Origin of the sequence: Comamonas sp. A23, from assembly GCF_004522605.1 — a bacterium.
Taxonomy (GTDB): Bacteria; Pseudomonadota; Gammaproteobacteria; order Burkholderiales; family Burkholderiaceae_C; genus Comamonas; species Comamonas thiooxydans.
The window spans coordinates 169,987-224,955 of the sequence record NZ_RSDT01000006.1 but is presented as its reverse complement, the minus strand read 5'-3'; the positions used below and the strand labels follow the sequence as shown (position 1 = coordinate 224,955).

The window sequence follows — 54,969 nt, the reverse complement described above, 5'->3', positions numbered from 1 at the left end:
AGGCCGAAGATGCCGAAGGGGGCCAGGCGAATCACGCCTTGAATCACGCGGGTGATGGCATGGCCAAAGTCCTCCACCATGGTGCGGGTGGTGGGCGTGGCGTGGCGTAGTGCCAAGCCCAGCGCGATAGCCCAGGCCAGAATGCCGATGTAGTTGGCGTTCAGCAATGCATTGACGGGGTTGTCGAACAGGCTTTGGACGACGGTGCTCAGCACCTGGCTGATCTCGCCGGGCACGCTCTGGACTTTGGGCGCTTCACGAAAGTGAATCACCGAGGGAAAGAGCGCGCTGGCTGCAACGGCCACGCAGGCCGCCGCCAACGTGCCGATGACGTACAGCCAGAGCACAGGCTTGATTTGCGTTTCCTGGCCGGGGCGGTGGCTGCTGACGGCAGCCATGACCAGCAGCAGCACCAGAACCGGAGCGACAGCCTTGAGCGCGGCAATGAACAAGCTGCCCAACAGGGAAACCGACTGGGCGGCGGCCGGCCATAGCCAGGCCACCAGGCCGCCCAGAATCAGGGCAATCAGAATCTGCAGCACCAGGCTGCTGCGGTTGAACCAATCGAGCAAGGCGTTGAGCATGCTGGGTATTCGTTATGGGATGGGAGGGAGATACAAACACGTAAGCCTCCTCATGCCGGACATGAAGAGGCTATATGCGTGAATGCCGGGGCAGCAGGCTCAAGCCTGTTGCCAGTCGTTCTGGGCGGCAGTGGAGCTTCATGTGAAGACTCGCACTCGGAAAAAACCATGCTGGTACTGCTTGATGAACCGGTGCCTTGCCCGTTGGGGGCGCAGTGTAGCGGCAATGGAAAACCTCAGCTGTCAGCCCAGACATGGCCCTGCGAGTCTCAGGTCTGCCGTAAACGCCGGGATAATGTGGCCCCATGTCGTCCCCCAAAGTTCTTTTCGGCTTTCACGCCGTAGGCGTGCGTCTGAAGACCGCCCCCCAATCCATCATCGAAGTCTATTTCGAGGCTTCGCGCCGCGATGCGCGCATGCGCCAGTTTCTGGAGCGTGCCAAGGAAGCCGGGGTGCGTCTGATCGAGGCCGATGCCCTGCGCCTTGCCAAGCTCGCCGGCTCTCACGGCCATCAGGGCGTGGCTGCACGCGTGGAAGAAGTCAAGGACACGCGCACGCTCGACGAGCTGCTCGACGATCTGGAGGAGGAGGGGGTGAAGGCCCCGCTGCTGCTGGTGCTCGATGGTGTGACCGATCCGCACAACCTGGGGGCCTGCCTGCGTGTAGCCGACGGCGCCGGTGTGCATGCCGTGATCGCTCCCAAGGACCACGCGGCCGGCATCAACGCTACCGTGGCCAAGGTGGCCAGCGGCGCGGCCGAGACCGTGCCTTACTTCATGGTCACCAATCTGGCGCGCACGCTCAAGGAACTCAAGGAGCGCGGCATCTGGATCATCGGCACCAGCGGCGATGCCGACAAACATCTCTACCAGATGGATCTGACCGGACCGACGGCACTGGTGCTGGGGGCCGAGGGCGATGGCATGCGCCAGCTGACCCGCAAGACCTGCGATGCGCTGGTCAGTATTCCCATGCAGGGCGCGGTGGAGAGTCTGAATGTGTCCGTGGCCAGCGGTGTGTGTCTTTATGAGGCTTTGCGCCAGCGCCTGGCCGCAGCCGTTGCGATCAAGGCCTGAGCCGGCTTTCCCTGTATCTGAAGCAAGGCGTGGCTGCGAGAGCAGCCACGCCTTTTTTGCGGGCGGCCGAATCGTTCTCAGACGGCCGGCAGATCGGCTGGCGTCGTGAAGTCCGGATGCAGCATGCGCTGCACGGTGCGTGCCAGCTCGCCAATCTCCATGGGCTTGCTCAGCACCACGTAGCGGCATTCCTGGGCATGCGGCACTTCGGCCTCTTCGCTGCTGGTCATGAGGATGAGCGGAATGAGAACATGCTCCCGGGCCAGCTTTTCCTGCATTTTTGCGATGCTCAAGGCACCGGAAAACTCATCGGCGGCAATGATGAGATCCACCTTCATGCCGCTGTTGATATAGCGCAGCGCGACTTCGGGTAAATATGCGGTCACGACCTGATAACTAAGTCCGTAGAGTACCTGGGCCATGGCATTGCGCGTGGCCAGATCGGGCTCGATGAGCAAAATCGTTTCCTGCCGGCCCACTGGGGCCGATGCTTGCGGGCTCTGCGGCACGACCGGTTGTGCGCGCGGAAAGTACAGGCTCACGATGGTTCCCAGGCCTGGAGTGCTTTCCACTTCGATCAGGCCCTGGACATGGTCCATGAAGTTCTTGACCATGGGCAGGCCCAGGCCCGCGCCCTTGCCTTCGGGCTTGGTGGTGAAGAACATGTCGAAGATGCGGGCCTTGATCTCCTCACTCATGCCCATGCCGTTGTCGGCTACGCTGATCATTACGTAGTCACCCGCATGGCTGGTGCGCTTGAGCAGCACGTTCTCCGCTGTCAGCGTGATCTGACCGTGTTCTTCGGTGGCATCACGCGCATTGATGCAGAGATTGATCAGCGAGTTTTCGAAATACAGCTTGTCCACGCTGATGGGCCAGATGCTGGACGCCATATGCAGCTGCAGTTCAGCGTTCTGGCCTACGGCCTTGCTCAGCAGAGGCTCCAGATCCTGCACCAGTGCACGGGGGTCGGCGGCAGCCAGCTGCATGGATTTGCGACTGCTGAATCCCGTCAGATGCGATGCCAGGCTGCCTGCTTTCTGAATGGTGTTGAGTATCACATCCACATGTTCGAGCTGCTCGGGCTCGCCCAGCTGCTTCTCCAGCATGCCGGCATGCAGGCCGGTGATGAAAAGCAGGTTCTTCATGTCATGCGCGACACCGGCAGACAACTGGTTCACCATGCCCATTTTCTGGGCTTGGGCGAGGTAGGTTTCGGCCTGATCCAGCGCCTGCTGCTTGAGTCTCAGCTGGTGGCTCAGCGTGGTGATCTGGTCGCGCAGCTGATTCTCGGATTGCCGGACGCTGTCTATGCCCAGGTTGGCGCCGACCCAGTAGAGAATTCTGCCCTGCGCATTCTTGACGGGAGACAGCGACGAGAAAAACCAGTGGAACTGTCCGTCATGGCGCTTGATGCGCAGCCGGTATCCCGTCGGCTTTTCGGTGATCAGGGCGCGCGACAGCCCGGTGTTGACGGTCGCCAGATCGTCGGGATGCACGATATCAATCCATATGCCTTCGCGCAGGCTCAGGGGGCGTACTTCCCGGTAGGCGTATTCATGCAGGGCCCGGTTGAGCCAGGTCACCTCTCCATGGGGTGTTGCAATCCAGACCTGGTAGGGCAGGTGGTCCAGAAAGTCCTCAAAGCGGTTGACATGCCCCAGCCCGAGCTCGTCATCGGGCTCACGAAACGAGGTTTCGGTCGGCAATACATAGCATTGCACCGCTTCTGCCGCGCCATTGCCCTGAATCGGCGAAAAATGCCAGAGTCCGGGGTGATCGGGCAAGTTTGCAGTCGCTTCTAGGCCTGTCTCCACGCACTGCCTGATAGCCAGCCTGGCTGTTTCCAGAATCTCGCGCGCGGGAATGCCGGGTGCCTGGTGACTGGGCTGCAGAAGGCGCTGCAATGCAGGATTGGCAAAGCGCAGTTCCAATGTCGGGACATCAACAAGACCCCATGCCAATGCTGCAGGCGTCATGGCTTGCTGAAGTGCGAACAATTGGCCCGATTCGTTCATATGCTGGTGTGGTGCAATATCAGGCAAAGAAGAAGCTCCGCAGAGAAATTCAAGTATTCCACGTTGCAACTCGATTTTTGAGGTTATAGCCTTGGTTCAAGCACTTATTGACAATTCTTCGACGTCCTTGGGTGCGATTGCCTGCGTACGTCGCTGGCTGGGCGAGGCGCAGCGACTGGCCGTGCTGACCGGGGCAGGTGTCAGCGCCGAGTCGGGAGTGCCCACTTTCAGAGAGGATGCAAACGGGTATTGGTCCCAGTTCAAGCCCGAGGAAATGGCCAGCGAGTTGGGGTATCGCCGCGATCCGGCTCATGTCTGGCGCTGGTACGAGCACCGACGTGCGCTGGTTGCCAAGGTGACTCCCAATGAGGGGCACTTGGCGCTGGCGCGTTGGGCAAGGCAGCATCCGGGTCGAATGACACTCATCACGCAGAATGTGGATGGTCTGCACCAGCAGGCGGGCAGTGAAGGTGTGCTGAGCCTGCATGGGGAGCTGAGCAGGAATCGCTGGCTGAATCGCCGTTGTGCGTCCTGCGACATGGAGCAGGCTGTCCCGGGCGAGCCGCCTCATTGCGCCGCCTGCGGCAATTTGCTGCGGCCTGCCGTCGTGTGGTTTGGCGAGTCTCTGCCGAGCCAGACCTGGGCCAGGGCAGAGCAGGCGGCAGAGCAATGTCAGCTGATGCTGGTGATCGGCACGTCGGGCGCAGTCTACCCGGCAGCAGGTCTGGCCAAGATCGCACGGCGCAACCGGGCGCGCGTGGTCATCATCAACCCCCATGCCAGCGAGCTGGACTCGGTGGCCGACCAGATGATCGCCATGCCATCGGCACAGGTGCTGCCCTTGCTGCTGGCAAGTCCCGAGTAGGCCAGGATGGGATTGCTAGCGGCTGTCTCGGTGAGGAGACTGCTTTGGCAGTTGACGCTGATCTTCCGACCCCGGGGGCGGTACTGCGTTTACACCCAGCCCAGCGCACCCAGCGCCGCGCCGGCAGCCAGCAGCCACAGCAGATGAATGCGTGTGCGCCATACCAGCAATGTGCATGCAAGGCTCAGCAGCCATAGCTTCCAGTCCCTGCCAGGGTTGCCGCTGGCGCTGCCCAGCAGCCAGCCTGTCGCCAGCAGCAGACCAATCACGAGCGGAGCCATGCCTTGCTTGAAGGCGCGCACGCCGCGTTTGTCCCGGTTGCGCTGACCCCAGCGCGAGGCCTGCCAGGTCAGCAGCGAGCTGGGCAGCAAAATGCCCACCATGCATACGGCAACTCCGAGTGTTCCCAGTCCCCAGGCCGCCGGGCCGGTGCCGCCTCCTGCATTCAGACCCACGTTCCAGCCCAGCAGGGCGATGAACAACACATTGGGGCCGGGGGCGGCCTGGGCAATGGCGATGGAACTGGTGAACTGGGTTTCCGACAGCCAGCGATTGCCGTCGACCAGATAGCGGTGCATATCGGGCGCAGCGGTGATGGCTCCACCCACGGCCATCAGCGACAGCGTCAGGAAATAGGCAAACAGATGCAGCCAGTCCACGGTCTGCAGCTCGATCGTCAGCGTGCTCATGCCAGCCTCCGGTAGGTCAGCACGCAGCCTGTTGCGCCCACCAGCAGCAAGGCCCAGAACAGCGGCAGGCGCAGCACGGCCACCAGCACAAAGGCGGCGATGGCCAGCCCTGCGCAATACCACTTGCCCAGCGGGTGCTTGCGCAGCGTGCCAGCCAGCTTCAGGCCCATGCCCGCCACCAGCCCTGCCGCCACGGCGCCCATGCCGCGCAGGGCTCCGGCCACGGCCGGGTTGGCCGCAAACTGGGTATAGATCAGGGTGAGGCTGATGACCACCAGCATGGGAAACGTCAGCATTCCGCACAACCCCACGATGGCGCCGCGCCAGCCGAAGTAGCGTTCGCCCAGCATGATGGAAAGATTCACCACATTGGGGCCGGGCATGATCTGTGCCACGGCCCAATCCTCCATGAACTCCTCATTGCTCAGCCATTGGCGTTTTTCGACCAGTTCGCGCTGCACCACGGCCAGCACACCGCCAAAGCCCTGCAAGGCCAGAAAGGTCAGCGACCAGAACAGTTCGCTCAGATGGCGCGGGCGTGGCCGCTCGGCTTGCGGCAGTGAGGAAGGGGCGGGTGAGCTCATTGAAAGGGCCTCTGGGCCTCTGGAGAAAGTGATGGCGATCAGCCGTGGATGCTAATGCGGACGCCCCTGCCCGGATAGCTGCCAGCCATCTTCAGTAGAGAAGGGCGTATCGATCACTTTGATGGCTCCCGTTGCCGGATCGCGACGCCTGGCGCAGGTCAGAGGTCGCCCAGTATCTGTTCCAGATCTGCGTCGTCGGCATCGGCCTCCAGGCGCAGGCTGCCCTGTATGTGATCCAGATGGCTGAGCATCAGCTGTTCTGCCAGCTCGCCATTGCCCGCGACAATGGCATCGACCACGGCTTCGTGCTCGTCCACCAGACAGCAGGTGTTGACCGCCGATTCATACAGCGAGATCGTCAGGCAGGTCAGCGTGGACAGTTCACGCATGCTGCGCAGCAGCGCGGAGTTGCCGGCCAGTTCGGCAAGCAGTACATGAAATTCGCCGGACAGGCGAACCGTGGCTCGCTTGTCGGAATTGGCGCGAGCATCGCGCTCCTGCTTCAGATGAGCCTGCAGGCGACGGATCTTGCTGTTGTCCATGTTCAGAACGAGGCGACGCACAATGCCTGGCTCTATCAGCCGGCGCGCTTCGAAGACGTCCAGCGCCTGCTCGATGCTGGGCTTGGCAACAAAGGCTCCGCGCTGCGGGAACAGCTCCACCATCTGGTCGCGGGCCATGCGGGCAAGGACCTCGCGCACGCGAGCCCGGCTGGTGTTGAAGATATTGGCCAGCCTGTCTTCGCCGAGCTTGGTTCCCGGCAGCAGGCGGTGCTCATGGATGGCTGTGGCAATGCGGGCTGCCATTTCATCCACGGTAATTTCAGATCGAGATGTGTTGCTTCGATTGTTCACTTTTGTAGTGTGTTTTGTCGACATGCCGGTGAATTCTAGTGTCACGCGGCATGTCGGATTCGAACATCCCGATTGAGGTTATCCCGCAGAGTGTTCAGGGCAGCTGGCTCAATAGCTGGGTGAGCCCCGGGGGGAGGTTCTTGAAGTCCTTGCGCGGTGGTTTGGCAAAACTGCCTGCGCGTGCCGCAGCGGGAGCCAGCGAGACCAGGCTCTGCGCATGGTTGACGGCGCTGGAGACGCCATCGACGGCTGGCACCGGCAAACTCTGCTTGATGGAGCGTGCCAGGCCCGCCAGCGGGGCGCCGGCAATGATCAGTACATCGGCGCCATCTTCGCTGACCGCTGCTTCGCACAAGGCCTGCAGGCGTGCTGCATGGTCATCCTGCACACTTCCGATATCTCGCAGAGGCTCGTCCAGGCAGCGAATGCTGGCCAGCCGGTCTATGAGTCCGTTGCGCTCGACTATATCTCGGTACCAGGCGGTAATGCGCCTGGAGATGGCAATGATCGAGAAGCGTTTGCCCAGCATGCAGGCGCTCATGAGTGCGGACTCGGTCATGCCCAGCACGGGAATGTCCAGAGCCTCGCGCAGGCCTTCGAGGCCCGGATCGCCAAAGGCCGCCAGGATGACGGCGTCATGCTGGTGCGCATGTTCGGCGGCCAGCTCGGCCACGGCGTAGGCGGCAATCATGGCCTCGAAGCGCGTCTCGATATAGGCCACCCCCATGGGAGCGGTCAGCATGGTGATTTCCGTGTCTGGCGCGGCGGCCAGCCTGGCCTCTTTCTCGATGAGCGCGGTGACGCTCTCGGAGATATTGGGGTTGATGATGAGCAGTTTCATGGTGTGTTCGTGCTGAAGTTTCAGAAGCGGGCCTGGTGGCGCTTGGGCAGCAGTGTGGGCGCGCCGCGCTGCAGGAAGCGGCCGCTGCCGGCGCGGGCGTGGAATTGCTCGCCGTCCCAGACTACCTGTCCCGCAGACAGGGTGAGGCAGGGCCAGGCCTTGAGCTGCTGGCCTTCATAGGGCGTGTAGTCCACGTTGTGGTGCAGATCGCGGTTGCTGATGGCGCGTTCGCCTTCCTGCCAGACCACGAGGTCGGCATCGGCGCCGATGGCAATGCTGCCCTTGCGCGGATGCAGGCCGTAGACCTTGGCCGGGTTGGTGGAGGTCAGCTCCACGAAGCGGTTGAGTGTCATGCGGCCCGTCAGCACACCATGCGTGTAGAGCAGCGACAGGCGGGTCTCGATGCCAGGAATACCGTTGGGAATGTGACCAAAGGACACCTCCTCGCCATTGGGCTTCTTGCCTTCGGGTGAATCGTAGTTGAATGGCGCATGGTCCGAGGAGAACACGGTGAACAGGCCGTCGTTCAGCCCGTTCCAGATCACTTCCTGGTTGGCCTGATCGCGCGGCGGTGGGCTGCACACGCACTTGGCGCCCTGATAACTGTCATCTATGCCCAGATCCTCGGCGCTGAGGAACAGGTATTGCGGGCAGGTCTCGGCCATGATGTTCATGCCGTGGGAGCGGGCCCAGCGGATCTGCTCGACGGCCTCGCGGCCCGAGACATGGACGATGAGAATTGGCACATCGGCAAGCTCCGAGAGCGCGATGGCGCGGTGGGTGGCTTCGCGCTCCACCAGCATGGGACGAGAGACCGCGTGGTAGCGCGGAGCGGAGCGGCCGCTGGCTTCCAGGCGCTTGGTCAGCCACTGGATGCAGTCGGCGTTCTCGGCATGGATCATGGCGGTGGCGTCGTACTTGCGCGCCACGTCCAGCACGTCGAGGATCTGGCCGTCGTTGAGCTTCAGATCGTCATAGGTCATGTAGATCTTGAAGGAGGTATAGCCTTCGCGGATCAACTGGGGCAGTTCCTTCTCCAGAACTTCGGGGGTGGGGTCGCTGACGATCATGTGGAAACCGTAGTCCACGTGGGCTTTGCCGTCGGCGCGGCGGTGGTAGTCCTCCACGGCCGCGCGCAGCGACTGGCCCTTGGCCTGGGCCGCGAACGGAATCACGGTGGTGGTGCCGCCGCAGGCTGCGGCGCGCGTGCCGCTGTCGAAGTTGTCGGCCATGCGCACCGGCGGTTCCATGGGTTGGTCCAGGTGGCAGTGGGCGTCGATGCCACCGGGCGTGACCACGCGGCCGGCAGCGTCATATTCGCGGGCGCCGGCGGGCAGGTTGGCGCCCAGCTGGACTATCTTGCCGTCGCGAATGGCTATATCGGATTCAAAGATGTCGCTGGCGGTGGCAACGCGCGCATTGCGCACTACGAGATCAAATTCGCTGGATTTCATGCTGAATATCAGAGTTTCGGGGTGTCGGTAGGGTCTGCCGGTGCTCCGGACTTGCCCTGGTGTTGTGATGCGAGTTCGAGTTCGCGCGCCAACGCCTTGTGGCGGGCGGGCGTGGGTTTGGCATGGGCCTGGTTGCTCAGCGCGGGCAGCACGTAGTCATTGACCATGCGGCGGATGGCCAGCACGTTCCGGGATTCGCGCAGGCCGCCTTCGATGGGCAGCATGCTGGTCATGACCAGCACGGCATTGCGCTCGGGCAATACCACAATGAACTGGCCCTTGAAGCCCATGGCGTGGGTTTCGGGCTCGGTGGCGACGATGTCGTTGATCCACCAGTAATAGCCATACCATGGCGCCGAGGCGGGCGCGGTCATGGTCCGGACCCAGGCCTGGGAGACGATCTGCTTGCCGTCCCAGCGGCCGCCGGTCAGCACCAACTGGCCTAGCTTGGCCATGTCCACGGCGCGCAGGCGCAGTCCCCAGCCGGAGGAGAGCAGGCCTTTGTCGTCAGCCCGCTCCCAGGTGTAATGGCTCATGCCCATGGGCTTGAAGAGTCTCTCCTTCGCAAAGTCCTGCAGTGGCATACCGGCGTCGGCCCCCAGCGTGGCGCTGGCCAGGATGGGGTTGACGTCGGTGTAGTCGAAGGTCGTGCCGGGCGCTACCTTGGGCGTAGTTTCGGCCGCCAGCTTGAGACGGTCGGGGGCGCCGTAGTAGATGGGGTCGTCGGTGGGCTTGAAGTTATAGACCAGGCCCGTGGACATGGACAGCACATGCCGCAGTTCGATGGATTGCTTGTCGGAGAAGGCATCCTGGAGGTCGGGGCGGGCCTTGGTCAGGATGGGCGCCACTTTCTCGTCGAGCTTGCTGCGGCCCTCGTCCACCAGAACGCCGGCGGCCAGGGCCGTCACGTTCTTGGTGATGGAGTACAGCTCGTAGTTGTGGTTGCGCGTCAGGCCCTGGCTGTAGCGCTCATAGATCAGCTTGCCGTCCTTGACGACGAGAAAGCTGCGCACGTCGAGGTTTTCCTTGCGGATCATCTCGGACAACTGCACCAGAGGGCGCGAATCCACGCCTACGGACTCGGGGGCGGCAGCAGGGAAATCGGGACTCGCCTGGACGGCGACGGAGTTGCGGCTGGCTGGCGTGGCGGCATATGCGCTCAGGGTAGAGGCGATGGCCGTGGCGCAGGTCAGGGCCACGGCTCGGCGTGTGGGCAAGGGCATGGGGTTCTCCATCAAAGTGTCCAGGCGAGGCGGGGCGGTACTTAGACCGGGATCTTCTTGCTGTAGTCGATCATGATCGACGAGCAGACGAAGAGGCCTGCGCCCGCAGCAGCGAAGAGCATCATGGCCATGTCGTAGGAGCCGGTGGCCTGCACGATCAAGCCCACCAGAATAGGTACGCCGATGCCGGCGAAGTTGCCGCCCAGGTTCATGACGCCACCCAGGAAGCCGACGCGCTTGCGGGTGCCCAGAATGGAAGGAACGCACCAGAACAGACCGCACCAGCGCAGGAAGAACAGCGTTACCGACAGCAGGATCACGATGGTCACGGGGTCCTTGAAGCGGGCCACGTTGTAGATGGCGATGGTGGCGATGATCGAGGCGATACCGAACAGCGTGCGCAGCACCTTGGCTTGCGAAGCGCCCGCAGCCTTCCATTTGTCGGCAATCCAGCCGCCGACCATCTCACCGACGAAGCCGGAGAAGAACATGATGAACACGGCGCCACCCATCTGCTTGATGTCCATGCCATGCACCTTGGACAGGTAGGTGGGCATCCAGGTCAGCAGGCCGTAGAACAGCGCGTTGAAGCACATCCAGCCGAAGAACATGCCCCATACCGAGCGGTACTTGAAGAAGTCCATCACCTTGCCGCTGGCATGGGCGGGCTCGGCGGCGAGGTCGGCGGCATGTGCTTCCTCGATGAAGGCAGCTTCGGCTTCATTGACGCCGGCGTGCTCACGGGGATGGTTGCGGATATACCACCAGGCAAAGACACCCGCGATCATGGTGCCAACGCCCGCGACGACGAAGGACACGCGCCAGGAGTCGAAATGGGTCAGCAGGCCGGCGATGATCAGCGCACCCAGGGCGGCACCCAGAGGTGCGCCACCGTCCAGCAGTGTGGCGCCGCGGCCGCGTTCGTTCTGGGTCATCCAGATGCCGTTGAGCTTGCCGCCTGCAGGGTAGATGGGGGCCTCGGAAGCGCCCAGACCCAGACGGGTGATCAGCAGCGACACCCAGCCGGTGCAAGCTGCGGCGATGGCCTGGAAGAAGCCCCAACCCAGGGTGGAGCAGACGATGACCACGCGTGGGCCGAAACGGTCGGCCAGCATGCCGCCGGGAATCTGCATGAAGGCATAGGTCCAGAAGAAGGAACTCATCAGCAGGCCCTGAACGGCAGGGCTGAGATCGAACTCCTTGGCGATCATGGGCATGGCCACGGACAGCGATGCGCGGTCAATGTAATTGACCGCGATCAGGAAAAGCATCATCAGGAAGATCTTCCAGCGCACCTTGGTCGGCGCTGCCGCCGCCTGTGGCGCGGCAAGTGTGGTTGGGTTTTGCATCTCGGGTCTCGCTCCATCGGTTGGTTGATTGTTCGATGTGAGGTCGAAATCTAAATGTCGACAATGTTGTCAACAATATCGTAAACACCTATTTGGGAATTTTTCTCTGAAATATGCTGTGAGGCGAAAGGTGGTGACGAAGTGAAGATTTTCTTGTCGGATAACTTTGAATGATTGGATTTTGATTTATTGTCAACAATATTGTTGACGTTTGTTTGGGTGAGGTGAACAATGCCGGCCAACCGGTTTGCCGGTTGGCCATACAACGGAGACAAGCAAGATGACTGCAACTACGACATGCCTGGGCGTGCTCACGCCTTCTTCCAACACCGCGCTGGAGCCTCTGACCAGCGCGCTGGCTGCCAGTGCCGGCAACTGCTCGGCCCATTTTTCGCGCTTCACGGTGACTGAGATTTCGCTGGCCGAGGGGGCACTGAACCAGTTTGACGACAGCAAGATCCTGGCCGCAGCCGAGCTGCTGGCCGATGCCAAGGTGGACGTGATCGGCTGGAGCGGCACGGCCGCAGGATGGCGCGGCTTTGAGACCGATATGCGGCTGTGCGAGCGTATTACCGAGCGCACCGGCATCAAGGCCACGACGGCCATCCTGGCACTCAATGAGCTGATGGGAAAGCTCTCCGTGAAGAAGCTGGCCATCGTCAGCCCGTACACGGCGGACGTGCAGCAATGCATCGTCAACAACTACCGCGCCGCAGGCGTCGAGACCACGGCAGAGCGCCATCTGGACATCTCGGTCAACCACAGCTTTGCGCTGGTGGAGCCCGAGCAACTGCTGCAACTCATCGGCAACGTGATCGAAGAAGGCAAACCTGACGCCGTCGTGACTTACTGCACCAATTTGCGCGCTGCGCACCTGGCCGAAGAGGTGGAGCGCCGTTGGGGCGTGCCGCTGCTCGATACCGTGAGTACCACGGTCTGGGGCATGCTGCGCGCGGCCGGGCGTGATCCTTCCGCCGTCAAAGGCTGGGGCCGCCTGTTCGATATTGCATGATGAAGGCCTTAGAGGGCGACACTGACCGATTCATAAGGAGACAACCATCGTGAAACTGCTTCGCTATGGCAGCGCGGGTGCGGAGCGCCCGGGCGTGCTGGACGCCGACGGCGTGCTGCGTGATGCATCGGCCCTGGTGCCCGATTGGGGCCCGGGCCAGCTAGGTCCCGATGCGCTGGAGCGCATACGGCATACGGACTGGAGCCGTTTGCCCAGGGTTGACGGAACGCCACGCCTGGGTTGCCCCGTGGCACAGGTGGGCAAGCTGGTCTGTGCGGGTCTCAACTATGCTGACCACGCGGCCGAGGCCGGACTGCCAGCGCCGGCCGAACCCGTGCTGTTCATGAAGGCCGTGACGGCGATCTGCGGTCCGGGCGATGCGGTGCAGATTCCGCAGGGCGCGGACAAGGTCGACTGGGAGGTGGAGCTGGGCGTTGTCATCGGCAGCCGCGCGCGGCGCGTGACCGAGGCGCAGGCTCTGTCCCATGTGGCCGGTTATCTGTTGGCCAACGATGTGTCCGAGCGCGGCTGGCAATTGGAGCGTGGCGGCACCTGGACCAAGGGCAAGAGCCATGACACCTTTGCGCCGCTGGGCCCCTGGCTGGTGACGGCCGACGAAATTACCGATCCGCATCGCGTGGGCCTGTGGCTGGAAGTCAACGGCAAGCGCATGCAGAACGGCAGTACGGCCAACTTCATTTTCAGCCTGCCCACGCTCATTTCGTATATCAGCCAGTTCATGACGCTGGAGGCCGGCGATGTGATTCTCACCGGAACGCCTGCGGGCGTGGGTCTGGGGCAAAAGCCGCAGCCCGTCTTTCTCAAGCCCGGCGATGTGGTGCGGCTGGGTGCCGATGGGCTGGGCGAGCAGCGCCAGGTCTGCGTGGCAGTGAACTGACGCTGCTTTTTCCCGGAGAGCTGGTTTTTAGAGCTTTCCGGGAGAAGCCGGGCCGGAAGGCGTGCGCTTTTCTTCGGCTGGCTGGAGCTGCTGGGCCTGCTTGATATCGATTCGCCTGGCCGTGATCCTGGCCACGCATTCGAGTTTTTGCAGGTCCTTGGCCGTCAGGCTTTCATCGGCCGCCTGGCTGAAGCAGCACAGCGTGCCGTAGACCTTGCCGCTGGCCAGCACGATGGGCGTGCTCAGATGGGCGCCCACGCGAAAAGGAGTTGCAGGCAGCTTGGCAAAGGCAGGGTGGCTGGTCGCATCCTGGACCAGACCGGGCAGAATGCCGTCGAGCACGCACTGGCAAAACGACTCCTCCAGGGGACCGCCGCCGCCAGTGGCAATCAATTCCTTGCCGGGGGCGGTATCGACATGCTGGAACATGCGCTGGCCGTTGCGGATCTCGGAGACAAAAATCACCTCCATATTGAGGTGCTGGCGCAGCTCCTGCAGGACCAGGCGCACGTTTTCATCGACCAGTTCGTCACTTCGATCTGCCGTGGCCAGCAACAATTCGCTGACCTGTACCTCCAGTGCCTCCGGTGCGTAATCCCAGTTGTGAATCGCCATCTCTCAAACCTCTGAATGTCGCGCAAACAAACCTCGGGCCATTGTGGCCGAGCAAACAGGGTTCTCAAGTTAACAATACGTAAGACCTCATAGCGAATCCTGGTCGGTCACAGGACTGGCGATGTGGTCGGCTGCAGCCGTCTGGCCGGTCTGGGGCTGAATCAGTGCCAGCACCTGGGCGTGCAGCTCGGCCGGCACGGCGATCAGCTCCATATTCAGCACACGGGCCATTTCCTGCAGAGTGGAAAAGCGCGGGTCCACATCGCCGGTTTCAGTGCGTTGTACGGCCATGCGTGACAGGCCGGCACGTTCGGCCAGATCGGCCTGGGTGATGCGGGCGGCCTTGCGGGCCTGGGCCAGAGTCGTGATGAGTTCGGAAATCATGCGTATCAATATACTCTTTGTAGCGCGGTACAAAAGCATGGCGCCTGCTGGAGGGTGTTTCCCCCCGGGCAGGCGGGTCGCCGCAGTCTGCCATGCCGCTGCCATACTGCGAGGGCATGGTGGTGATGGTTCATCGAACAACAGGAGTGTGCAATTGGACTGGATAGCAATGCAGCTGAGCCACGAGAGCGTCAAGCTCTGGCTGTCCGTGGGCTGGTCGCTGTATGTCGTCGTGGTAGGCATCTGGATTCTGCTGCAGCGCAGCCAGCCGATTGCCACACTGAGCTGGCTGTTGTCCATGGCTGCGTTACCTGTGGTGGGTCTGCTGGTCTATTACTACTTCGGTCCGCAACGCATGAAGCGCCAGCGTATCAAGCGGCTGCGCTCGCGCAAGCGTTCGCGTGTGCGCAACAGCATGCAAAAACTCAGGGAACGCATTCCGGCCCAGCAGGAGCGCTTGCGTCAGGTGGCACGGCTGGTTGGCATGACCAGCGATTTCCCGGTCAGCACGGCCACTTCCATGCAGTTGCTGGTGGGGGGCGCGGCGACCTTTGATGCGATTGCCGAGGCCGTGAGCGCAGCACGCCACCACGTGCATCTGGAGTACTACATCTACGAGCCCGATCAGACCGGCACGGCCTTGCGTGATCTGCTGATCGAGAAAGCACGTGCAGGCGTGCAGGTGCGTTTGCTGGTGGATGCTCTGGGCTCCAAGAAGCTGGGGCGAAAGTTTCTGGAGCCGCTGCAGCAGGCCGGGGCCGAGGTGCTGCGCTTTCACGATGCCAAGATAGGGCGGCGGCTGCGACCCGTGGTCAATTTCCGTACCCACCGCAAGATTCTGGTCTGCGATGGAAAAGTGGGCTTTACGGGTGGTGTGAATGTCACCGATGAAGAGAACGAGCGCATTTGTGACGATGCTTATCATGACGTGCATATCCGGGTCGAAGGCTCCGTCGTCAACTGGCTGCAGACAGTTTTCCTCGAGGACTGGGCCTACACCCGCAGCGACGATCCGCACCGGCTGCCCAACGATCTTGACGATCTGCTGCCAGATTGCGAAGACGGCCCCATCCCCATGCAGGTCGTGACCTCGGGGCCTGACGACCAGCTGGACGCCATCTACCGCTCCTATCTGGCGGCCATCAACGCGGCACAGCAACGCATCTTGCTGACCACGCCTTACTTTGTGCCGACCGAAGGCGCGCTGACGGCTCTCACCAATGCTGCACTGCGCGGTGTGGAGGTCCGCATTCTGGTGCCGAAGAAGTCTGATTCGCTGTTGGTGACGGCCGCTGCGCGCTCCTATTTTGACGAGCTGATTCGCTGTGGAGTGCATATCTATGAATATGCGGCCAGCATGCTGCACTCCAAGACCTTGGTGGTCGATGACAATATGGCGATGATCGGCACGGCCAATTTTGACTATCGCAGCTTTTTCCTCAACTACGAGGTCTGTGTGATCGGCTACGGGCCAGAGCTGAATCAGGCCATCGCTGCGCAGTTCGAGGCTGACCTGGGCCAGGCTCGAATGGTGCAATATCGCAGCGAAAAAGGTCTGCGGCGACGGCTGGTCGGTTCCGTGGCCCGATTGACATCGCCGCTGCTGTAGTGAGTGAAACCTTGAACCATTGTGTGGATGCTCTGGCGCTGTGGCGCCTGCAAGACTGGCTGCATGCGCACCCGCGTGTGGTAGTCATTGGTGGCGCCGGCTGCAGCACCGAAGTCGGCATCCCTGACTATCGGGACCGCAACGGACAGTGGAAGCGCCCCCAGCCCGTGACCTATCAGGCCTTCATGGGCGATGTGCTGGTGCGTCAGCGCTACTGGGCGCGTTCCATGCTGGGCTGGCGCGTGATGGGTCAGGCGCGGCCCGGTTCCGCCCATCAGGCACTGGCGCGACTGGAGCAGCAAGGCCGGCTGGAGTTGCTGATCACCCAGAATGTCGATGGCCTGCATGATGCGGCCGGCAGCCTGAACATCGTGGACCTGCACGGGCGCATCGACACCGTGCGCTGCATGGACTGCGACAAGCGCTCTGCTCGTGCCGATCTGCAGCAGTGGCTGCTGGCGCTGAACCCGGCCTGGGTTGAACTGTATGCAGCACCGGCGCCCGATGGCGACGCCGATCTGGAAGACCAGGACTTCAGCCGCTTTGTCGTGCCGGCCTGCCCACATTGCGGAACAGGCCTGATCAAGCCCGATGTGGTGTTCTTTGGCGAGACCGTGCCGCGTGAACGCGTGCAGACCTGCATGGCGGCAGTGGCCAGGGCCGACGCCGTGCTGATCGCCGGCTCTTCATTGATGGTCTATTCGGGTTACCGTTTTGCGCTGGCAGCGCATGAGCAGGGCAAGTCCATCGTGGCCATCAATCAAGGCGTGACAAGGGCCGATGCATTGCTGGCTTTCAAGGTGGAGGCCGATGTGGGTCAGGTCCTGATGGGCCTGATCGAGGCAAGCTAGCTCATTCCCTCCGCGCAACGGATGAGGGCAGGGGGGAACAGTCTGCATGCTCCTCGGGTTCGTCGCCATCGGTCGGGTGGAAATCGCGGCGCAGCAGCGGTGCATGGTTGCGCTCCATAAAGTGGCGGGGAGTGCCAAGGGATTTGTGTGCCGCCCTTGAGCGGCTCGTGTTCTGCATAGGTGCGGGCCATGCAGCCAAAGCTCCAACCTGAAACTCCTGGTGGAGCTCAGGCCGTCGGAATGTACGGCGCAGGTATTCCGGTTCCTGCAAACTCGGGGAAGTGTCTTGGCCGTCGACTCGGCTCACCTGCGCACAGAGGTTGGCAGTTCGTGCGGATCGCAGGTCACCGCAAAAGCCTGACCTACGTGCTGCGCTCCGTCTTCACCCTGGGGACCATCGATTTCTGTCGGATGTTTTTAGGCTGCCGACTCAAGCGCGACAACGAGCCAGTCACCAGAGCACGATCTGCGAACAGCGGAATAGCGATAGCCTACGCCCCTTGTCATCGAACAAGGTGGCCGACCACACCTGCGTTGTCCTCCCCAGATGTTCGGCCACGGCCTCCACGTGCAGGATTCCTTGCTTCGCAGTACCAAGGAAGTTGGATTTCAGCTCCAGTGTCGTGAATCCTTTCGCGCCCTCCGGTAGATGCGCCAGGGTCGCATAGCCGGCGCAGGTGTCGGCCAGCATCACCTGCGTGGCGGCATGTAGAAAGCCATTGGGAGCCATCATCCACGGCGCAATAGTCAGCTCCATGGTCATGCGGCCTTCTGCAAGTGCCAGCGGTCGCGCGCCAAAGGTATCGGGCAGTGTGCCGCGCTGGCGTTCAAACAGACTGTCCAGGGTTTCGGTGCTACGGAGCATCATGGTTTCCTTGAGTGGAGTTGAAGTCTTGGTCTCTGTCGATACGAGCTCACAGTCTCTCCAGCACCGTAGCAATACCTTGCCCACCGCCGATGCATTGGGTGGCCAGGGCATATCGTCCCTGCCGTCGTGAAAGCAAGGCAGCTGCCTTGCCCGTGATGCGCGCACCAGTGGCGCCAAGTGGATGACCGATGGCCAGCCCGCCGCCGTCAATATTCACGGTCGCCATGTCCAGGCCGAGGTCTCGGATGCAGGCCAGCGCCTGTGACGAAAAAGCTTCGTTGATCTCAACCACGTCCAGATCGGCCACAGTGAGACCTGCGCGGGCCAGCGCCTTGCGTGCGGCAGGTATCGGGCCTATGCCCATGATCGCGGGGTCCACTCCCACGGTCGCGAAGCTGCGGATGCGCGCCAGTGCCTGCAGACCATGGCGTTCGGCAAAATCGTCGCGGGTGACCAGCACGGCCGCCGCGCCATCGGTCAACGGCGACGATGTGCCCGCCGTGACCAAGCCATCTGGCCTGAAGGCGGGCTTGAGTCTGGCCAGGGCCTCCAGTGTGGTGGCTGGGCGTATGCAGCCGTCGGCATCCAGCAGCTCCCCGTCCGGTAAAAGAATAGGCACGATTTCATCGACCAGTAGACCCTGGTCGCGAGCAGCGGCGGCTTTCAGATGGGATTGCAGTGCCAGCAACTCCTGGTCGGCGCGGGTCACCTCCCATCTCTGCGCCACGTTTTCCGCCGTTTCGCCCATTGAAATATAGGCGTCGGTATTTGCCTGTAACTGGGGGTTCGGCGAGAAGTTGAAACCGCCCTGCGGAACCATCGTCATGGACTCCACGCCCACACAGAGGAAGGCGTCGCCCATGCCGGCCTCGATCTGCGCTGCGGCAATATGCACGGCCTGCATCGACGAGCCGCAAAAGCGGTTCACGGTCATGCCGCCCACGGTTTCGGGCAGGCCGGCCAGCAGACCGACGATGCGCGCCAGATTGTTGCCTTGTGCGGCCTCGGGGTAGGCACAGCCGAGGATCACATCCTCCAATAGTGCAGGATCCAGGTCGGAGCGCTTCAGCAAAGCCTGCACAACCTGGGCGGCCAGCGTGTCCGGCCGGACCTCGGCGAGGCGGCCTTTGCGGGCGAATTGGAATGGCGAGCGTGCATAAGCTGCAATAACGGCTTTCATGACTTGGGCTCCTTGCGATGGTCAGTGCGCGGCGGCGTAGCGCTGGGCGACGATGTTGCTGGACAGCTGGCCTGCCATAGCTCGGCGTGCGGCCTCATAGGCATCCCACTTCTCGCCAGCATGCAGCGAGGGGATGGAGACCTTTTCTCCTCGCTCAAACCCCAGCAGTGCTGCATCGACGAGGTCTTCGGCGCTCATCACGATGCTTGCATCCAGGTTCTCTACCGGCAATCCACCGATGGCCCAGAAGTCCGTGGCCGTAGCACCAGGCAACACTGCCTGCACCCGAACACCTTTGTCGGTCAACTCATGCTGAAGCGACTGACTGAAGGCCAGCACAAAAGCCTTGCTGGCACCGTAGACGCCATTCAGGGTCTCAGGGGAGATGGCGACGATGGACGCAATGTTGATGATCGCTCCGCGTCCACGAGCCACGAAGCCAGGAGCCGCCGCATAGGCCAGCCGCATGGGCACCGTGGCATTCAGATCGACCATGCGGGTCATCTTTTCAACGTCGCTGTGCAGCAAGGGGGTATGTGTGCCCATGCCCGCGTTGTTGACCAGCAAGGTGATGCTGGCGTCCGTGCGCAATTGCTCTTCCACGCGTGCCAGTTCATTGCGGTCGTTCAGGTCGGTCGGCAGGACTTCTACCGCACGGCCGGTGCGAGTGGTGATGCTGCTCGCCAGCGCGTTCAGCTGTTCGCGGTTGCGGGCGACCAGGATCAGGTCATAGCCACGCTGAGCGAGCTTTTCTGCATATAGCGCACCGATGCCGCTGGATGCCCCGGTAATGAGGGCGGTACCGAGATGGGTTTGTGCCATGGTGAAACTCCTTGAGGTTGATGGATGTTGTCCATGGCCTGAATGGTGCGATGTGCGTGGTTTGTCGTAAATGACGTATATAGTCATGAAAAAGGACATTGGAAAGGGCGTTTCTTATGCACCGCATCGGTTACATGCTGCCGGAAGGCTTCCAAGTCATGGCGCTGGCCACCCAGGCTGTGTTCGAACTCGCCAACCTGATGGTGGAGAAGCCCTTTTATGAGGTGGAGACCTATGCGATGAGTGGTACGGCCCGAGCTTCGGCAGGACTTGCATTGCAGGCAAAGCCCCTCACCGCACACAGCAGGGCAGACACCTGGCTGGTTGCGGGCAACCTCACTCCAAGGGACGTCGCTACGGCACCGGAACTGATCCGGCTGCTGAGCAAGGTGGCGGTATCCGCGCGGCGCGTGGCCGGTCTGTGCACGGGCGCTTTCCTGCTGGGCGACGCGGGCCTGCTTGACGGGCGCCGCGCCACCACGCACTGGTATTGGGCCGAGGCCTTGCAGCAGCGCCACCCACAGGCGCAGATTGAGGCCGACCGCATATACATCGCGGACGGACCGATCTGGACCTCTGCCGGTATGACAGCGGAGATCGACCTGGCGTTAGCGCTGGTGGAAAAAGATCTGGGCGCGAAGGTTGCACGGTCGGTTGCACATCGCCTGGTCATGCACCAGCGCCGCTCGGGAGGACAGTCACAGCATTCGGAGATGCTCAAGCTGGCACCCAAGTCAGACCGTATCCAGCAGGCGTTGGAGCATGCACGGCGCAATCTTTCTCAAGCACTGAGTGTGGAAGAGCTGGCCGAGGCTGCCAGCTTGAGTCCGCGCCAGTTCAGCCGGGTGTTCACGGCCGAGACGGGCCAGTCCCCCGCCAAAGCCGTGGAGGGCCTTCGGCTAGAAGCCGCGCGGCTGATGATTGAGGGCAGTCGGCATCCGCTGGAGGTGATTGCTCGGGAGACAGGTTTTCGTGACCGGCGCCATATGCGCGAAGCCTTCCTACGTGGCTTCGGCATGCCGCCACAGGCCGTACGGCGCGAAGCTCGGGTGGAACTGTAAAACGTCTGTGCACGCTCCGTGAAACGCGTAACTTGCACCTTGCGTGGAGCGGCCAGCCGGACCCCGAGCCAACTGGCCATGATGGCAATTTGTGAACTGCGAAGTACCGCCGCAGCCGGTGGGATATGCGAGTACTTGGATGTCTGCTCTAGTGCGGGGAGGCGGTTCCCCCAGAATCCCGATCTATCATCGTCTCGAATAAAAACAGAGTTGCTGTCAGAGGTGATGGCTGGCGGGCATCACGCAGGGCTGGCCGTTGTAATGTTCCCAAGGAGCCACTGGCAGCAGGTCCTGGTGTGTGGAGTTGCTCATCGTCTACGCTATCTGTTGCCAAGCACTGAGTTATGCAACGACACCGATAGGTTCAAAAAGCGGCAGGCTTGACGCCTCACCGCCTTTGCTCACGGATCCGCTCGGAAGCTCCTTCAAAAAGTTTCCCAGTCATCGCCATTCTTATTCGTGGCCTGCTGTGTTCCAGCGATAGCAACCGGGCGACGCAGCACAGGGGATTTGGTGGCCATGAGGGGCTTTGGAGGCGACTCCGATACCTTAGCCACTGTCACCGGTTTTGTCGGGTTGACCGACGCTGCCTGCATTGCGGCAGAGGCATGTTGCTCGTGCTCTGACAACTTGAAGACTGCCACCGCTTCGACCAGCGACTGTGCTTGGTTGTGCAAGCTGCTGGCTGCAGCGGCCATTTCCTCGACCAAGGCTGCGTTCTGCTGCGTGGTTTGATCCATTTGGGTGACGGCTTCCCCAATCTGGGCCATGCCCGAGCTTTGCTCATGGCTGGCAGCGCTGATTTCACCCATGATATCGGTGACGCGCCGAATGGCCGTGACCACACCGGTCATGGTCTCGCCAGCTTTGTCCACGAGCAAGGAACCCTGTTCCACGCGCTGGACACTGGTGGTAATGAGCTGCTTGATCTCCTTGGCGGCCTCAGCCGAGCGTCCAGCCAGAGCCCGTACTTCGCTTGCCACCACTGCAAAGCCTCGTCCTTGCTCGCCGGCGCGGGCAGCTTCGACGGCGGCATTCAAAGCCAGAATATTGGTCTGGAAAGCGATGCCATCAATGACAGCGATGATGTCGGAAATCTTGTGGCTGCTTTCATTGATGCTTTTCATGGTCTCCACTACCTCTGCGACCACTTCACCGCCCTGTGTAGCCACAGAGGATGCATTCACGGCCATCTGATTGGCCTGGCGTGCGTTGTCGGCATTCTGTTTGACCGTCGCACTCAACTGCTCCATGGACGCAGCAGTTTGTTCAAGGGCACTTGCTTGCTCTTCCGTGCGGCTGGATAGGTCGTTATTGCCCATGGCGATCTGAGCACTGCCCGACGCAACTCCCTGAGCATTGCCACGCACCGCCGACACCGTGCTCACGAGGCTGTGTTGCATGCGTTGCAGCGCGCTCAGCAGTTGACCGGTTTCATCCTGAGATTTCACCGTGATCTGGCCGCTGAGATCGCCTCTGGCCACACGGTCGGCTGCTGCCATGGCCAGGGACAGGGGGCGGGTGATGGAGCGAGTGATCGTGATGGCAAGAGTCACCGCTAGAAGAATGGCGATTGCACCTGTCGCCAACACTTCCCGGAACAGATTGTCGGCAGCAGCTTCTGCCTTCTGGCTGGCCACGTCGGAGCTTTGGGTCTGGTGATCCAGCATGCTGCGGATGACCCGCTGATATTCGAGCTGGTTGGGGCGCAGCTGGGTTTCCAGCAATCTCAGCGCTTCATCTCTTTGGCCCTGATCGATCAGTCCAAGAAATTCATCACCGGATTTGAGGAAGGCAACGCGCCGCTGCTTCAGATCCTCCAGCAGCGATTGCCCCAGGCCGGAGTGAGTGTGCTTGCCCAGCGAATCCATTTCTGCAGCCAGCTCGGTGCGGGTCTTCTGAATCATGGCACGTGCCGAGGCCTGGAGCGTCTCCGTGGAAAAGATCGCGAGGTTGCGGAACTGAATTGCCTGTTCATTGGCGCCATCCGTGATGGTGTTCAGCGTGCGAATGATCGGGATTTGCTTCTGGGTGATGTCGGTGAGGGCTGAGCGCTGAGTCGACGACCCCCAAAGTGCCACCCCTCCCAGCACTAGTATCAGCACCATCAATGTCATGAACGAGAAAGTCAGCCGAGTGGAAATTTTCAAACGATCCATTTCGCGCGCCTCCTTTAGCAGCCAATGTTTTCGGTTTGAGAGCTCGTGTCAATTTGTGTCCATGCATTTAAAGTGTAACTTTTTGCAAGTTCCAGGGGCACCTTTTTATGGGTAATTGCAGCTTCTAAGCGACAGAGCCCGAGTCCTCGCCTTCTTCCACTTTGCCGAACTGGATGAGCGCTGTTCCCTGTCTACTGATCTGCGTCATCCCGTCCTGCACTTGGAGCAGCTGCCTGGACGCCAAAGCCCAGCTTTTCTTCAGGACAGGTCGAGATCTGCTCCAACTTTCGCTGGCCGGCTCCTGACCGGTTCACTGCAATGTTTCAGCCGATGCCGGAGTGCCATGCGTCGGCAGGGCAAGACCGAACTCCGATTGAATCAGGGTGGATATACGCGAAGGACTACCTTGATGACTATGTCCCATGCAGGACGTGCAGCAGCATCAGCAGCAGCGGCATGGTCACCAGGGCCAGCAGTGTGGAGAGGGCAATGCTGGCCACCACCTCATCCTCGGCAACCCGGTAGCGCTGGGTGAAGAGCAGTGCGTTGGCACCCACAGGCAAGGCCGAGCAGATCAGCATCACGCCCATGGCCGGGCCGCGCAGCTGAAGTGTCCAGGCGCAGACGAGAAACACAAGTGGGTGCACCAGCGATTTGACCAGCGTGATGCGCATCGCGGGTCGCCAGTAAGCTCCGATCCTGGTGTAGGCCAGCGTGATGCCGACGAGCAGCAACGCCATGGGGCCCATGGCCGAGCCCAGCATCTTGAGTGAGGTATCAAGCACGTCAGGCAGAGGCCAGCCGGTCAATGACCAGAGCAGGCCGGCCAGAATCGGCAAAGGCACAGGGTGGATGATGCTATTGCTCACTGCCTGCCAGACAGTGCGCCCCATGGACCGTTTGTTGTGGGTGTCGTCCGCATGTTGTTCACGGGAGGATGCCAGCTCGAACACCATGGTCGCGGCCGTCAGCAATACCAGGGCATGCACCGAGATCAGGGTGAACAGTGTCACCAGTCCCTGCTCGCCAAAGGCCAGGCCCACGAGCGGTACGCCGATCATGGCTGCATTGCTGAACATGCTGGCCAATCCGCGCGCCGCAGCCAGCGTGTTGAAGCCGTAGACCAGCATCGTTGTCACGAACACGACGATGGCCGATAGGAAATACACGCCAATCGGACGGTAATCCAATTCGCCGACATGGACCTGAGCCATGGTGCGAAACAGCAGTGCAGGCAGAAGCAATAGGAACACAAGGTTGGACATGTCCTTGACTGCTGCCTGCCGCACCAGCCCGACACGCGCCAAGCCAAACCCCGTACCGATCAACGCAATCACCGGTAGTAGTGCCGCTATTGCGGAACCATTCATTCAACTCTCCAACAAAACCGAATCGCTGCTTGCACCTTGCTCCAAGCTTGAGCATATGCACTTCTCGAGCGATGAGCTTAACGCCTCCGCACACCCGTTTTCGGAACCTGCTTCACCTGTGCGCTATCGCACAACCTGCTAAATGAGCAAGTCTTGGTTGCTATCGGGCGAGGTGAAGCCTCTGCCATGCTTGCCCGATTCACGGGGAAGCAGCACCGTCATATCGTGCTTCTGTTTGCGGTGTGGTGGCGCGCCTGACATTCAGTCGCAGGTATGCACCCGGAATGGCTTTCTGCTCAATGGTTTGCACGATGGATCTCCTTTCTGGCAATGAGGTGTGAGTCCATGTTCCCGCCTCATTCAACCCTTGACGCAGATCACCTGCTTGAGGGGATGGAGCACTTCCACCAGGTCCGTCTGGGCGGCCATGATGGCATCCATGTCCTTGACCAGTCGCGCCAGCAAAAGGCCGTGGTCAACGCTGCAGACCGGCTGCACAAATTTGGTTTGAATTGGGAATAGCTCAAACAATCATATTGATAGCTGCTTTCGCTTTATCCAAAGGCGCTGAAGGCCAGAAAGGCTTTAAGTTGATGGGACTGAGCCGCAAGCCGTGCCGGTTCGCAGGCATACTTCGGGCCCATGGCTCATACCTTCTTCTGGCACGACTACGAAACCTTTGGCGCCCAGCCGCGCTACGACCGTCCCGCGCAGTTTGCGGGCATACGCACGGATGACCAGCTCAACGAAATCGGCGAGCCCGTGATGTGGTACTGCCAGCCGGCCAATGACTATCTGCCAGACCCGCAATCCTGTCTGATCACGGGGATCACGCCCCAGCGGGCGCTGGAGGAAGGGGTTGCCGAGCATGAGTTTGCAGCGCTGATCGAGGCCGAGCTGGCGCAGGCCGGCACGGTGGGCGTGGGCTACAACACCATTCGTTTCGACGACGAGATCACGCGCTTCATGTTCTGGCGCAATCTCATCGACCCTTATGCGCGCGAATGGCAGAACGGCTGCGGCCGCTGGGATTTGCTCGACGTGGTGCGCATGGTCTATGCGCTGCGTCCCGAAGGCATTCAGTGGCCGACCAAGGAAGACGGTACGCCCAGCTTCAGGTTGGAAGACCTGGCCCGCGCCAATGGACTGCTGCACGAGCAGGCCCACGATGCGCTGAGTGATGTGCGCGCCACGATTGCTCTGGCCCGACTGATTCGCGAAAAGCAGCCGCGCCTGTTTGACTTTGCCTTTGGACTGCATAAAAAGGACGGCGCTCTGCGCGAGATGGGCCTGCCCGCCACACAGGAGCACGCGCGCCCCTTCTTGCATGTGACCGGCATGATCAGTCCTGCGCGCGGCTGTCTGGGCGTGATGTGGCCGCTGGCCACCCACCCGACCAACAAGAATGAAGTCATCTGCTGGGATCTGGCGGCCGACCCGGCCGAGCTTTCGGGCATCAGCATCGAAGAGCTGCGCCTGCGTTTGTTCACGCGCCAGGCCGAGCTGCCCGAGGGCGTGAGCCGTCTGCCCATCAAGAGCATCCACGTCAACAAGTCGCCCATGGTGGTGGGAAGCCTCAAGACGCTGAGCCCCGCGATGGCTGAAAAATGGGGTGTGGACATGGAGCTGGCGATGCAGCATGCGGCGATTGCCCGCGACCTGCCCGACATGAGCGCGCAATGGAAGTCCGTCTTCACGCGCGAGGCAGGTGAGCCGTTGGATGCCGACCAGGATCTGTATGGCGGCTTTGTGGGCAATGAAGACCGCCGCCGTCTGGAGCGCATCAAGCGCCTCTCGCCCCAGGAGCTGGCGCTGGACAAGACCGGTTTTGATGACGCACGCCTGACTGAGCTGGTCTGGCGCTATCGTGCGCGCAATTTCCCGCAGACGCTGGATGCCGACGAGCAGCAGCGCTGGGAGCAACACCGCGCTGCCTGCCTGATCGAAGGCCAGGGCGGGGCGCGCACGGCGGAGCAGATGTTCTCCATGATCGATGCGCTGTCGGAATCCGTGGACGAGCGCGGCGAGGAGATTCTGGGCGACCTCTACGACTACGGCAGCAATCTGGTTCCCGAAGGCTGAGCACCGCCGGTCAACTGAGCCGCATTAGTGCTCCTGCGGCAGGGCGCACCGGGCAAGCTTGGTGAGCAGGGTGATAAGCACCCGCGCCGGCTCGCTCAGGTGCCGCTCGGCGCGATGTACCAGGCCCACGTCGCGGTGGAAGGTGTGCGCCCCCAGGTCGATGGCACGCACGGCCGCGGGCCAGCGGCGCTGCGCCGTGGTCTGGGGCGCCAGGGCCACGCCCACGCCGTTGGCCACCAGCTTGACGATGGCTTCCAGCTCGTCGGCTTCGCACACTTCCTTCAGCGTGAAGTGCATGCCGCGCAGGAAACGGTCCACCTGCCGGCCGCCGAACGAGGTCCGGTCATAGCGTATGAAGGGCTGACTGGCCAGCAGCTCGGCCCAGTCGTCGCCCCGGGTGGCGCGCGGCACCAGCAGCCGGAAGGGCTCGTGCGCCAGCGCCGTCCAGCGCAGATCGCTTTGCAGCGCAAAGGGCGGGCGTATCAGCGCGGCCATGTCCAGCTCGCCCGCATCCACCAGATTCATCAGCTGCAGCGATACGCCGGGAATGATGCGTGTGCGGCATTGGGGGAACTGCTGGTGGAGTCTGGCCAGCGCATCGGGCAGCAGGGAGCGCTGCAGAGATGCGATGGAGCCCAGTTGCACTGAAATGCTGGCGGGCTGCCCTTGTGCCGAAGAGCCCAGGTTGGCGTACAGACGCAGCAGTTCCTGCGCCTGCAGCAGCACCTGCTGCCCCATCTTGTTCAGACGGGCCGTGCGGCCTATGCGGTCGAACAAGGCGAACCCCAATTCACTTTCCAGGCGCTGCATCTGTGCGCTGACGGCAGCCTGGGTCAAGCCTATCCGGTCGCCCGCCGCGGCGAAGGTGCCTTCGCGGGCCACGGCGATGAAGGTGTTCAGCTCTTTCAACATTAATAAATTTTATTTGTGTATTTGGAAAAAATATATTGATTTTGTTTTTTATCAAGGTTTTTTACGATGGCTGCAGTCTCAGGCATGCGCCGGGGCCCGCAGCGACGCCGGACATCGAGGTCCGACGCAGCCAGGCCTTGCCCGCAGGCTTTTCCCCCGACCCCATAACGATTTCCGGAGTTTCCCCATGAGCCTGTCTCCCTTTCACTTGGCCATTCCCGTGTATGACCTGCCCGCGGCGCGCCGTTTCTATGGCGAAGTGTTCGGCCTGCCCGAGGGGCGTTCCAGCACGCAGTGGGTGGACTTCGACTTCTACGGCCACCAGTTGGTGATCCACGAGCATCCCAAGACCACAGCCCAGGACAGCGCCCACACCAATCCAGTCGACGGCCACGACGTTCCGGTGCCGCACTTCGGCATCGTGCTCGCATGGCCGCAATGGGAAGCCTTGGCCGAGCGCCTCAAGTCCTTTGGCACCGAATTCGTCATTGAGCCCTACATCCGATTCAAGGGCCAGGTGGGCGAGCAGGCCACCATGTTCCTGCTCGACCCCTGCGGCAATGCGCTGGAGTTCAAGGCTTTCAAGGACATGAGTCAGCTGTTCGCCAAGTAGGCGGTGAATTGCGTCCGGGCCTGTTCCCGCAGCGCCCGCAAAGCGGTGTTTTTCTCCAGGCAAGAACAAAAAGGATTGAGCGATGAAAGTCACATTGAGCCATATCGTCATGGGTGCGGCAGCCTGTCTGGCCGTCGCAGCGCAGGCCGAGACGCTGGACAGGATCAGGGATACGGGCGTGGTGACCATGGGCGTGCGCGAGGCCTCGGGCACCATGTCCTACACCTTGGGCAACGGCAAGTACGCGGGCTTCCATGTGGAGCTGTGCGAGAAGGCGCTGGCACGCATGCAGCAGCAGTTGAAGCTGCCGCGGCTGGACATTCGCTACCAGATGGTGACGGCGCAAAACCGCGTGCCCCTGGTCGCCAACGGCACGGTGGATGTGGAATGCGGCACCACCACCAACAATGCGGCGCGCCAGAAGGAGGTTGCGTTCGCACCCACGGTCTACATGGAGGAGGTGCGCACGGCAGTGCGCAAGAACTCGGGCATCACCGAGGTGGCACAGCTCAAGGGGCGCAACGTGGCCGCGACCACGGGCGCCACGGCCGTGACCCTGCTCAGGCGCTTCAGCAAGGAAAAGGGCGTGGACTTCAATGTGCTGATGGCCAAGGACAATGCCGAATGCTTCATCCTGCTGGAGACGGGCCGCGCGGATGCCTGTGTGGCGGACGGCCAGATCCTGGCGTCGGGACTGTCGCGGCTGCGTGATCCGGGGCAGTACGCCATCGTGGGCGAGCCCTTCAGCGTGGAGCCCATTGCCATCATGCTGGACAGGAAGTCGCCGGAATTCAAGAAGCTGTTCGACGCCCAGATCCGCGGGATGGCATCCAGCGGCGAAGTGGCCGCGCTCTACGACAAGTGGTTCATGAAGCCCGTGCCGCCGACGGGAGTGGCCATCAATCTGCCCGCATCGGAGGCGACGCGCGCTGCCTGGGCCGCTCCCAGCGACAAGCCGCTGGAGGACTATGCGGCGGTGCGCCTCGTGGTGGGCCGCACGCAATAGCGTCAGGCCATGGCGCGAATGACGACGCCCGCCCGTCCTAGGCCACGGCCCGCTGCAGATTGCTGCGGGCCTGTTGCTCCAGCAGGGCGTGGAAGTGCGAGGTGGCGTAGATGGTCTTGCGCTGAAGAAAGCCTTTGAGCACCTGCCTGCGCTTGAGCGCATAGATGGGGCGCGGCACCCAGGCGTATTCGGCACGCACCTGGGAGTCGTACTCGGCAAACCGGTCGGGGGCGGCACCGAGGATGGCCAGGTCGATGTCCACGAGCAACCGGGCTTCATCGTCTTCGGGCGTGGATTCATGACAGGTGGCCATGATCAGGGCCTGCACGCGCCTGCAAGCGGCCTCGTCCACGCCGCTGTTGCCCAGGACTTGGGCCGCCCAGCGTGCGCTGCGAAGCTCATTATCCTTGCCCTTGACGTCGTAGACGGCGTCATGGAACCAAAGCGCGATCTCTACTTCGCCAGGGTGCCGGGCCTGGTACGCCACGGTTTCGAAATGCGCCAGGCATTCGCTCAGATGCTGCAGCGTGTGATAGTGGCGCTGCGGCTCGGCATAGGCGGCCAGCAGGGCCTGCTTCAGGCCTTGGGGCGGTGTGGCGTGAAGCGTCTGCCAGGCACGCAGCCAGGAGCGCTCGAAGAGATGATCTGAAGCGGTCATGCTGCTTCCAGGATATCAACCAAAAAAGTGGTAGCAAACCACGATGGCGGCGACCACGCCGGCCAGCTCGGCCACCAGTGCGCAGGGTACGGCATGGCGCGCGCGCTGAATGCCCACGGCACCAAAGTACACGGCCAGCACATAGAAGGTGGTTTCGGTGCTGCCCTGAATCGTGGCTGCAGCCAGAGCCGCAAAACTGTCCACGCCCTGGCTTTGCATGGTCTCGATCAGCATGGCGCGCGCCGCGCTACCGGAAAAGGGCTTGACCAGCGCCGTGGGCAGGGCATCGACAAAGCGGGCATCCATGCCCAAAACGTCCACCGTCCAGCGGATAGCCGACAGCGCATATTCCAGTGCCCCCGAGGCGCGAAACACGCCCACGGCGCAGAGCATGGCGACCAGATAGGGCAGAAGGTTCCTGGCCACATCGAAGCCCTCCTTGGCCCCCTCGATAAAGCTGTCGTACACGGCCACCTTGCGCAGCGCGCCCAGGCCCACAAACAGCACGATCAGCGCAAATAGCGTGAGGTTACCCATGAGCGAGGAAAGCTGGGCCAGCGCCGCCGCGCTGAGCGTGGCCAGAAAGGCCATGAAGGCTGCCAGCGCCAACCCCACGGGCACCAGATAGGCCAGCACCACGGGACTGAACAGGGGCAGCCGCTGCACGAGTGCGACGCTGAACAGGCCCACCAGCGTAGAGGCGGAAGTGGCCAGCAGAATCGGCAGAAAGACCAGCGTCGGATCGGCCGCACCCTGCTGCATGCGGTACATGAAGATGGTGACCGGCAGCAGCGTCAGTGACGAGGCATTGAGCACGAGAAACAGGATCTGCGCATTGGTTGCGGTGTCGGGCTTCGGGTTCAGCTCCTGCAGAGCGCGCATGGCCTTGAGGCCCATGGGCGTGGCCGCGTTGTCCAGCCCCAACCCGTTGGCGGCAAAGTTCAGCGTGATCAGGCCCAGTGCGGGGTGACCGCGCGGCACCTCGGGCATGAGCTTGGCAAACAGCGGACCCAGCATTTTTGCCAGCCATTCGACCACGCCCGCTTTTTCTGCAATGCGCAGAAAGCCCAGCCACAACGTGAGCGTGCCAAACAGCAGCACCATCACTTCGACGGACAGCCTGGCCATGGCAAATAGAGCCTGCACCATGGATGAGAACACATCTGCCTGACCGCCCAGCAGCCACTGCGCGAGCGCAGCTGCCGCTGCCACGAGAAAAAAACCGAGCCACAAGGCATTGAGCATATAAGCGCCTGTTCTGTACTGCAGCCGATTGTGGCGCGAAACCGGGGCAGCAATGGCACACTGTGGCTCCTTGGTTGCCCGGGAGAGCATGGCGGGCCCTCAGATGTTTTGAATCAGACAGGGACAGTGGACGGATGACAGCAAAGCAAGTTCTCTGGGAGCAGCCCTATGGCAAGGGGCTGGCCCTGTTGATGTGTCTGTTCGGTTTTCTTGGCCTGATGAGCGGCTGGATGTTGCTGGAGGCCGATTTTTCGGACGGCTGGCGTACTGGTGCCAGGATCCAGTGGGCTCTGGTGCTGCAGGCCATGCTGGCGCTGAATTCGGCCATGTGCTTCACGCTGGTGTGGCTGCTGTGGACGCGCAATCGTGCGGCTCTGCTGCTGGGCGTTCTTTACGTGGTGCTCGGCGTGGTCAGTCAGGCTGGCATGTTCTGGTATGTCAGCAGGCTCGGCAGCCAGGTCGATATGCTGTCGCTGGGCTTGTGGTTGGGAGAGGCCATCTTCTGGTTCTGCATTTTGGGCTATTTCTACTGGCTCAAAAGCCGCGGCGTGCTGCGCTGATCCGAACTCAAGGCTTTGCCAGCACACGCAGCAATTGTCCATTGGATGAATCGGTGAGCAGGTACAGCAGACCGTCCGGTCCCTGGCGCACATCACGTACGCGCTGGCTCAGGCGCGGCAGCAGCACTTCGGTGGCGGTGACCTTGCCATCGGCAATCTGCAGGCGCTGCAGCTGCATGGCCTTGAGTGCACCCGTGATGAAGGAGCCTTTCCAGGCCATGCCATAGCGCTCGCTGCTCAGATAGGCGAGCCCCGAGGTGGCAATCGACGGTACCCAGTAATGCCGGGGTTGCTCCATGCCCGTCTTTTCGGTGATGCCGGCACCGATCTTGCCGCCTCCATAGTTTTCGCCATAGGTGATGACGGGCCAGCCGTAATTCTTGCCCGGCTCGATGCGGTTGAGTTCATCGCCGCCCTGCGGGCCATGCTCTGTCATCCAGAGTTCGTCATCCGGCCCCAGTGCGGCGCCCTGGCTGTTGCGGTGGCCATAGCTCCAGATCTCGGCCAGTGCATCGGGCCTGCCCGCAAAGGGGTTGTCGCGAGGCACGCTGCCATCCTTGTTGACGCGCACGATCTTGCCCAGATGGGTCTGCAGATTCTGTGCCTCCTGCATGGCCTTGTAGCGCTCTCCGAGCGTCAGAAACAGCGAGCCGTCGGGTTTGCCGTTGACTTTGCGTTCCACGATGCGGCAGCCGAAGTGCAGGGCCGAATCGATCTTGGGACGCTGACTGAACAGAATCTGCACGTTTTCCAGGGCGCTGGCGTCGGCCGAGAGCCGGGCTTTGGCCAGGGCCGTGCTGTTCTTGCCTCTGTCCGCACCTTGCCCCGGCTCCGAGAAGCAGAAATAGAGCTGGCGGTTGCTGGCGAAGTCGCTGTCCAGCACCAAGTCCAGCATGCCGCCTTGCCCGGCGGCGGCGATGGCGGGAAGGCCTTTGAGAGGTGCGTTGAGCCTGCCCCCGGCCTCGACAGTGCGCATGCGGCCAGGGCGCTCTGTCACCAGATAGCGTCCGTCCGGCAAAAAGGCCAGTGCCCAGGGGTGCTCCAGTCCTGTTGCCATCGTTTGCGTGCTCAGCTCGGCGGCAGCCAGGGCCTGCGAGCCGAGCAGGGCCAGCACACTGCAAGCGAGGGCGTGAATGGTGATGCGGTGCATTTTTTCCTCCTGGGTGGACGGTCAATCGCTTGCTGTTTGCCTGTATTTATGACCCGGGCTTGATGCAGTTTGCCGACAAAAGATTGCGCACAGGTGTATAAATCCGGCTTTTGCTCGCCACAGTTCTGGCGAGCGGCTTGTGTGTGCACAACGCAGGCTTGGACCATATTCAACAAGGAACGCAGCCATGGGCGCGCAATGGAAAGCAAAGGGCAAGGCGCTGGTCGCCGATGCCAAGGGTAAGCTGTTTGGCAAGCTGGTCAAGGAAATCATGGTTGCTGCGCGCCTGGGCGGTGGTGATCCCGCAGCCAATTCGCGTCTGCGCATGGCGGTGGAAGCGGCCCGCAAGGCTTCCATGCCCAAGGACACGCTGGATCGTGCCATCAAGAAGGGGGCCGGCGTTGGCGCCGACGCCGTGAACTACTCCAGCGTGCTGTTTGAAGGCTATGCCCCCCATCGCGTGCCCGTGATGGTGGAGTGCCTGACCGACAATCCCAATCGCACGGCTCCCAATATGCGTGTCTGCTTCCGCAAGGGCCAGATGAGCGCTGTGGCCTGGGATTTTGACCATGTGGGCATGATCGAAGGCGAGCCTGAAAACGGCGCCGACGTCGAAATGGCCGCCATCGAAGCTGGCGCCCAGGACTTCGAGCCCGGTGAAGAAGAAGGCACGACGCTGTTCATTACCGATATTGCCGATCTGGACGCCGTGAGCAAGGCTCTGCCCGCGCAAGGCATCAAGGTGCTGTCGGTCAAGCTGGGCTACAAGGCCAAGAACCCCATCAGCATGAGCAGCCTGTCTGCCGAGCAGCAGGAAGAAGTGCAGGAATTCCTGGCCGGTCTGGAAAACGACGACGACGTGCAGCATGTCTACGCCGGTCTGGTGGACTGAAGTCATTGCCGTCTGGCAAAGAGAGCGGCCCTGGGCCGCTCTCTTTTTTGACTTTCCCCTGGCCTGCGGGCAGGCAGCGGTTTTCTATACTGCAAGGCTGCTGAACTGCCTTGTGGATTGCCTTCATGTATTTTTTGCCTCGCATCCCCGCGCCTGTTTCTCTGACTGCCATGGCGGTGGTCTTGCTGCTGTCGGGCCCCGCGCCGCAGGCGGCCGAGCCTGAAAGGCAGACGGGGGTTGCGCGACAGGCGGATTCGCCTGCCGAACAGGATTCGCCTTTTTTCAAGCAGCGCCGTGCCGTGGTCGAGGCCGCACAGGGCAAGCGTTGGGACGATGCCGTTGCCCAGGCGCACAAGCTGCTGGACATGACGCTGCCGCGCGGCAATCCTTACGAGCAGCTCGATGCCTCCGGTTTGCTCTACGCCTTGCTTTATCAGCAGGGACAGTATGCGCAGGCCGTGTTGCAGACCGACCGGATGATGGCTCTGGCCGCGGCCGAGGGCTACGACCCGGTCAGCGGTCAGATGCAGGCGCTGATACAGCGCGGTCTGACGGCCGCCATGATGGCCGGCGATCAAGGCGCACTGACTCGCTATCTGCAGGCGCTCAAGCAGGAGTCCAAGGCTTTTGGGCCGCTGTGGCAGTGGAATACGGCAGACCAGCAGCTGCACTACCAGGCCGCACAGCTCAGCGTGCCGCTGGTGCAGGGGCGCTGGGTGCTGGTCCAGCTGGAGCCGACCAAGGATCGCAAGGATGTCGCGAGCCTGGAGTACGTCTATCTGAAACCCGATGGCAGGCGCCTGCGGGTCCGCATGCGGCTCGGTTATGACGATGGTCTGAAAGACATGGACGCTGCAGCCAAGCAGAAGTCGTTGCAGCAGGAGCGTGGCATTTTTGCCAGCGAGCAGACGCCAGAGCCTGGGCTGAGGCTACCGGCCCTGCCGTTCGGCGACGCTGTGCAAAGCCAGCAGGCCAGCCGCGAGAAAAGAGAAGAGGGGAGGCCCGACATCCTGCATCTGGACTGGGGGCTGGTGCGCGGCAACTGGAAACTGAGCCTGCACGCCGAGCAAATGGACAGCGAGCGTGACAGCGCACTGCTGCAACTGCCCCAGCTGTGGCAGGCCATGCAATGGCCCAAAGCGCCCGAGCTGCCGCCAGAGCTACCGCGCCAGGAGCGCGAGGTGAGTCATGCCTGGCGGGTCGATGAAGACTGGCCCAGGGCCGGTCAACTGGCCCGCGCGGCCTTGGCCGATGCCCAGTTCCCTGCCGAGCTGGCGCGCCTGAGTACAGTGGCTGGGATCTCGGCCTTCAAGGCCGGTCAGCAAGCCGAGGCTGGCCGCTATCTGGATCAGGCACTGAAGGCCTGGCCCTATGTCAGCCTGTTCAGGCTGGAGTCCGAGCTGGTGGACCTGGCCCAGCAATATGGGGCCGAGCTGGCGGCGCGGCAGGGCCGCGACGCCGATGCCGCGCGACTGATGCGCCAGTACCTGCGCAATGCTGGTGGGCTGCAGAACATCTGGGTGCAGGCCAGTGACCCGCAGGTGGCCGACCTGGAAAACCGGCACACCGGCATGGTGCTGCCCATGCGTGCGGCGGGCTTTCATCTGCAAGAGCCTAAGGATTCGCAGCGCGTGATGTACCGCGATCTGATGACCGGGCAGCAACTGGGTCTGACCACGGAGCTGAAGATCCCCGAGTCCGACGAAGCGCAGGAAAAGCTGCTGCGTGCAGCGCTGGAAAAGCAGTTCCGCTTGAAGGCCGGGAGCTTGAAAAAGCGCAGCTTCACTGCGCCGACGCGGTCCAGGGACCGCCGGCCTGAAGGCCGCCAATGGACATTTGAAGTGAGCCCGCAGGAGAGCAGGTCGGGCGCAACCCCCATCAAGCACGTCGTCTTCTGGATCGTTGACCAGGGTGCAAGTCGTGCCATCCTGCGCGCCTCGGTGGGAAGCCCGCGCGAGCAAACCCGGGCCGAGCAGCTGGCCCAGGCGCTGAGCTGGTAGCTTTTTAACTATCGATGCTTATTTGATAGCTGCTTCTGAAGGCTGGGCAAAGGATTGCTGCTGATTTCTATGAAATTCATCGGCAATCAGCGCCAGCCCCTGCCGGTAGCTGGTAACGACAAACCCCGGAAATGCCTGCTTGAACTTGCCGGAGTCAAACAGATTGTCGTGGGCATAGCGGGGCAGCAGCTCTCGCAGCTCTGCCACGGGCTTGGAGATCAGGCCGGCTGCGCTCAGTACCAAGCGGGGCAGCAGGTGATGGCGGGAAGACCGGGAAGAGCGGCCAAAGCTCTGGCTGGCCCAGTCGATCAGCTGCTTGTAGTTGGGGCGAGTATCGTCGCATGGCAGATGCCAGGTCTGGCCATAAGCATCGGGCGTGTTGCCCAGCAAGGCCAGAGCCCTACTGGCATCGGGGGTCCAGATCAGGGTGCGCAGGCGGTCGTCTCGCACCGGGGCCAGTGGTGTCTTGCCGGCCTTGAGCCTGTCAATCACCAAGGTGTTGGTAATGCTCTGCGTCTGGGCCGGGCCGTAGAACTCGGGCGCCCGTGCGATCAGCACGGGGATCTCCCCGCGTGCCATCTCGGACAGCACCATCTCGGCCATGGCGGCGCGCACCCGGCCTTTGCGCCCCACAGGGGCGAATGCCGTCTGCTCGGTCTGCAGCTGCGCGTTCTGCGGATACATATAGGTGTTGTCGAAATAGACAAATGGGGCCCCCGCAGTGCGGCTGGCCGCCAGGGCGTTGTGCAGCATGGCCGGAAACTGCTGCTCCCAAAGCTGGGTATCGGGAGGCAGCCCTGCGGTGAAATACACCACGCTGCTGCCCTGAACGGCTCTGGCTGTTTGCTCGGCATCGAGCAGATCGGCGGCTTCAAGCAGGTCCGTGTCATGTATCTTGCGCGGCCTGCGGCTCACCAGCTTGAGTTCATCGCTGTAGTTGCGCTTGAGTTCGCGCGCCAGCTCGGTGGCGATCTGCCCGTTGGCGCCCAATATGGTCTGCATTCCTGCTCCTAGATGAATAGCTTCACCAGCCTTGGTGACCGGGAACGAGGCAAGCGTAAGCTTGAAGCTTGGTTCAAGGTCAAGCGCAATTTGCGCAGGAATGGCGGGCCCGCCCGCCCAGCCAGGAAGAGCGCAGGCCTGGGCGAGGAATAGCGCGCTACACCAGCAGCTCTCATCAGGTAGCCATCTACTCAGAGCTTTGCGCTCAGTTCAACTGCTGGATATGAACCAGTCGCAAGGCCCTCTGGAGTTCCTGAGCCATGGCAGAAAGTGCCTTGCCCCGTCGCGAGATCAAACCGATGCTGCGTAGTACCTGCGGTTCTACCAACGGGATGCCACAGAGATCGGTCCCGCTGATTGCATGCTGAGGGACCGCACCCACGCCCACCCCGCGTCGAACCAGGCTGAGCAGGCTGGGGACATGTTGAACTTCGCATACCCAATGGGGTCGGGTGACGGTGTTTGACAGAGCCTGGTCGATGAGCAGGCGATTGCCGCTGCCTTGCGCTTGAGTGACACAGTCCTGGTGTGCCAGCTCGCTCCAGCAAATGCTGCTGCGGGTGGCCAGAGGATGGTCTTTGCGGCAGGCCAGCACAAAGGACTCCGAAGCCAGTTCTTCGAAGTCGAGGTCAGGCTCGCTGGCTCCGAGATAGCCGATTCCGAAATCCACTTCGGAGCGTGCCACGGTCAGCAGGATGTCTGCAGCGGGTTGGTCCAGGATGCGCAGCCGAATGCGAGGGAACTGCTTCTTGATCTGATGGATGGCGCTTGCCACCACCGTATCCACGACCGAAGGGATGCAGGCAATGGTCACCAGGCCGTGCAGCCGTTCGTTGAGTTCGGTCATCCCTATCAACGAGGCCTCCAGTTCGGCCAGTACATGCTGGGCACGAGGCAAGAAAACACGTCCCATGGCATTGAGTTCCACTTTGCGAGTGGTTCGCTCCAGGAGCTTGAGCGACAGGGCTTGCTCCAGTTTTTCGACTCGTCTCGATAAGGCCGGTTGGGAGATGTGCAGCAACTCGGCTGCGCGCTTGAAACTGGCCAGCTCTGCCACAGCCACAAAGGCTTTGAGATCAGCAATGTCGAAATTCATTTGAAAAACGCATCAATGAGAAGTTTTTTTGCAATTTACTGCATTAATTAAATCACTGATCATTCGCCCAGAACATAAGAAACGGAGACGAAATGCAAGGCTTGGGTGATTTCAGAAAAGCGTGGCTCGCCGCAGCCGCTGGATTGATGCTGGTGAGTTCGGCGACAGCTCAGGGAAAATGGCCCGAGCGTCCCATCACGCTGGTTGTTCCTTTTGTGGCCGGTGGCGGTACAGACAGCATCGCACGTGACATTGCCAGCCAGTTGTCAAATCGTTTTGGCCAGCCAGTTGTCGTTGACAACAAGGGTGGGGCAGGTGGCTCCATAGGCGCGAACTTTGTGGCAAAAGCCAAGGCCGATGGCTACACGCTGCTGTTTGCAACATCCACTTTTGCGACGAACGCAGCCATTGATCCCAAGCTGCCCTACAAGCCGGAAACAGACTTTGCTCCGGTGGCAATGATCGGTCGCGGGCCTCTGCTTCTGGTAACCAACAAGGCTCTGGGGGCGAAGTCGGTCGCGGATTTGCCAAGGATTGCCAAAACACGCGAAGGCGGAATCAATTACTGTTCAGCTGGCGCTGGCAGCATCAACCACCTGTCTGGCGAACTTTTCAGGCAGCAGGCGACGCTTCCAATGACGCATGTCCCCTTCAAAGGCAGCGGCCCTGCTGCGCTGGAACTGCTGGCAGGTCGTGTGGATGCATTCTTTGCCACGGTGCCGACCATTCTTCCGCACCTCAAGACCGGCAAGCTGGAGCTTCTTGCCGTCACCAGTGCTCAGCGCTCCAGCCTGTTTCCGCAGGTGCCCACCATGGCAGAAGCCGGAATCAAGGGCTATGACGTGACCACATGGTGGGGTGTGCTTGCGCCCGCCGGGGTGTCACCAGAGATCGTGAATCAGCTCAATCAAGCCGTTAATGCAGCCGCCGCCGCTGAGCCAGTGCGCTCGCGTCTCAAGCATGAAGGCGCAACGCCTATTTCCCTGAGCCCGAAGGCCTTTGCCGCGGAACTTCACGATGAGCTGGGCAAGTGGAAAGCTGTGGCAAGCAAGCCTGGCATGGAGCTCTGAGCATGTTGCTATCCCACGACCCCTCAGGCCTGGTGTCGAGAAGACAGGTACTGGCTGCCATCTGCGCGGGCTCTGCAGCGGTGGCCGCGAGCATGGCAAGAGCGCAGCCAAGTTTTCCAGGACGTCCAGTCACTGTCGTCGTTCCGTATGCGCCAGGAGGACAGGGCGATGTATTCGCACGACTGATTTCCAACGATCTGGGCAAGGCACTTGGGCAATCCGTCATCGTTGACAACCGTCCTGGCGCCAGTGGAGCGCTGGGCACACGCATGGTGGTGCGCGCTCCTGCGGATGGACTGACATTGCTGCTGGGCCAGACCGGAGAGATCGCCATCAACGGGGCGGCCATGAAGAGCCCAGGCTATGACAGCCTGAAGGATCTGCAAGGCGTGGCCCTGGTTGGCGACTCTCCGCTGGTGCTGGCGGTTCCTGCCAGCGCACCATGGAAATCGCTGGACGACCTGATCGCCGCTGCCAAGGCAGCGCCAGGCAAGGTGGCATACGCTTCGTCCGGTACGGCAACACCGGGGCATCTGGCAGCAGCAGCCCTTGCAGAGGCCGCCAAAGTTCAGATGGTCCATATTCCCTACAAGGGGGCCGGCCAGGCGATCACCGACCTCATTGGAGCGCAGGTGCAGTTCTTCATGGCCAGCACGCCATCGATCCTGTCACATATCAAAGGCGGCAAGGTGCGCGCATTGGCGGTCACCGGTCTGGAGCCCATCGCAGCGCTGCCAGGCGTGCCCACGGTTGCCGAGAAATTTCCGGGCTTCGAATTCAGCCTCTGGGGTGGTTACTTCGCGCCCAGGCAGACTCCGGCGCCGGTGGTGCAACTGCTGTCACAAAGAATCAACCAGATCGTGCAGCAGCCCGCGCTGAAGGCACGCTTCGAGGCAGAAGGCACTCTGGTCAAAAGCTATACGCCGCAGGAGGTGGATGCTTTTGTCCGCAAGGAAATCACCAAATACCGGCAACTGGTCCGAAGCACTTCCATATTGATTGATTAAGCGTTGAAAAAGAGAGAGTTGAGTATGAAACTGGTTGTATTGCCCGGCGATGGAATCGGCCCGGAAACCATGGCCGCCACAGTGGAGGTGCTGGAGGCTGTATCTCATAAGTTTGATCTGAATCTGGCCCTGGACCACGATGTCGCCGGCCACGAGAGCCTGCGCAAATATGGTGCGACGGTCACGCCGGAACTGCTGGCCAAGGTCAAGGCTGCTGACGGCCTGATGCTCGGCCCCATGGCCACCTATGAATTCAAGGACGAAGCCAAGGGCGAGATCAACCCCTCCAAGTTCTTTCGCAAGGAGCTGGACTTGTTTGCCAACATCCGGCCGGCGCGAACCTGGGCTGGCGTGCCGCACAAGGTGGATGATTTCGATCTGGTCGTGGTTCGTGAGAACACCGAAGGCTTCTACGCAGATCGCAACATTGCATCGGGCGGCAGCGAAATGCTGATCACGTCCGACGTGGTCGTCTCTCTTCGCCGGATCACCCGCGAATGCTGCGCACGCGTGGCGCGTTCGGCCTTCGAACTGGCCCAGCGCCGGCGCAAGCATGTCAGCATCGTCCACAAGGCCAATGTGCTCAAGTTGGGCGACGGCATGTTCATTGAAGAATGTCAGCGTGTCGCCAAGGATTTTCCAGAGATCGAGGTCGATGAATTCATCGTCGACGCGATGATGGCCCATGTGGTGCGTGCGCCTCAACGCTTCGACGTCATCGTCACGACCAATATGTTCGGTGACATCCTCTCTGACCTGACGGCCGAGTTGTCCGGCAGTCTGGGCCTGGGAGGCTCCGTCAACGCCGGCCAGCAATACGCCATGGGACAAGCGGCTCATGGGTCTGCGCCAGACATCGCAGGCCAGGACATCGCCAATCCGTTTTCGCTGATCTTGTCGGCCAGCCAGCTGCTGAACTGGTACGGTCAGCGCAGCAATGACATGCGTTTTGTGCGGGCCAGCGAGGCCATCGTCACCTGTGCAGCCCAGGCTGTCGAGCATGGCGAGGCCACGCGCGATGTGGGCGGTCAGCTCGGCACGGCTGCCACAGGCCGCAAGCTGGCACAGCGTATCGCTTCGTTGACGCGGTGAAGCCAGGCAAGGCAAAGTCATGGCGGTAGTTGACCGAAGTTCAAGGACGGGGGCAGAGCTCCCGGCTTTGCGCTGCGACACGCACACCCATGTATTTGGGCCGCAGCAGCAGTATTCCATGGATCCAATGCGGCACTACACACCGCGTCAAGCATCGGTTCAGGCGCTGCGGCAGCATTTGCAGGCCATCGGCATGCAGCGCGTGGTGCTGGTGCAGCCAAGCGTTTACGGGTTTGACAACCAGTGCCTGCTGGATGCCCTGGCCGAGCTCGGTGACAGTGCTCGTGGCGTGGCAGTCGCACCGCGCGAGGTCAGCGAGGCTCAGCTGCATGTCTGGCATGCAGCAGGTGTGCGAGCAATCCGCGTGAACCTGCAAAGCTCGGGCAACGAAGACGTCGCCTCGGCTTGCAACGAACTCTCATACTGGAGCGAGCGCGTTTGCCATCTGGGCTGGAGTATCCAGCTATATATGGCTTACCCGGTGCTGCAAGCTGTGAGCACGCACCTGAGTCGGTTGCCGGGGTCTTTTGTCCTGGACCATTTCGCAATGGTGCCGTTCCCGGCAACAGCCTCTCAAGATGACGGATTGCTGCTTCGACTTGCTGAAAGTGGCCGGATATTTGTCAAGCTTTCCGCGCCTTATCGTCTGGCTGAAGCGCAATGGGCCTGCGCCTGGGCAAGGCATCTGGTGAGCCATGCTCCACAGGGAGTGCTGTGGGGCAGTGACTGGCCGCATACAGCCAGGGATGCTGGCGTCTCAGCCTTGGAGCCTAGCCAGTTCCGCACGGTGCCCGCGCAGACCATCCAACAGGACATAGGCCGCTGGCTGATGGATGAGGATGAGCAGCAACAGGTGCTGGTGAAAAATCCGGCGCGCCTGTTTGGCTGGGTTTCGGATTGAGTGCTCAATTGGGCTGAAAGTGTCCAGCAAACCGGGGAGCAACCGCTTGGCTGCTTCAAAGACAAAGCGGGGGAGCGCTTTGCCAAGGGGGGGAGGGCCGAGCGGGCCGCAGCACTTGCTCAAAACATGTCTCAGCGCTACCGGGGCGATTTTGCGAGGACATACACGCACGGCATCTCAAGGCTGCCAATGGGCTCAGCCCCTTGGGCCCAAGTAGGCAGAGGCCATCAACCAGAGCCACTTGAGCTGCGGATCCCGCCAAACTTCAGTGCAGAGCGGTGCCCGAGGGGACGACGACACCGTACAAATCAGCAATGGTCGCCAGTGCGCTGTGATGCAGCTGCACTGCCTCCACCTCTGCCACGGCACTGCGCAAGGGGCGCGTGGCGCAGGCATCGGCCACGATGGTTGGTTGGTTGCCGCGTAGAAAGGCGCCCTCGGCCGTGAATGTCACGCACATATGGGTCATGAAGCCGATGATGATGAGTTGCTGGCGGCCTGCTGCGTCTACCAGCTCACCGAGATTGGTTCCCACAAAGCTGTTGGGGGCCTGCTTCACCACCACGGCTTCGCCAGTGATGGGCGCCACGCTGGCGTGAATCTGCCCGATGTCCTCCGTGATGTCGTAAGCAGAGCCCGCGCCGCCGTCATGCATCACATGAATGATCTTTGTTCCCGCTGCACGTGCGCGGGCAAGCAGGGCTGAGGCAGCTTCCAGCGCGGGCTTCCAGCCCGTGAGTTCCATCACGCCGCGCGTGTAGGTGTTCTGGTAGTCCACCAGCACCAAGGTGGCGTTGGCCAGGGTGGCAGGCGAGGCGTCGAGGGCGTTGAGTTCTCTCAGGGTCTTCGAGGGGGTCATGGTCCGGTTTCCTTGTCAATGTTGAGCGATGAAGGAATGGTAGGAAAGCAGGGTAATGTCTGCAATGTCATATAACATGCAGATTCAGACACTCTCTGCAGGCAGCACATGGAACGCCTCATCGTCATCGTTCTGTTCAATCAGGTGGATCTGCTGGACATGACCGGTCCCGCCGAAGTGTTCTCGCTACTCGAGCGCGAGATGGAGCAGCCCACAGGCTATCGTGTAGTGCTGGCGGCTGAGACATTGGAGGCAGTGCAGACCTCTGCGGGTGTGCGCGTGCTGCCTGACATCACCTTTGCCCAGTTGGCGCGCAAGCGCATCGACACGCTGGTAGTGCCCGGTGCGGTGCAAAGGAATGCGGCGCGCGAACTGCGCGCCGTGGTCGACCCGCAAGTCGTGTCGTGGGTGAAGAAATTGGCTGCCCGCACCCGACGCATCACCTCCGTCTGCGTGGGCGCACATGTGCTCGCCGCGGCAGGGCTGCTGGATGGCAAGCGTGTCACCACGCACTGGTCCACCGCGCAGCAGCTGGCAGCAGAGTACCCAGCCGTTACCGTGGATGCCGAGCCGATCTTTATCCGCGAAGGCAATCTGTGGACGGGCGCGGGCCTGACAGCCTGTCTGGATCTGGCGTTGGCCCTGGTGGCAGACGACTTCGGCGAGGCAGCGGCACAGCGTGTGGCCCGGCAGCTCGTCATGTTCCTGAAGCGGCCCGGCGGGCAGAGCCAGTTCAGCGTAGCCATAGCCCAGCCTTCGACCACACGCCGTATGGACGCGCTACGCCACTACATAGCGCAGAACGTTGCTAGGCCGCTCACGCTGCCGCTCCTGGCCGAACGAATCCACGTCAGCGAGCGACAACTGGCCCGCCTGTTCAAGACCGAGTTGTGCACCACGCCTGCCGCGTACATAGAGTCCGTGCGTGTGGAGATGGCGCGCAACCGCCTTGAGACGTCTGATGAGTCACTGGTGCGCATCGCCATCGCCTGCGGTCTAGGCACTACCGATACGCTGACTCGCGCGTTTCGCAGGCAACTGAACACCACACCTGCCGAGTACCGCAGCCGATTTCGCACCCATGAATGAAGAGGCAGGCCGCAGAACCGGGCAACTCATGCGTAGCTACTGCTCAAGCGTTCAGACCAGGTATCACCGGTTCGCAGCTTGCAAGCGCTGCAGCCCAGATTGCCTTGCTCGCTTTGGTCCGCCAAACTTGCGGTTTGAAACGGACGGCGCAACACAGAATGTCTGGGTTACACATCAGTAGGACGGCGGTAATTCACTGAATCAAATATCTGTTTCTGACCGATAGGCGGCCGTCTCAGAACGACCCAAAGCCGTCGCTCATAACGTTGTCAAGCAGCCATTGAGCGAACCGACACGGAATTCAGGGCTGTGCAGTAGAAAACGACATCAACATGCAAGGAGCCTCATCGGGCTCTTCACTGAATGCTACCGACGTGCTGCGTGGCACCACGGAGCGCCAGAATCGCAACCCCGAGAGATTGCCCGGCATCACAGCGACTCGCCAATGCCCTTGATGCTTGGCAAAAAGAGCCTTTACCGCGGTCTTTCCTATAGCGAGACCACGATACGACTTTGAAACGCCGAATTCGGCCATCTCGAAGAGAGGTGACTGGTCTAGAGTACGAACGAGTGCAAAACCAGCAACCTGACCATCTGCAAGGATGAAATAGGGAAACCGCCCTGGCTCAGTCCAGTAGAGAGGGAGATAGGTATATTCCGCATCCACCCCCAACTCGGTCAGGTAGCCGAGAAGCATCGTTTTCAATTCGTGTTGAGCGGAATTAGGGATCGGTTCAATATCGATTTTCATTGCTTTAGTAGCGTGCTTGAATGCACAGAAGTAGAGGTCATGTGCTTTGCGCCGCCTTTGTGGATACAGGCTCCTACGCTGGCTCCTGCGCTGATCTTCGGCGGTGCGACCTTGGTACTGCCTTGGGTGATTCTGCTGCCTGCTTTAGAAGCTGGGCTGGCAAGCCGCAAAGCTCCTCATCCTTGGCAAAGTCGTGCACTGGGACTGGCCACACATATTGTTTTTGGAGTGGGCCTGTATCTGTGCGCGAAAGCAGTCACTTCTAAATCTGACTACCGATAGTCTGCTTTTGGCCGGTAACAGCCTGCCGCCAAGGAATGCTCACGACCCGTTGCTGTCGTTCGCTGCGCCTTGATCAATGCCTGCAGTCTTTCATTGCGACATCAGCATCGGCGACTCCAAAGCCAGTATCTGCTACTGGACTGCCGCCGATTCACCTTCTTATGAGTTAAAGCCTCCTCAAAACCCCGGGGCGGTCCAGTGCAGGCTTTTCGCTGGGTCGATACATCAGTTCGAATCAGCCTCTGGGTGGCCCTGAGGGCATCTTCGAAAATTCCCAATTTTCAGCGAGCGAGATTGTTACGACGATGGGCCCACTCAGTTCAAGTGGAGACAAAAATGCGATTCGAATTCCGTTCAATTGCCACACCGGCCCGACATGCAGTGCGTGCCTTGTTCATCGCAGCAACCCTGTCTGGCGCGCTGGCGCTGGCGACCCCCTTGTCTTTTGACATGGCAACCAGCCCAGAGCAGCGATTTCAACTGGCCTTGGAAGCCCAGACTGCAGGTGACTACGCCCCTATGCTCGCGTTGCTGCGCCAGGCGGCCCGCGATGGCGAGGCACAAGCGCAGGAAACACTGGCATGGGTGCTTCTGGCCGGCCCAACCTTGTACGGCGCTGCGGTAAAGGCAGATCGCTGCGAGGCAGCTCACTGGCTGCGGCAAGCTGCCGTAAAGGGGAGTCAAACGGCCAGAAGCCAGTTGAATTTTCTGAACCGCCTGCGAAATGCACCGAGTGGCCAGACGGCCTGCGCATTCGAGTGGAAGGGGTGACATGCGCAAGATCCCTTTTCAGATCACAGCGTCATCTTCAAGCATGTGCCACATGCCCAACGTGACTGGGACACGGCACTGTGTGGCCGCTACTGGCTGCTACCGGCCGATTAACGACAGTCGAAGATCGGCCGGTAGCTTGCCTTCCAGGTTCACCCTTGCTTGACTTTGGCCTTGCTGGAACCTAAGGAGGAATGCACTGAGCTTGATCCTCGGAGTTTATTGACCACTCAAGCGCTTGCCAAATGACACCGCATAGGCCTGGGAGCGAAAGCGGAGCACCGGATCATTGGTGGGGGCAATGCCGTCGGCCATCACCATCGGATCAAAGTTGATCGGCTCGCACAAGCCTCCTTTCTGAGTCGAGGCACTCGTGATCGTCAAGGTGCCGGCCTTGAACTCAGGTCGCTGTGCGGGCCATGACTGCGTGGGGTCATCCTGGGGATCACCCGGCTGCCCGACAGTCACCAGCATGTCCCAGCGAGCCGGTTTTTTTGATGTGCTGCTGATCAATGCAGTTTCCAGAAAGTCCGACCCGGCCGTCTTCAGCGCCTCGTTGCTTAGCGGCTTCTCTCCCTCCTGCGGTACGAAGCGCCAGCGCACCAGAGTCACCTTGTCCTGTGCATTGATGAACTTGAAGGTGTGAATGCCAAAGAATGCGCTGCGGGTATAGCTGTCGGGAGGGTTGTGGCTGGCCAGGTATTGCGCCTGAGCCAGGCTGTCAGGATGGGAGGCCCTGAATGCTTTGAGCTTTTTTGGGTCCGGTTTGCCGGTGGCTGGATCGGGGCGCTGAGCCTCGGTCAGGTCCAGAAACGTTCCGGGGTGGGCGGCACCGAACATGGGGGTGTTCAACATGGACATCTGGTGTACCTGACCCAGCGGGAGCTTGAATTGCAGGGCCATTCCACGCGCGCTTTGGGCAACATCTGGAACCTTGGGGTTTCCTCCTGCCAGCGAGAAGCGCGCAATCACCGGAACGGCTTGGCCGGAAAACAGTGTGGAGCGCGAGTAGCTGGCGGCCTCGGCGGTAGCGGTGAACTCGCCCACTGCGCAGGACCCCTTGATGTGATTGCGGCGCTCTCCCTGATGAACGCCAAAGGTCGCTTCCAGAGCCTGGACCACCCGCGGTGCCGTCACCTCCTGCTCGGCTGCCAGGGTGAAAGCCGGCGGCACCACCATGACACAGCTCAGCGCGAGCTTCATTTTTCGGAGCTTCATTGTTTCTTCCTCTTGATGATCCAGGCTTGAGTTCTCAGGGCTTGGCGATGTGCCAGCTGTTGTTGAGCAATCCATCTCCCGTTCTGTCTCCGGGCTTGGCATCCTTGGCCCAGTAATAGAGAGGACGGCCCTTGTAGGCCCATTGCTGATCACCGTTGTCGCGGACAACCAAGCTCCAGTCACCGGTAGCCGTCGCACCCGGGGCCACCGTCAGAGGTGGCCAGTTCGTGGCGCAGCCACCGTTGCATACGCTCTTGCCGGATCCGGTGGCATCTTTGTCAAAGATATAAAGCGTCATCTGGTTGGGGCCCACGAGCACGCCATTCATGGCAGAAGCGGGCGTCTGCGCCTGGGCGGCAGCTGTCACAGCACAGGCCGCTAGGAACACCGAGGTGAGGGTGGTGAGGGAAGCGAGTCGGGTCATGGAGATCTCCTTGAGGTTGACCTGCTTAAACAGTTCAATGACGCTGTTTATTCCATTGAAATCTCTGGCCGCTCATCCTCCGAGACTGCCCAGGCAGAAATCGTCGTACTTCGCGCAAGGCGATCTGACCATTGGTGCCCGAATGGATCTGCGATTCCACTCCTTGAAGCACAGGCTTTGCCGGCCTCAACGACCGGGAGTGATGCAAGCGTGAGCTTGAAGTCAGGTTCAAGGTCAAGCGCGGATTGCGCGAGAATGGCGCACATGAAAATCGGAGAACTTGCCCAGCGCACAGGTCTTGCCGCATCGCGCATTCGTTTTTACGAGCGCATTGGCCTGCTGAGCGTTGCCCAGCGCCAGGCCAACGGCTATCGCAGCTATCCCGAAGAGGCGGTGCTGGCGCTCAGGCTGATTGCTACGGCGCAGCAGGCCGGCTTCAGCCTGCAGGAGCTGCGCCAGCTGCTGCCCGAGGATCTGAAACAGTGGCAACATGACGAGTTGCTGGCCACACTGCATCGCAAGCTGCAAAGCATCGATCTGATGCTGGCACAGCTGACGCAAAATCGCGTCGATCTGGGCGAGCTGATCGCCCAGATCGAGGCCAGACCCAAGGACATGGACTGCGCCGGCAACGCACGGCGCGTGCTGTCGCAAATGCGCTTGCTGGGGCGGGACGAGGAGGCGACAGGCCGGCCCGCTCAGCCCAGCAACTGAGCCACCTGCAGGGCAGTGGCCTGGGCCGACTGCGGGTTCTGCCCAGTGACCAGCCTGCCGTCCGTCACGACCTTGGAGACAAAGGGCAGCCAGGCTTTCTCATATTGGGCACCGCGTTGGCGCATCAGCGCTTCGGCGTTGTACGGCACTTTGCCGGCCACGCCGGCCAGCCTTTCCTCCAGCCAGGAAAAGCCTGTCAGCCTGCATCCGGCGACCAGCAGCGAGCCGTCGGACAGGCGGGTTTCGAGGAGACCGCAATAGCCGTGGCAGACCGAGGCAACGACGCCACCGCGCTCATGGAGGTCACGCGTGATGCGCTGCAGTCCCTGCGAGGATGGAAAGTCCCACATCACGGCATGGCCGCCGGTGAAATAAATGGCATCAAAGTCTTGTGCGTCCACGGCATCAGGGGCTGCCGTGTTGGAGAGCAGGGCCATGCGCGCTGCATCCGCCAGCCATGCCCTGGCCGTAGCATCCAGGTTCGGCCATTTCAGCGAGCGCGGCTCCAGCGGCGAGCGGCCGCCCAGCGGGCTGACCAGGTGCTGTGCGTAACCCCGCTGGGCAAAGACTTCCCAGGCATGGCTGAGCTCTGACAGCCACAGGCCGGTGGGCTCGGCAGGGTCATCGTAATGGGCGACGTTGCTGACGACGTGAAGAATGCGACGGGGCATGGGGAGTCTCCTGTGGCTCCCAACTTAAGCTTGAAGTGCAGTTCAATGTCAAGCATGCAGTGTGCTTGAGGTATTCCTGTTTTGATAGCTTTAATCGCTTTATAGGTAAGGGATTGAGCTGGTTTTTATAGATGTTTTCCGAGCCGCGCTGCCAGCCATCCCGCTTTGTGATGGGGGCGGGCTCCAGCCTGGCTGCTGAGGTTTGCTTTATGCGTTAAGTTTCAAGCTGCTGTCCCTGAGCGTGTACATGCTTGGCGGACCTGAGTTTTCCGGATTTGTCTTGAAAGGTGCCCATGGTGCACAAGCGTTCTCTCGTAAAAACCCTGGCAGTTGCCGCCCTGGTACCTGCCGCATTGCTGGCCCAGGCCCAGGATCTGGCCGTGACCGTCGGCGTGACGGCCGGCCCCCACGCCCAGATTGCCGAAGTGGCCAAGCAGGTTGCAGCCAGGCAGGGCCTGAAGGTCAGGCTGGTGGAGTTTGGCGACTTCATCCAGCCCAATGCGGCGCTGTCGACCGGCGATCTCGACGCCAACATCTATCAGCACCAGCCCTTCCTCGATGCCCAGAACAAGGACCGTGGCTACAAGCTGGTGCCCGTGGCCAAGGCTGTGAACCAGCAAATGGGCGTGTACTCCAGAAAGGTCAGAAAGCTGACCGATCTCAAGAGCGGCGCGCGCGTGGGCATTCCCAACGACCCCACCAATGGCTCGCGTGCTCTGATGGTGCTGGCCAAGCAGGGATTGATCACGCTCAAGGCCGATGCCGGTGCGCGCGCTTCGGTGCTGGACATCACGGCCAACCCCAGAAAGCTCAGGTTTGTCGAGCTCGAAGCCGCCCAGCTGGCCCGCGCCCTCGATGATCTGGACGCCGCGGCCGTGAACAGCAGCTATGCCGTGGCAGCCGGCCTGTCCCCCCAGGGCGACTCGCTGGCGCTGGAAGATGTGAACACGCCTTATGTGACCGTGCTTATCGTCACGCGTGCCGGCCATGAAAACAGCAAAGGCTTGCAGGCGTTTGTGAAGGCCTACCAGTCACCCGAGGTCAAGGCCTTTGTGGAAAAGACCTTCAAGGGTGCCTACACAACCGCATGGTGAGCGCATGAATCAGCCCTGGAATCAACTGGATGAGGCGCTGTTCGAGCGCGCCAAGACTTTGCTGGACGAGGAATGGCTGAGCCGTGACGCCGATCTGGCGCCGCTGCTGCCTGTGGTGCTGGAGCGCGGTGTGGGCCAGGATTGGCACAAGGCCGGCACTTTTCGCCACCATCTGGCAGGCGTGGCGCGCTCTCTGGCGCTGTGGCAGCAACCCAGGGACGTGCGCCTGCTGGGTCTGCTGCACAGTGTCTACGGCAATGCCTTTGTCGATCTGGTCAAGTTCGATGCCGGCAACGAGCGCGAGCATCTCAAGCGCCTGATCGGCGAGCAGGCCGAGCATCTGGTCTATCTGTTCTGCACCATGAGCCGCACCCAGTTCGTGCAAAAGCTGCTGGCTGGCGATATCGCGGCGGACGGCAGCATGCAGCTGGAGCGCAACGGCCCCGAGCCGCGCGAGACCATCAGACTCACCGCCTATGAAGTGGCTGTGTTCGCGATTGTCAGCATGGCCGACAGCATGGAGCAGTGGTTCAGCTGGCAGGAAGACATCTACTCGCGCTTCCCGGCTGTGGACCACAGTCGTCAGCAGGCTGTGCACTGGGCGGCGTCGTTGTGGCCCGGCCCCATGCGCCCCAGCAGCCGCATGCTCAGCCAGATCAGCGGCCTGGGTCAGGCGCTGCAGCATCCTGCGCTCAAGACCCAGCTGCCGCTGCCGCCCGTTTTTGCGAACTGCAGCCAGCTACTGAGCGCTGGCAACGAGGCTGCGGCCGTAGCGCTGTACTGGTCGGTGATTCAGCTCGATCAGCCGCTGGTCGATCTGGACGCTGCCACCGCCACGCTGGAGCAGGCTGTCGCGCTCAACCCCTGGGTGGGCGAGCCGCAGATGGTGCTGGCCCAGCTATACCTGAGCGCGGGCCGCAACACCGATGCCGCCCGGGCCGCCGATAGCGCGCTGCAGTGCTTTTGCGCCTGGGGCAATGCCTGGGACAAGCGCGTGCAGTGGGATGCCTGGATTGCCTGGACGCGTATCCTGCTGCAGTCGGCCCGGGAGGACAGCTGGCCTGCACGGCTGGACAAGCTCAACAATATGGCACTGCGCTAGCCTGGGCCAGCACAGGCTCAGGCTGAGCAAGCACTGCCGCCTGGGGCGGACATCAGGCAATATGAAAAAAACCCGGCAGTCGGGCAACTGCCGGGGCTCATCGACTGAGTCAGAGCTCGCTTACTTGGTGCCGAAGATACGGTCGCCCGCATCGCCCAGGCCGGGCAGGATGTAGCCATGGCTGTCCAGCTCGCGGTCCACGGCGGCGGTGTAGATGTCCACATCGGGGTGGGCGGCCTGCATGGTCTTCACGCCTTCGGGGGCGGCCAGCAGGCACATGAACTTGATGGACTTGGGCGCGCTCTTGTCCTTGAGCTGCTGCACGGCAGCCACAGCCGAGTTGCCGGTGGCCAGCATGGGGTCGACGACGATCACGTCGCGCTCGCCCATGTTTTCGGGCATCTTGTAGTAGTACTCGACGGGCTTGAGGGTTTCGGGGTCGCGGAACAGGCCGATGTGACCGATGCGCGCGCCGGGCACCACGTTGAGCATGCCGTCCAGGAAACCGTTGCCGGCACGCAGAATGGAAACCAGGGCCAGCTTCTTGCCGTCAATGACCTTGCCCATGGTCTTTTCCATGGGGGTTTCGATCTCGACATCCTGCAGCGGGAAGTCGCGCGTCAGCTCATAGGCCATCAGTGTGGACAGCTCGCCCAGCATGCGGCGAAAGCTGTTGGTCGATGCTTCCTTGCGGCGCATCAGTGTCAGTTTGTGCTGGACCAGAGGGTGGTCGATCAAATGCAGAGTGCTCATGTTCTTGGTCTTTGTGGTGAAGGCAGGCAGGCCCGCTTGTGGCGGACTTGTGCTTGCAAAAAATGGGATCAGGCGGATGCGGGCCGGGCCGCAACGGACGCTATTTTCGCTGTCACTCGGACAGCAGGCTGGCAAAACGCTCTAAATCCACATTGCCGCCGCTGATCACAATGCCCACGCGCTTGCCCTTGAGCGGCAAACCGCCGTGTATGGCAGCTGCCAGAGACAGCGATCCCGTGGGTTCGACCACGATTTTCATGCGCTCGGCATAAAAGCGCATGGCCTGGACCAATTGCTCGTCGTTAACGGTAAGAACTTCGTTCACTCGCTGCTGGATGATGGCAAAGGTCAGATCGCCCGGCGCCTGGGTCTGGGCACCGTCGGCAATGGTGCGCGGCGTATCGATCTTGACGATATGGCCGGCGCGCAGCGACTGCTGCACATCATTGCCCGCTTCGGGCTCAACGCCGATTACCTTGCATTGCGGAGCCAGGGCGTTTGCGGCCAGCAGGCTGCCGGAGAGCAGACCGCCGCCGCCCAGGCAGACAAACAGGTAGTCCAGATCCGGCACTTCCTCCAGCAATTCCTTGACCGCCGTGCCCTGACCGGCGATCACGTCGCGGTGGTTGTAAGGCGGGATCAGTGTCATGCCACGCTCGGTCGCCAGCTTGTGGGCGATGGCTTCGCGGTCTTCGGTGAAGCGGTTGTAGGTGACGACCTGGGCGCCATAGCCGCGCGTGGCGGCCATCTTGGAAGCCGGTGCATCCTCGGGCATGACAATCAGGGCCGGCATGTCCAGCAACTGGGCTGCCTGGGCAATGGCCTGGGCATGGTTGCCGGAGGAAAAGGCCAGGGCGCCGCCCTTGCGCTGCTCGGGTGTGAACTGCGCCAGAGCGTTGTAGGCGCCGCGAAACTTGAAAGCGCCTATGCGCTGCAGGTTCTCGCATTTGAAGAACAGGCGCGCGCCCAGCTGTTCGTCCATGGTGCGGCTGGTCAGCACCGGCGTGCGGTGGGCTACGCCCTGCAGGCGCTGGGCAGCGGCCACGACATCGTCATAAGTGGGCAGGGGGGCGGTGTTTGTGCTCATGGCAAGACAGGCTGGGGTGGTACTGAATCCATGATAACGGCGCCTCGCCCACTTCAAGCCGATTTGCAGCGTTGCGGCTCGGCTACCTGTCGATGGCGCCCAGCGGGCCATCGAGAAGATAGAGAAATACGAGCGGAAAAGGCATGCAGGCCTTTATTGGTAAGTGCTGATAGCTATTCAATCAGGAGCGATCGCCCGCTTGAGGTAGTGCTGGTGCAAACGCCTGTAGCGGCTCCAGAGCAGGGAAGTCACCGGCGCGCTTGGCCTGCATGGCACTCACGGCCTCCATGACATGGCGGTTGCTCCAGATGCCGCTTTGCACCCAGCCCATTTGCTGCAGCGAGTCGCTCACGCTGTGGTCGCGCGCGTAGTTGATCACCTGCTTGCTGCCCCAGATGGCCACGGGCGGCTTGGCCGTAATTTCGCGCGCGCAGGCGAGAGCTGCTGTGACGGTGGCTTCGGGCGTGTCGTAGACGGCGTTGACCAGACCGTGACTGGCGGCCTCCTGCGCTGTCATGCGGCGGCCGGTGTAGGCCAGCTCCTTGACGATGCCTAGCGGCATCAGCTTGGGCAGGCGCTGCAGGCTGCCCAGGTCGGCGGTCATGCCGATATTGATCTCCTGCACGCAGAAAAAGGATTCGGCGCTGGCATAGCGTATGCAGGCAGTGGCCACCAGATCCAGTCCGCCACCCACGCAGGCGCCCTGAATGGCGCAGATCACGGGCATGCGCAGGGCTTCGATCTTGTTGAAGGTGGACTGCAACTGGGCCAGGGTGTCGATGATGGCGGCGCGGCCCTCGGGCGTGCGGTCATTGGGCGCAAAGGCGGGGTCGGCAAAGGTCTCGAGTGCCATGCCGGCGCAAAAATGCTTGCCCGTGCTGCTGATGACCAGTGCGCGCGACTGGCCGCTGCGCTGCAGTGTGTCCAGCACCAGGTCCAGCTCCTGCCAGAACCTGGGATTCAGAGTGTTGAAGGCATCGGGGCGGTTGAGCACCAGATGGGCAATATGGTCGACCAGGTCCAGGCGAAAGCTGCTCAGACCGGCGGTCAGCAAGGTGTCGTCAGAGGTATGGGGCATGCCGGCATGGTGTCTTGCTGCGTAGGCCGCGCCAGTCACACTTGCGACTGCAGACAGAAAAGCCGGTCTGGGTCAAACCTGCGGTGCCAGCCGTTCCCTCCTGGGTGCATGGAGCGGCTGGCAGAGAAGCTGGTGAAGAGATGGATGCTGTGTTCCAGCAACTTCAACCAGAATCAGGCAGTCAGGGCTGGCGCTCTGTCTGCGGTATGGACCTTGAACACGGCCACCATGCCGGTCAGGCGCTGGGCCTGGTCGCTCAGCGAGACAGCGGCCGCCGTGGATTCCTCGACCAGGGCTGCATTTTGCTGCGTCATCTGGTCCAGGTTGGTCACGGCCTGGTTGACCTGGCTGATACCGTCATGCTGTTCCGTGGCCGAGGCACTGATCTCGCCAATCATGTCCGAGACCTTGCCGACGCTGCTGACGATTTCTTCCATCACGCGGCCTGCCTGGGAGACCTGGTCTGCGCCTTCCTGGGCGGCGTCCACGGAGGTGGTGATGAGCGCCTTGATCTCCTTGGCGGCCTCGGCACTGCGGTGGGCCAGGGCGCGCACTTCGCCGGCAACCACGGCAAAGCCTCGGCCCTGTTCGCCGGCGCGCGCGGCCTCGACCGCAGCGTTGAGTGCCAGGATATTGGTCTGGAAGGCGATGGAGTCGATCACGCCGATGATGTCGGAGATGCGGTGTGCGCTGTCGCTGATGCGTCCCATGCTGCTGACCACGGACTGCACCACATGGCCGCCGCGCTGAGCGACCTGTGCGGCATTGCCTGCCAGATGGTTGGCCTGGCGGGCGGTGTCCGAGGCCTGGGCGACGGTGGCGGTCAGCTGCTCCATGCTGGCTGCGGTTTCCTCGAGATTGGCGGCGGTCTGCTCGGTGCGTGCGGACAGGTCGTGGTTACCTGTAGCGATTTCGGCCGAGGCGGTGCTGATGGAGTGCACGCTGGTACGTACATCGCTCACCAGGCTACGTAGCTGGGCTGCCATGGTCGAGACGGAGCTCAGCAGGCGGCCGAACTCGTCATGGCGGTCGTTGCCGGCGGTTACCGTGAGATCGCCCTGTGCAATGGCCTGGGTCAGCTCCACGGCTTCATTCAGAGGTTGGGTGATGGAACGGGTGAGGGCCAGCGCCAGGCCCAGGGCGGCGGTCAGCACCAGGGCCTGCACCACCCAGGACAGCCAGATCGCTCTTTGCTGGTCTTGCTGCAGCTGAAGGCTGGCGGCGTCGCGCTGCTGCTCCTGCAGCTTCACAAAGTCCTGCAGCGAATCGACATAGCGGCCGATGGCGCCCAGATATTGCAGGCGGATGAAGTCGCGCATGGCTTCGATATCGCCGCTCAGCTTGATCTCCCTTGCCTGCTTGTTCAGCGCCAGAACTTCGGCGCGCACGGCGGCGATCTTCTGCAGGGCAGCCTTGTCAGCATC

Annotated in this window: 55 protein-coding genes (2 of these 55 cut by a window edge); 23 read left to right on the top strand and 32 right to left on the bottom strand. The window is 61.7% G+C overall.

Features of this window, described 5'->3' with window-relative positions; translation table 11 throughout:
• Positions 1–584, bottom strand: the 5' portion of a protein-coding gene (gene sstT / locus EIC84_RS15540) for a serine/threonine transporter SstT (RefSeq protein ID WP_003069469.1). Its footprint begins 649 nt before the window's first position; the window shows 584 of its 1,233 coding nt (coding positions 1–584); the start codon lies at positions 582–584; the stop codon falls past the left edge of the window.
• Between the two features lie 305 nt (positions 585–889).
• On the opposite strand from sstT, the gene rlmB reads away from it, so the two are divergent.
• The gene (gene rlmB / locus EIC84_RS15535; RefSeq protein ID WP_003069467.1) at positions 890–1,660 is read left to right on the top strand and encodes a 23S rRNA (guanosine(2251)-2'-O)-methyltransferase RlmB; all 771 of its coding nucleotides are present in this window, start codon (positions 890–892) and stop codon (positions 1,658–1,660) included.
• A gap of 77 nt (positions 1,661–1,737) precedes the next feature.
• Here rlmB and EIC84_RS15530 read toward each other — a convergent pair whose 3' ends face one another.
• The gene (locus EIC84_RS15530; RefSeq protein WP_003069465.1) at positions 1,738–3,678 is read right to left on the bottom strand and encodes a hybrid sensor histidine kinase/response regulator; all 1,941 of its coding nucleotides are present in this window, start codon (positions 3,676–3,678) and stop codon (positions 1,738–1,740) included.
• Between the two features lie 91 nt (positions 3,679–3,769).
• Here EIC84_RS15530 and EIC84_RS15525 point away from each other — a divergent pair, with 91 nt between their 5' ends.
• Positions 3,770–4,543 (top strand): NAD-dependent deacylase, encoded by a 774-nt coding sequence (locus tag EIC84_RS15525; protein ID WP_012838903.1) that lies wholly within the window; start codon positions 3,770–3,772, stop codon positions 4,541–4,543.
• Between the two features lie 89 nt (positions 4,544–4,632).
• Here the strand turns inward: EIC84_RS15525 and EIC84_RS15520 are convergent, their stop codons facing one another.
• From EIC84_RS15520 to EIC84_RS15490, 7 genes are all read right to left on the bottom strand, one after another.
• Positions 4,633–5,232, bottom strand: coding sequence for a chromate transporter (locus EIC84_RS15520; protein WP_134737328.1), 600 nt, complete (start codon positions 5,230–5,232; stop codon positions 4,633–4,635).
• Positions 5,229–5,816 (bottom strand): chromate transporter, encoded by a 588-nt coding sequence (locus EIC84_RS15515; protein WP_003062711.1) that lies wholly within the window; start codon positions 5,814–5,816, stop codon positions 5,229–5,231. The genes EIC84_RS15520 and EIC84_RS15515 overlap by 4 nt, the downstream gene beginning before the upstream one ends.
• Positions 5,817–5,974: 158 nt before the next feature.
• Complete coding sequence (locus tag EIC84_RS15510; RefSeq protein ID WP_003062712.1) at positions 5,975–6,622, bottom strand: GntR family transcriptional regulator; 648 nt, start codon at positions 6,620–6,622, stop codon at positions 5,975–5,977.
• A gap of 142 nt (positions 6,623–6,764) precedes the next feature.
• A complete protein-coding gene (locus EIC84_RS15505; protein ID WP_003062713.1) occupies positions 6,765–7,511 on the bottom strand; it encodes an aspartate/glutamate racemase family protein in 747 nt (248 codons plus the stop codon).
• A 20-nt stretch (positions 7,512–7,531) separates the two neighbouring features.
• On the bottom strand, positions 7,532–8,965 hold the full coding sequence (gene hydA, locus EIC84_RS15500) for a dihydropyrimidinase (RefSeq protein ID WP_003062715.1): 1,434 nt from the start codon (positions 8,963–8,965) through the stop codon (positions 7,532–7,534).
• An 8-nt stretch (positions 8,966–8,973) separates the two neighbouring features.
• Positions 8,974–10,200, bottom strand: a complete 1,227-nt coding sequence (locus tag EIC84_RS15495) for a serine hydrolase (RefSeq protein ID WP_003062717.1) — start codon at positions 10,198–10,200, stop codon at positions 8,974–8,976.
• Positions 10,201–10,229: 29 nt separating this feature from the next.
• Positions 10,230–11,537 carry an MFS transporter gene (locus tag EIC84_RS15490; protein ID WP_003062719.1) on the bottom strand — a complete coding sequence of 436 codons (1,308 nt, stop codon included), beginning with the start codon at positions 11,535–11,537 and terminating at the stop codon, positions 10,230–10,232.
• A 280-nt stretch (positions 11,538–11,817) separates the two neighbouring features.
• Here EIC84_RS15490 and EIC84_RS15485 point away from each other — a divergent pair, with 280 nt between their 5' ends.
• Both EIC84_RS15485 and EIC84_RS15480 read left to right on the top strand, forming a co-directional pair.
• Positions 11,818–12,549: an aspartate/glutamate racemase family protein gene (locus EIC84_RS15485; RefSeq protein WP_003062722.1), complete on the top strand. Its 732-nt coding sequence runs from the start codon at positions 11,818–11,820 to the stop codon at positions 12,547–12,549.
• Between the two features lie 49 nt (positions 12,550–12,598).
• Positions 12,599–13,447, top strand: coding sequence for a fumarylacetoacetate hydrolase family protein (locus EIC84_RS15480; protein ID WP_003062724.1), 849 nt, complete (start codon positions 12,599–12,601; stop codon positions 13,445–13,447).
• A gap of 27 nt (positions 13,448–13,474) precedes the next feature.
• On the opposite strand, the gene EIC84_RS15475 is transcribed toward EIC84_RS15480, so the two are convergent.
• Positions 13,475–14,062 (bottom strand): GAF domain-containing protein, encoded by a 588-nt coding sequence (locus EIC84_RS15475; protein WP_003062726.1) that lies wholly within the window; start codon positions 14,060–14,062, stop codon positions 13,475–13,477.
• Positions 14,063–14,149: 87 nt separating this feature from the next.
• Positions 14,150–14,446, bottom strand: a complete 297-nt coding sequence (locus EIC84_RS15470) for a helix-turn-helix transcriptional regulator (RefSeq protein WP_003062729.1) — start codon at positions 14,444–14,446, stop codon at positions 14,150–14,152.
• Between the two features lie 169 nt (positions 14,447–14,615).
• Here EIC84_RS15470 and cls point away from each other — a divergent pair, with 169 nt between their 5' ends.
• Both cls and EIC84_RS15460 read left to right on the top strand, forming a co-directional pair.
• The gene (cls, locus tag EIC84_RS15465; RefSeq protein ID WP_003062731.1) at positions 14,616–16,055 is read left to right on the top strand and encodes a cardiolipin synthase; all 1,440 of its coding nucleotides are present in this window, start codon (positions 14,616–14,618) and stop codon (positions 16,053–16,055) included.
• Positions 16,055–16,906, top strand: coding sequence for an NAD-dependent protein deacetylase (locus EIC84_RS15460; RefSeq protein WP_050788929.1), 852 nt, complete (start codon positions 16,055–16,057; stop codon positions 16,904–16,906). Before cls ends, EIC84_RS15460 begins: the two co-directional genes overlap by 1 nt.
• A 451-nt stretch (positions 16,907–17,357) precedes the next feature.
• On the opposite strand, the gene EIC84_RS15455 is transcribed toward EIC84_RS15460, so the two are convergent.
• The 3 genes from EIC84_RS15455 to EIC84_RS15445 are packed head-to-tail and all read right to left on the bottom strand — an operon-like array spanning position 17,358 to position 19,776.
• Entirely contained in the window at positions 17,358–17,774 is a 417-nt protein-coding gene (locus tag EIC84_RS15455) for a PaaI family thioesterase (protein ID WP_003062735.1), read from the bottom strand.
• Positions 17,775–17,820: 46 nt separating this feature from the next.
• Positions 17,821–18,954 carry a thiolase family protein gene (locus EIC84_RS15450; protein WP_003062736.1) on the bottom strand — a complete coding sequence of 378 codons (1,134 nt, stop codon included), beginning with the start codon at positions 18,952–18,954 and terminating at the stop codon, positions 17,821–17,823.
• A gap of 21 nt (positions 18,955–18,975) precedes the next feature.
• On the bottom strand, positions 18,976–19,776 hold the full coding sequence (locus EIC84_RS15445) for an SDR family oxidoreductase (RefSeq protein ID WP_003062737.1): 801 nt from the start codon (positions 19,774–19,776) through the stop codon (positions 18,976–18,978).
• Positions 19,777–19,892: 116 nt separating this feature from the next.
• Between EIC84_RS15445 and EIC84_RS15440 the strand changes: the two genes are divergently transcribed.
• Positions 19,893–20,837: a GlxA family transcriptional regulator gene (locus tag EIC84_RS15440; RefSeq protein ID WP_003062738.1), complete on the top strand. Its 945-nt coding sequence runs from the start codon at positions 19,893–19,895 to the stop codon at positions 20,835–20,837.
• A gap of 425 nt (positions 20,838–21,262) precedes the next feature.
• On the opposite strand, the gene EIC84_RS15435 is transcribed toward EIC84_RS15440, so the two are convergent.
• The 3 genes from EIC84_RS15435 to EIC84_RS26195 all read right to left on the bottom strand — a co-directional run bounded on the left by EIC84_RS15435 (position 21,263) and on the right by EIC84_RS26195 (position 24,897).
• Entirely contained in the window at positions 21,263–22,996 is a 1,734-nt protein-coding gene (locus EIC84_RS15435; protein WP_003062739.1) for a methyl-accepting chemotaxis protein, read from the bottom strand.
• A 413-nt stretch (positions 22,997–23,409) separates the two neighbouring features.
• On the bottom strand, positions 23,410–24,366 hold the full coding sequence (locus tag EIC84_RS15430) for an AEC family transporter (RefSeq protein WP_003062741.1): 957 nt from the start codon (positions 24,364–24,366) through the stop codon (positions 23,410–23,412).
• A gap of 360 nt (positions 24,367–24,726) precedes the next feature.
• Positions 24,727–24,897 (bottom strand): hypothetical protein, encoded by a 171-nt coding sequence (locus EIC84_RS26195; RefSeq protein WP_003062742.1) that lies wholly within the window; start codon positions 24,895–24,897, stop codon positions 24,727–24,729.
• Between the two features lie 111 nt (positions 24,898–25,008).
• Here EIC84_RS26195 and sbcB point away from each other — a divergent pair, with 111 nt between their 5' ends.
• A complete protein-coding gene (sbcB, locus tag EIC84_RS15425; RefSeq protein ID WP_003062743.1) occupies positions 25,009–26,448 on the top strand; it encodes an exodeoxyribonuclease I in 1,440 nt (479 codons plus the stop codon).
• Between the two features lie 24 nt (positions 26,449–26,472).
• On the opposite strand, the gene EIC84_RS15420 is transcribed toward sbcB, so the two are convergent.
• On the bottom strand, positions 26,473–27,360 hold the full coding sequence (locus tag EIC84_RS15420; protein ID WP_003062744.1) for a LysR substrate-binding domain-containing protein: 888 nt from the start codon (positions 27,358–27,360) through the stop codon (positions 26,473–26,475).
• 187 nt (positions 27,361–27,547) lie between these two features.
• On the opposite strand from EIC84_RS15420, the gene EIC84_RS15415 reads away from it, so the two are divergent.
• Both EIC84_RS15415 and EIC84_RS15410 read left to right on the top strand, forming a co-directional pair.
• Positions 27,548–27,973: a VOC family protein gene (locus EIC84_RS15415; RefSeq protein ID WP_003062745.1), complete on the top strand. Its 426-nt coding sequence runs from the start codon at positions 27,548–27,550 to the stop codon at positions 27,971–27,973.
• Between the two features lie 82 nt (positions 27,974–28,055).
• Positions 28,056–28,979 (top strand): amino acid ABC transporter substrate-binding protein, encoded by a 924-nt coding sequence (locus EIC84_RS15410; protein WP_003062746.1) that lies wholly within the window; start codon positions 28,056–28,058, stop codon positions 28,977–28,979.
• 37 nt (positions 28,980–29,016) lie between these two features.
• Here the strand turns inward: EIC84_RS15410 and EIC84_RS15405 are convergent, their stop codons facing one another.
• Positions 29,017–29,637, bottom strand: coding sequence for a hypothetical protein (locus EIC84_RS15405; RefSeq protein ID WP_003062747.1), 621 nt, complete (start codon positions 29,635–29,637; stop codon positions 29,017–29,019).
• A 15-nt stretch (positions 29,638–29,652) separates the two neighbouring features.
• Positions 29,653–30,882, bottom strand: coding sequence for a nucleoside recognition domain-containing protein (locus EIC84_RS15400; RefSeq protein ID WP_003062748.1), 1,230 nt, complete (start codon positions 30,880–30,882; stop codon positions 29,653–29,655).
• A gap of 134 nt (positions 30,883–31,016) precedes the next feature.
• Between EIC84_RS15400 and EIC84_RS15395 the strand changes: the two genes are divergently transcribed.
• Positions 31,017–31,442: a hypothetical protein gene (locus EIC84_RS15395; RefSeq protein WP_003062749.1), complete on the top strand. Its 426-nt coding sequence runs from the start codon at positions 31,017–31,019 to the stop codon at positions 31,440–31,442.
• A 7-nt stretch (positions 31,443–31,449) separates the two neighbouring features.
• Here the strand turns inward: EIC84_RS15395 and EIC84_RS15390 are convergent, their stop codons facing one another.
• Positions 31,450–32,592 (bottom strand): PQQ-dependent sugar dehydrogenase, encoded by a 1,143-nt coding sequence (locus tag EIC84_RS15390; protein WP_003062750.1) that lies wholly within the window; start codon positions 32,590–32,592, stop codon positions 31,450–31,452.
• 187 nt (positions 32,593–32,779) lie between these two features.
• On the opposite strand from EIC84_RS15390, the gene EIC84_RS15385 reads away from it, so the two are divergent.
• Positions 32,780–33,484, top strand: a complete 705-nt coding sequence (locus tag EIC84_RS15385; RefSeq protein WP_003062751.1) for a YebC/PmpR family DNA-binding transcriptional regulator — start codon at positions 32,780–32,782, stop codon at positions 33,482–33,484.
• Between the two features lie 125 nt (positions 33,485–33,609).
• Positions 33,610–35,484, top strand: coding sequence for a hypothetical protein (locus EIC84_RS15380; protein ID WP_003062752.1), 1,875 nt, complete (start codon positions 33,610–33,612; stop codon positions 35,482–35,484).
• A gap of 18 nt (positions 35,485–35,502) precedes the next feature.
• Here EIC84_RS15380 and EIC84_RS15375 read toward each other — a convergent pair whose 3' ends face one another.
• Both EIC84_RS15375 and EIC84_RS15370 read right to left on the bottom strand, forming a co-directional pair.
• The gene (locus EIC84_RS15375; RefSeq protein ID WP_003062753.1) at positions 35,503–36,486 is read right to left on the bottom strand and encodes an NAD-dependent epimerase/dehydratase family protein; all 984 of its coding nucleotides are present in this window, start codon (positions 36,484–36,486) and stop codon (positions 35,503–35,505) included.
• A 205-nt stretch (positions 36,487–36,691) separates the two neighbouring features.
• Entirely contained in the window at positions 36,692–37,582 is an 891-nt protein-coding gene (locus EIC84_RS15370; protein ID WP_003053812.1) for a LysR family transcriptional regulator, read from the bottom strand.
• A 92-nt stretch (positions 37,583–37,674) separates the two neighbouring features.
• On the opposite strand from EIC84_RS15370, the gene EIC84_RS15365 reads away from it, so the two are divergent.
• From EIC84_RS15365 to EIC84_RS15350, 4 genes are read left to right on the top strand one after another with little or no spacing between them, the layout of a single operon-like run.
• Entirely contained in the window at positions 37,675–38,652 is a 978-nt protein-coding gene (locus EIC84_RS15365; protein ID WP_003062754.1) for a tripartite tricarboxylate transporter substrate binding protein, read from the top strand.
• Positions 38,653–38,654: 2 nt separating this feature from the next.
• Entirely contained in the window at positions 38,655–39,659 is a 1,005-nt protein-coding gene (locus EIC84_RS15360; protein ID WP_034361501.1) for a tripartite tricarboxylate transporter substrate binding protein, read from the top strand.
• Positions 39,660–39,683: 24 nt separating this feature from the next.
• A complete protein-coding gene (locus EIC84_RS15355) occupies positions 39,684–40,751 on the top strand; it encodes an isocitrate/isopropylmalate dehydrogenase family protein (RefSeq protein WP_003062756.1) in 1,068 nt (355 codons plus the stop codon).
• A gap of 19 nt (positions 40,752–40,770) precedes the next feature.
• Entirely contained in the window at positions 40,771–41,652 is an 882-nt protein-coding gene (locus tag EIC84_RS15350; protein ID WP_080554098.1) for an amidohydrolase, read from the top strand.
• A gap of 265 nt (positions 41,653–41,917) precedes the next feature.
• Here the strand turns inward: EIC84_RS15350 and EIC84_RS15345 are convergent, their stop codons facing one another.
• The gene (locus tag EIC84_RS15345) at positions 41,918–42,511 is read right to left on the bottom strand and encodes an isochorismatase family protein (protein WP_003062758.1); all 594 of its coding nucleotides are present in this window, start codon (positions 42,509–42,511) and stop codon (positions 41,918–41,920) included.
• A gap of 108 nt (positions 42,512–42,619) precedes the next feature.
• On the opposite strand from EIC84_RS15345, the gene EIC84_RS15340 reads away from it, so the two are divergent.
• Positions 42,620–43,600: a GlxA family transcriptional regulator gene (locus EIC84_RS15340; protein ID WP_003062759.1), complete on the top strand. Its 981-nt coding sequence runs from the start codon at positions 42,620–42,622 to the stop codon at positions 43,598–43,600.
• Between the two features lie 301 nt (positions 43,601–43,901).
• On the opposite strand, the gene EIC84_RS15335 is transcribed toward EIC84_RS15340, so the two are convergent.
• Complete coding sequence (locus EIC84_RS15335) at positions 43,902–44,351, bottom strand: GNAT family N-acetyltransferase (protein WP_003062760.1); 450 nt, start codon at positions 44,349–44,351, stop codon at positions 43,902–43,904.
• A 39-nt stretch (positions 44,352–44,390) separates the two neighbouring features.
• On the opposite strand from EIC84_RS15335, the gene EIC84_RS15330 reads away from it, so the two are divergent.
• Positions 44,391–44,633, top strand: a complete 243-nt coding sequence (locus tag EIC84_RS15330; protein WP_080554099.1) for a DUF2938 family protein — start codon at positions 44,391–44,393, stop codon at positions 44,631–44,633.
• A 336-nt stretch (positions 44,634–44,969) separates the two neighbouring features.
• Positions 44,970–45,404, top strand: coding sequence for a hypothetical protein (locus EIC84_RS15325; RefSeq protein ID WP_003062761.1), 435 nt, complete (start codon positions 44,970–44,972; stop codon positions 45,402–45,404).
• A gap of 219 nt (positions 45,405–45,623) precedes the next feature.
• Here the strand turns inward: EIC84_RS15325 and EIC84_RS15320 are convergent, their stop codons facing one another.
• On the bottom strand, positions 45,624–46,622 hold the full coding sequence (locus tag EIC84_RS15320; protein WP_034361505.1) for a catalase family peroxidase: 999 nt from the start codon (positions 46,620–46,622) through the stop codon (positions 45,624–45,626).
• 34 nt (positions 46,623–46,656) lie between these two features.
• Positions 46,657–47,046, bottom strand: a complete 390-nt coding sequence (locus EIC84_RS15315) for a hypothetical protein (RefSeq protein ID WP_003062763.1) — start codon at positions 47,044–47,046, stop codon at positions 46,657–46,659.
• A gap of 264 nt (positions 47,047–47,310) precedes the next feature.
• Between EIC84_RS15315 and EIC84_RS15310 the strand changes: the two genes are divergently transcribed.
• Positions 47,311–47,760 carry a MerR family transcriptional regulator gene (locus EIC84_RS15310; RefSeq protein ID WP_003062764.1) on the top strand — a complete coding sequence of 150 codons (450 nt, stop codon included), beginning with the start codon at positions 47,311–47,313 and terminating at the stop codon, positions 47,758–47,760.
• On the opposite strand, the gene EIC84_RS15305 is transcribed toward EIC84_RS15310, so the two are convergent.
• On the bottom strand, positions 47,745–48,431 hold the full coding sequence (locus tag EIC84_RS15305) for a type 1 glutamine amidotransferase domain-containing protein (RefSeq protein WP_003062765.1): 687 nt from the start codon (positions 48,429–48,431) through the stop codon (positions 47,745–47,747). The two genes, EIC84_RS15310 and EIC84_RS15305, sit on opposite strands and share 16 nt — an antisense overlap.
• Before the next feature lie 293 nt (positions 48,432–48,724).
• On the opposite strand from EIC84_RS15305, the gene EIC84_RS15300 reads away from it, so the two are divergent.
• Entirely contained in the window at positions 48,725–49,525 is an 801-nt protein-coding gene (locus tag EIC84_RS15300) for a MetQ/NlpA family ABC transporter substrate-binding protein (protein WP_003062766.1), read from the top strand.
• A 4-nt stretch (positions 49,526–49,529) separates the two neighbouring features.
• Entirely contained in the window at positions 49,530–50,627 is a 1,098-nt protein-coding gene (locus EIC84_RS15295; RefSeq protein WP_003062767.1) for a DUF6817 domain-containing protein, read from the top strand.
• A gap of 120 nt (positions 50,628–50,747) precedes the next feature.
• Here the strand turns inward: EIC84_RS15295 and upp are convergent, their stop codons facing one another.
• The 4 genes from upp to EIC84_RS15275 form a co-directional block, all read right to left on the bottom strand.
• Positions 50,748–51,380, bottom strand: coding sequence for a uracil phosphoribosyltransferase (gene upp / locus EIC84_RS15290; RefSeq protein WP_003062768.1), 633 nt, complete (start codon positions 51,378–51,380; stop codon positions 50,748–50,750).
• Positions 51,381–51,492: 112 nt separating this feature from the next.
• Positions 51,493–52,467: a threo-3-hydroxy-L-aspartate ammonia-lyase gene (locus tag EIC84_RS15285; protein WP_003062769.1), complete on the bottom strand. Its 975-nt coding sequence runs from the start codon at positions 52,465–52,467 to the stop codon at positions 51,493–51,495.
• Positions 52,468–52,648: 181 nt separating this feature from the next.
• Positions 52,649–53,545 carry an enoyl-CoA hydratase-related protein gene (locus EIC84_RS15280; RefSeq protein WP_003062770.1) on the bottom strand — a complete coding sequence of 299 codons (897 nt, stop codon included), beginning with the start codon at positions 53,543–53,545 and terminating at the stop codon, positions 52,649–52,651.
• A 173-nt stretch (positions 53,546–53,718) separates the two neighbouring features.
• Positions 53,719–54,969, bottom strand: the 3' portion of a protein-coding gene (locus EIC84_RS15275) for a methyl-accepting chemotaxis protein (RefSeq protein ID WP_003062771.1). 324 nt of this gene lie beyond the right edge of the window; 1,251 of the gene's 1,575 nt are visible here — the last part of the coding sequence; its start codon lies off the right edge, out of view — the gene reads right to left on this strand; the stop codon is at positions 53,719–53,721.

Excerpts from the sequence above, each read along its gene's own strand:
- rlmB (WP_003069467.1), top strand. The coding sequence starts at position 890 with ATGTCGTCCCCCAAAGTTCTTTTCGGCTTTCACGCCGTAGGCGTGCGT.
- EIC84_RS15530 (WP_003069465.1), bottom strand. The coding sequence starts at position 3,678 with ATGAACGAATCGGGCCAATTGTTCGCACTTCAGCAAGCCATGACGCCT.
- EIC84_RS15520 (WP_134737328.1), bottom strand. The coding sequence starts at position 5,232 with ATGAGCACGCTGACGATCGAGCTGCAGACCGTGGACTGGCTGCATCTG.
- EIC84_RS15515 (WP_003062711.1), bottom strand. The coding sequence starts at position 5,816 with ATGAGCTCACCCGCCCCTTCCTCACTGCCGCAAGCCGAGCGGCCACGC.
- EIC84_RS15510 (WP_003062712.1), bottom strand. The coding sequence starts at position 6,622 with ATGGCAGCCCGCATTGCCACAGCCATCCATGAGCACCGCCTGCTGCCG.
- EIC84_RS15505 (WP_003062713.1), bottom strand. The coding sequence starts at position 7,511 with ATGAAACTGCTCATCATCAACCCCAATATCTCCGAGAGCGTCACCGCG.
- hydA (WP_003062715.1), bottom strand. The coding sequence starts at position 8,965 with ATGAAATCCAGCGAATTTGATCTCGTAGTGCGCAATGCGCGCGTTGCC.
- EIC84_RS15495 (WP_003062717.1), bottom strand. The coding sequence starts at position 10,200 with ATGGAGAACCCCATGCCCTTGCCCACACGCCGAGCCGTGGCCCTGACC.
- EIC84_RS15490 (WP_003062719.1), bottom strand. The coding sequence starts at position 11,537 with ATGCAAAACCCAACCACACTTGCCGCGCCACAGGCGGCGGCAGCGCCG.
- EIC84_RS15485 (WP_003062722.1), top strand. The coding sequence starts at position 11,818 with ATGACTGCAACTACGACATGCCTGGGCGTGCTCACGCCTTCTTCCAAC.
- EIC84_RS15475 (WP_003062726.1), bottom strand. The coding sequence starts at position 14,062 with ATGGCGATTCACAACTGGGATTACGCACCGGAGGCACTGGAGGTACAG.
- EIC84_RS15470 (WP_003062729.1), bottom strand. The coding sequence starts at position 14,446 with ATGATTTCCGAACTCATCACGACTCTGGCCCAGGCCCGCAAGGCCGCC.
- cls (WP_003062731.1), top strand. The coding sequence starts at position 14,616 with ATGCAGCTGAGCCACGAGAGCGTCAAGCTCTGGCTGTCCGTGGGCTGG.
- EIC84_RS15455 (WP_003062735.1), bottom strand. The coding sequence starts at position 17,774 with ATGATGCTCCGTAGCACCGAAACCCTGGACAGTCTGTTTGAACGCCAG.
- EIC84_RS15450 (WP_003062736.1), bottom strand. The coding sequence starts at position 18,954 with ATGAAAGCCGTTATTGCAGCTTATGCACGCTCGCCATTCCAATTCGCC.
- EIC84_RS15445 (WP_003062737.1), bottom strand. The coding sequence starts at position 19,776 with ATGGCACAAACCCATCTCGGTACCGCCCTCATTACCGGGGCATCCAGC.
- EIC84_RS15440 (WP_003062738.1), top strand. The coding sequence starts at position 19,893 with ATGCACCGCATCGGTTACATGCTGCCGGAAGGCTTCCAAGTCATGGCG.
- EIC84_RS15435 (WP_003062739.1), bottom strand. The coding sequence starts at position 22,996 with ATGGATCGTTTGAAAATTTCCACTCGGCTGACTTTCTCGTTCATGACA.
- EIC84_RS15430 (WP_003062741.1), bottom strand. The coding sequence starts at position 24,366 with ATGAATGGTTCCGCAATAGCGGCACTACTACCGGTGATTGCGTTGATC.
- sbcB (WP_003062743.1), top strand. The coding sequence starts at position 25,009 with ATGGCTCATACCTTCTTCTGGCACGACTACGAAACCTTTGGCGCCCAG.
- EIC84_RS15420 (WP_003062744.1), bottom strand. The coding sequence starts at position 27,360 with ATGTTGAAAGAGCTGAACACCTTCATCGCCGTGGCCCGCGAAGGCACC.
- EIC84_RS15415 (WP_003062745.1), top strand. The coding sequence starts at position 27,548 with ATGAGCCTGTCTCCCTTTCACTTGGCCATTCCCGTGTATGACCTGCCC.
- EIC84_RS15410 (WP_003062746.1), top strand. The coding sequence starts at position 28,056 with ATGAAAGTCACATTGAGCCATATCGTCATGGGTGCGGCAGCCTGTCTG.
- EIC84_RS15405 (WP_003062747.1), bottom strand. The coding sequence starts at position 29,637 with ATGACCGCTTCAGATCATCTCTTCGAGCGCTCCTGGCTGCGTGCCTGG.
- EIC84_RS15400 (WP_003062748.1), bottom strand. The coding sequence starts at position 30,882 with ATGCTCAATGCCTTGTGGCTCGGTTTTTTTCTCGTGGCAGCGGCAGCT.
- EIC84_RS15395 (WP_003062749.1), top strand. The coding sequence starts at position 31,017 with ATGACAGCAAAGCAAGTTCTCTGGGAGCAGCCCTATGGCAAGGGGCTG.
- EIC84_RS15390 (WP_003062750.1), bottom strand. The coding sequence starts at position 32,592 with ATGCACCGCATCACCATTCACGCCCTCGCTTGCAGTGTGCTGGCCCTG.
- EIC84_RS15385 (WP_003062751.1), top strand. The coding sequence starts at position 32,780 with ATGGGCGCGCAATGGAAAGCAAAGGGCAAGGCGCTGGTCGCCGATGCC.
- EIC84_RS15380 (WP_003062752.1), top strand. The coding sequence starts at position 33,610 with ATGTATTTTTTGCCTCGCATCCCCGCGCCTGTTTCTCTGACTGCCATG.
- EIC84_RS15375 (WP_003062753.1), bottom strand. The coding sequence starts at position 36,486 with ATGCAGACCATATTGGGCGCCAACGGGCAGATCGCCACCGAGCTGGCG.
- EIC84_RS15370 (WP_003053812.1), bottom strand. The coding sequence starts at position 37,582 with ATGAATTTCGACATTGCTGATCTCAAAGCCTTTGTGGCTGTGGCAGAG.
- EIC84_RS15365 (WP_003062754.1), top strand. The coding sequence starts at position 37,675 with ATGCAAGGCTTGGGTGATTTCAGAAAAGCGTGGCTCGCCGCAGCCGCT.
- EIC84_RS15360 (WP_034361501.1), top strand. The coding sequence starts at position 38,655 with ATGTTGCTATCCCACGACCCCTCAGGCCTGGTGTCGAGAAGACAGGTA.
- EIC84_RS15355 (WP_003062756.1), top strand. The coding sequence starts at position 39,684 with ATGAAACTGGTTGTATTGCCCGGCGATGGAATCGGCCCGGAAACCATG.
- EIC84_RS15350 (WP_080554098.1), top strand. The coding sequence starts at position 40,771 with ATGGCGGTAGTTGACCGAAGTTCAAGGACGGGGGCAGAGCTCCCGGCT.
- EIC84_RS15345 (WP_003062758.1), bottom strand. The coding sequence starts at position 42,511 with ATGACCCCCTCGAAGACCCTGAGAGAACTCAACGCCCTCGACGCCTCG.
- EIC84_RS15340 (WP_003062759.1), top strand. The coding sequence starts at position 42,620 with ATGGAACGCCTCATCGTCATCGTTCTGTTCAATCAGGTGGATCTGCTG.
- EIC84_RS15335 (WP_003062760.1), bottom strand. The coding sequence starts at position 44,351 with ATGAAAATCGATATTGAACCGATCCCTAATTCCGCTCAACACGAATTG.
- EIC84_RS15330 (WP_080554099.1), top strand. The coding sequence starts at position 44,391 with ATGTGCTTTGCGCCGCCTTTGTGGATACAGGCTCCTACGCTGGCTCCT.
- EIC84_RS15325 (WP_003062761.1), top strand. The coding sequence starts at position 44,970 with ATGCGATTCGAATTCCGTTCAATTGCCACACCGGCCCGACATGCAGTG.
- EIC84_RS15320 (WP_034361505.1), bottom strand. The coding sequence starts at position 46,622 with ATGAAGCTCCGAAAAATGAAGCTCGCGCTGAGCTGTGTCATGGTGGTG.
- EIC84_RS15315 (WP_003062763.1), bottom strand. The coding sequence starts at position 47,046 with ATGACCCGACTCGCTTCCCTCACCACCCTCACCTCGGTGTTCCTAGCG.
- EIC84_RS15310 (WP_003062764.1), top strand. The coding sequence starts at position 47,311 with ATGAAAATCGGAGAACTTGCCCAGCGCACAGGTCTTGCCGCATCGCGC.
- EIC84_RS15305 (WP_003062765.1), bottom strand. The coding sequence starts at position 48,431 with ATGCCCCGTCGCATTCTTCACGTCGTCAGCAACGTCGCCCATTACGAT.
- EIC84_RS15300 (WP_003062766.1), top strand. The coding sequence starts at position 48,725 with ATGGTGCACAAGCGTTCTCTCGTAAAAACCCTGGCAGTTGCCGCCCTG.
- EIC84_RS15295 (WP_003062767.1), top strand. The coding sequence starts at position 49,530 with ATGAATCAGCCCTGGAATCAACTGGATGAGGCGCTGTTCGAGCGCGCC.
- upp (WP_003062768.1), bottom strand. The coding sequence starts at position 51,380 with ATGAGCACTCTGCATTTGATCGACCACCCTCTGGTCCAGCACAAACTG.
- EIC84_RS15285 (WP_003062769.1), bottom strand. The coding sequence starts at position 52,467 with ATGAGCACAAACACCGCCCCCCTGCCCACTTATGACGATGTCGTGGCC.
- EIC84_RS15280 (WP_003062770.1), bottom strand. The coding sequence starts at position 53,545 with ATGCCCCATACCTCTGACGACACCTTGCTGACCGCCGGTCTGAGCAGC.